We start from the raw sequence: 56,596 nt of genomic DNA, 5'->3' as shown, positions 1-56,596 counted from the left end.
CATCCATCAAAGTGGACGTCAAGAAAAGCATCAATCCACAACGCGGTGTGCGGACGGAAGAAGGCTACTTCACCAGTGACGAGCTGATCTACGCGCTTCGTTTTCACGATGTTGAGGAGCTTCGAAGCGATTGCGAAGATCCGACCATCTTGCGTGTCCTCATTGGTGGACGTTGGCTGAAAGCATTTCACAGTCGCGTGCAAAGCATGGCGCTGCTATCGCAGCCACAGAAATTGTTTGACTTGATGTACGCACCCATCCGTAGAGCGGAGACCAGGGTGCGTGCCGAAGTCATAGGCCGCAAACGCCATACACGTCTGGAACTTGCGAACTTCGCGACGGCATCTGCTTCCCAGGGTTCACCGAACGAGCTTCAGCAAGCGAAGGTGGGCGCGCAGGCAAGCGATCCCGACCTGCCCACTAGCGAGAATTTCCCGAATCCGAGAAGAGCTCTCTGGGACGATCTTGCTCTTTGTGACGAACGCGGAACGAGGGCATGAGCGGCATTGAGCATTTCTATTACTTGAAGGCCCAGGCGCAGCTGAAGGCTGCGCTCGACGATTTCCAGCCGGGTCATATGGTCTTTCTGGTGGGCCCGTCAGGAGCAGGCAAGACCACACTGCGTCGTTCCGTGATGCAAGAAATGTTTGGTAACCCCTCGAACTGGGGGCGTGGTCGAATTCCAGCGATAGAGACGTTCGCCATGCTTCCCAACGCGGCCTATTTCAGTTCACGTGAGCTTGCAAAGACTCTCGTTGAGGAGCTGCACGTCCCCTCGCTCGATTGGCTGTTCACGGGAAATATCATCCCGAAATCCACGGAGGAACACATCCGCGCAGAAACTGCGCAATGCGCGCTGATCTGGGATCAGCTTAGGCGTCACGCCGCCACGGAAGGGGACTACTGGAAGACGTTCCGACGCTCTCTCGCAGCGAGAGGTTGTAAGTACGTGTCTCTTGAACAAGTCACGGCACTCCTTGTGAACCGCCGTAATACCTCACCGGCTGAACATACATTGCATTTGATGTCGGTTGCCGAAGCTGCAGGCGTCATGTTCATCATGACGGGTATCCACACGGCGACGAGATTGTGGGCGATTCACTCGGAGCTACGAAGGCGTGTCATCACCGTTTGGATGCCGCCTTACAGCGACAAGCGAAAGGGAGATGAATCGCACTACCTACGTCTACTGAAGACGCTCAGTGCCAAGTACGAATTTTCGCGCAGCGATCTTCTATGCACGATGGCCAACGATCTTCTGGCCGCAACGGGCGGCGTGTTCGCTGAGATAGTCCAGCTCTTGGAGCGCGCTACATGTCATGCCCGCCTCGAGGGGGTGCCACGTATTCATAAGCGACACATCGAGGGCGCGTATTACAACGATGAGGATCTTGCGACCCTATGGCGTGACATCGAAGCGTTCGAGCAGGCGATGGAGCCTGGAGACGTATCGAAGCGATCGACCCTGGTCGAAAGGCGCTGGAATTCGGGGGGTACCGGATATGGAAAGCCTTCGTGAGCGATAAATCCCTGTTTCGCCCCGACACGGCCTTCTGGAGCGTTCTACCTCCAGTGCCTCTGATGGGCGTCGGCACGGCGCTGGTGGAGTCGGTGGAGCACTATGTCATCAGGTTAGCTTGGATTACCGGCACGTCAGTCAAAAGCATTGTTTCGTTGCCAGCGCCCTTTGACGAGCCAGGAATACGTAAGACGACTTTGGCTTCCAGCTTCTGCGGGCCGGGCAAGGTCTACAAGCGACGAATCGAAAATCTGGAAATCCTGACAGGTGTTGAGACCATTCGATGTGGCTCCTTTTACTTGCTCGATGCAATTCTGACGCCCGGCGCGGTTGGCAGAGCCTCGGGTTATCACCGCTGGTGTCCGCAATGCTACAAGGAGTGGGACGAAGCGACATCGTGGGAGCCACTGCAGTGGTCCATTGACCTACGCGTCACTTGCCCCGACCACGGCTGTGACTTGGAAGATCGGTGTCGCCACTGTGGCGCCATACAGAAGCCCAGCGTCAGATACCAATCGAGACGAAATTGTTCGAAGTGCCAGCGAAGCTTGGCTGGCGATGGTGCCTGGTCCGTCAAACCTCGATACGTGAGTTGGGCCGAAGGCCAACTTTCAAAGCTTGTCGAACTTTGCGCGACGCCGGGTCGAGATCCCTTGCCAGGCACCACGTTTGAGACATTTGCGTACACGATAACGCGATCGGCGCCATCAAACCCCGCTCTATCGGTCGGGGCATCCGATGCGTTAGCCCGGCTGGTTAGGTTGAATTTTCCGCGAGGCCTACCGAAGGGGAGCGGTGTTCGTGTCAGGTTGCATACACTGATCAACGCGTGCGCTCTACAGGGCATCTCGGTGCAAGATTTGCTCCTAAACCCGGTTGAGTCGGGCGCATTGTCCTTCATAGAGCGATGGGGAGAATACCGGCCGCTCGAACTTCCTTCGGGGCATGATGAGGAGAATGTACTGGTACTCGCGAGTTTCCTTGAGGCTTTGTTAGCAAACCAAAAGATGTTCTATCTCCCTCATCCTCGCAGCGCCATGCGTGAGCTCAAGGTGACTCGAAGAGCGGTGTCGACAGTGTCGCCGGACGTGTACGGTCGATATATGTTGCGCTATCAGCGACAAGCATCCTCCGGCGCGCTTCGGCGCGCTGAACAAGCCTTCCTAAGAGCCTTGAATTGCATCAAGGCCATTCGGCCCAACCCTTTCGGACCCAGTGACGGAAGGAAAGCTCGTAAATTGGTTGCGCGCACCTTGGACATTTCAGTCGAGGATGCATGGCAAATGGTCAGGTGCATTACTCACTGGCGACGCGCGATCGAGTTGGCAAAAGCAAAGGTACTGGGACTCTCGCTGCAGGAGCTCCGAGCTCAAAAAAAACTAGGCGGGATAGGCGAGCAGTGGTGTTGAGTTTTCAAGGCTACCAAAGAGAAGCTCGGAAGCGTGGCCGATTTGAGGGGAGCGAACGGCAGACATCGGCCAGAAGCGGACACTCGCGTCGTCGTCATGATTGTGAAGTTAGGACGCGTCCGGCTGCTGTTACCCAACTCGCTTTGAGACCCCATTGAGCCGCGCGATGATCGGTGCGATCCGCGGACGCAGTACCGGCTTGGCATCACACAGGATCCGCAGTAGCGCCAGCACGTACTCGGCATCCTCTCTGGACAACTCGGCCGCGGTACAGCGCGCTACATGGCTCGCGACGGCGGCGGCCCATTCGCCATCCTGCGCCTCCACCCCGCATGTCGTGATGCCGGCATACAGGCGCAACGACAGCGGCGCAGCACTGTGTTCCTCGATGAGCCGCAGCACGGCGTCGGCCAGCGGGCGATCGCGCGAACTCGCCGCCGCGAGCGACAGCCGCGTTAGCAGCGCGGCCCAGTGATTCGCTTCCACATCGATGCTGTCGGACAGCGCGAGCTCCTTGACGATCTCGGTCAACTTCGCCCACTGCTCCGGCCTTGGTGTTCCCAAGCCGGCGAGGTGCGCGCTGGCCAGGACACGAAATTCCAACGCCTGGCTGGTGTCGCCCAGCGTGGTGTTGAACTGCTCGACCAGAAATTCCGGCAGCGTTTGCGCGATGGCCAAACCGCCTTCCAGCGGACCTGGCAGTCCACTGAAAAAGACGACGCGCTGGGCTTCAAGCGATCCGTCCGCCGCCCCAAAAGCCAAGCCGGCCAGGGGTTCGGCCAGCCCTTCGCGGTGGCACTCCAACACGCCTAAAACGCGACCTATCAGCTCTTGCTTAAGCTGCTCGGGTGCGAGCATGAAACCGTTCCAGCGCGGCTCCGACGACACATCAGCGAGCGTGGCCGTTTGAAAGATAGACCAAGAATCATGGGCCCAGCTCGCCAGCTGCGAGGGAGGGACACCCAGTTCCAGCACGGCGCGTTCCAGCACGGCGGCATGAGCCAAAGCGGCCAGGCGGCGCCAGTAAACGGGTGCCCCGGTGAATAACCCAGACGTGTTGAGCAGCCCATCCGCCATGCCGCCCAAGCGGGACGTCAGCTCCACCCTGCCGGAATCTTGGATGTGTGCGGCGAACGAGGTAATCAGCTCGACGACCAGATCGCGCAACGCTTGGGTGGCATCGGGTCGAGCGAGCATGCCCTCGATAAGTCCGGTCAACGACCACAGGTCGATGGTCGGCAACAGGTCGCTGACCAGGGCGCGCAGCGTCGCCTCCTCAAGCATCGCAATGCCGGCAACAGGTGCGGTGTGTGCGTGGGCTGACCACAGCAGTTCGTGCCGCACTTGCGCCACCGGATCGGACGCAGGAACCCGCAGCCGCAGCGCATCGACGAATTCCGGAAGCGTGCGCTGCCCCTGCCAAGCCGGGACAAGGCGTTCGTAGTACCGCCGGCTCATGGGGACCAGGTCGGACTGGACCACTGGGCCTACGAATGCCTCTTTGGTGCGCTCGAGCTCGCCTGCGGGGGAATCCTCCAGATCGCGCTCCAGTAGATCGAAGCGATGCGGGTGCAACGGGGCTTGGCGTACTTCCTCCAGCCAAGCCCCAATGTTATCGGGTGTCAGTCCGAAGTCGCGGGCCCATTGTGTCAAATAGGCTTCGCGCCGGCCGGCATCGACGTCCAACAATTGCGCATGCGGTACGCGGAACTCGCGTCCCGTCGCCGGATGGCGGCATACGACTGCGCGAGTTGCGGCGACATGCAGCTCCCAAGTATCGCCCGCCTCGTCGTTGATCGTAGTCGGTGCTGCGCCAGCATAGGCCTGCTCCACCGCGGTGTAGAACGCTGACGTGTGGAAGCTTGGTTTGCCGTCGGTATGCACCGTGATGCGCGTCGAGCGATTCAGGCCAAGCTGTTTCAACAATGTGCGATCTTCAAAGATGCGGTCGCGCAAAGACTGCGGCAAATCGCTCACGAAGCTCTTGCACACATCCGCCGCAACTGCGGCGAGCTGCTCTTGCGGGAGCTCGCGCTCGTTGGTCGCCAGATAGCCCGAGAGATCGTTGAATTGCTGTGCGACCCGCTGGTAGACGGCATCAAACAGGCGCGGCTTCGAGCGCCGAATCGGTTCGAGATATTCCTTGTCGAGCCAAGCGGAATGCGCCCGTCGATGCCGCTTCAACACCGCGTTGTTGAACAGCAAGCGGCTCAAGCTTATCGCATCGATGTCGAGGAGGCGGCCTGCCTCCCACGGCCCGGGCAACTGGCCCAAGAAGCCGTCCCAGCGGCCATACTCGACCAGCCATCCGGCACGCACGGCCGTCTCGACGTTGTCATCCCCGTTCGACCACAGCGTCACGATCGCCTGCTGGATTTGCGCACCAATCTCCACCAGCCACGGCAGTTCGTCGGGAATGCGCAGCATTTCCGCGGCCTGTGCCTGCAGGTGGTTCTCGCGTAGGGCACGCAACGCTGGCGATTCAATCAGGACGCCGTCGTGGACCTGCGAAGCGCGCAAGGCCGCGCCAAGCTCGCGCGCCGTAACCGGAATAAAAAGATAGCCGCTGCGGCGCAGTTCCGTTCGATAGTTCATCCACTCCTTTTCGTCGATGGCCAGCGTGTCTTGCAGCCATTCCAGCACGTCGAGGGTGGTACCCAGTGCGGTCACCGAACCGTCGGGGTAGGTGAATTCCGCAAACTTGTTGGCGGCACGATCATCGACAATCACCGCTTCCACCCCGGGTTCGTGCTCGATCGCCTGCAGCAACAAGAACTGCGGTGCATTCTCATCGCTGTCACCAGCCTCACGCGCGGGTTTGCGCAGGAAGCTGACTTTGTCCTGGTTCTGGCCATCTACCAGAAACCGGCGAAGCGCATCGAGCACCTCGATTACCTTCTGCGTGGCGGCGTCTAGCTGTTCCAGAGCCGCCGCTTCCGCCTTGACGTCGGGATGAATGAAGAGTTTGAAACCGGCATCGGCCAGCGGTTTCCACAGGTTAAGGTGTTGGAAGTAACTGACCGTGACATCGTCCAAGTACAGCGCGGCAGCCAGTGGCACCGTGCTGTCGTGCGTGAACCCCTTGTCGTTTTGGGTCAAATAAGCGAGCGCGCGTTCGTGTGCGTCATCCGCCAACAGGCCGTGGAAGTGGAGGCTGCGCACGATCTCCAAACAGCTTCGGAAAAGCGGCGCCGTCTCACCCAAGTTGGCCTCCTCGCGCATCAAGGAAGCGGCCCGGTGCACCGGGCCGGGACGCACCACAAACGTATCCGTCAGCGTCTCGCGATGGAGCGTGACCGCTTGCAGCAGCTGCGCCAAGTCGACGCCAACTTCCGCTGCCAGCCGCCGCGAGTGCTCGCCGCCGACCGGTGCCATTCGCAGCTCGTCGGCTGCAATCGCACGCAGCAGCCGGCGTGCGTCATGAATTCGACCGGGTTGATGAAACTGGACTTCGGCGTACTCGGAGAACAGCCAGACCCCCGTGGCATGGGGAACGTAGATGCGTTCGAAGGCTTGCAGGAGCTTCGGCAGCAGGCCCAGGCGCCCCAGGGTCAACAGCGCAGTTTGATCCAGCGCGATCACCTGCGGTCGCAGCAGTGCGACGCGGCGGACAGCGGCGAAGGCACTGATTGGGGTGCGCCGGCGGGGATCGCGCTCGTTCTGGTTCGCAACCGCGTTGGCCAGCAGAAAGGTGGCCAGTGGGCGATTGAGGTGCTGCGCCACCAAACCCAAGTACATCTCCGCCGAGGCAATCCCCTTGGACAGCGCCTCCGTGCGGGTGCGCCACTGGGGCGCAAGCTCCACCAACTCGGCGAGGTCCTTGGCGTGGACAGGACCGTTCTCGTCCGACAACGCGATAGCCCTGTGCAGCCAGCTGGCAACTTCCTCATCGTCGTCCCAACGTCCACGCACCGCCAGCATGTACCCGTCCAATAACACCGACGGGGCGTCCGGGGCGGCCTCCACCGCTGCTTTGGCCAGGCGTTTAGCGATGGCCGTGCGACCCAGTGCAGTGGCCAAGCGGGCAAAGCGGCGCCGGTCCTCGACACTCAGGTCAGGATCAGCTTGGATCGTCTCGAGGAACAAGCCCAGCCCTTCCCACTTGCCCGAGTAAAGCGACAGCTGCAGATCGATTTCATGGCGCCGACCCGAAAGCTCTGCGCTCATTTCACTGTGGCGCTGCGCGTCACTCCAACGACCGCGCCGAAACAGCGCATCGAAGTACACGGCGGCCAGGGCACGCGACTGTTCAACGAGCACGGGATGTTGGTCCAAGAAGACCACCACCTCGTCCCACCGTTCTTCGCGAGCCAGCAATCGCAGCACGTCCTCGGCGTGTTCGCGATCCTGCGTCATTTCGAAAAGTTCGAACGCACGGTTGATCGCCTCGGGCAATTGTTTGGCCTTCTGCAGCGCAGCCACCAGTGTCTGCAGCGTGGCGGGAGACGGCTCGGCAGCAGCGGCGGCACGGAGGGCTTCCACTGCGGCTTCGTCAACGACTCCGGTGAGTTCCAGCGCGAGTCGCTGGCGAACGACGTCCGGCAGATGGGTCGCGTTCGCCAACGCCGCTGCGGCGTCCGTCTGGCGCCCCGACAGCGCCAAGGCCTGTACTTCCCAGTTCTCCAGAAATCCAGGATCGAAATACGGACGAAGGTGTTCGCGAATGGCGGGCCACAGATCGATGGAATCGGCTGCGCGCTGCGCCAGCAGTAAAGCGACGCGCGCGCGCGCATCGTTCAAGTTCAGTGCCCCATACGTCGCGGCACGCTGGTCGATCTGCTGAGCCAGTTCTTGGCGATCGATTCTCAGGTTAGCCACGAGCGCCAACGGCACCCATCGCGCCTGCTCCTCAGCTCCCGCCGCATTCCAGTGCTGCAACACTTCGGTCGCCGCAGCGGCGGTTGTGGTGCGGTCCTGCAGTTGCAGCCACAGGCAGTATTCCAGCGCCGACGCCGCTGTGTCGGGGACGTCGAGGGACTGCGCCGCATTGTGGAAGCGCCGGAACAGGGTTGCGGCACGCCGCCGCAGCGCGAGCGCATCCGCTCGATCCATCAGCGGCAACTCGTTCGCGACCGGTGGGCCTTGCAGGGCGTTGCTACGCAGCTGCGGGGCCACGCTGAGCGCGACGAGCACATTGGCGCCGACCCAAAGCAAGGCGGGACAGGCATCAAATGCTTCGGCCGGGACCCGGTCCAGCCAACCCAGGACTCCATCCCACTGCCCTTGCTTCACCATGTCCCCGAGCACCACGCAATCCCCATCGGCATCGAGGTGGGTGGGTATTAGCCCGCTCGTTTCGATCCACCGTAATCCCTCGCCCAGGCCCTCGCGGCGCGCCAGCGCATAGCGAATCGTCTGGGCCAGCCCATCGCGTTCGTCTACGACCAGCTTGCGCGCTTTTGCCACGTCCTCCTTGCTCAAGAGCAAAGCTTCTACCAACGTGACATGGGATTGCGGCGAGAGCACCTTAGCCTCACCCACTAATGCGGAGGCAAGGTCGTGGTCGTCTTCGGAGAGGATGCGCGCGCACCAGCTCAGAGCGAGCGCCCGCAGGGCTTTGCCACCCAGCTGACAAGCTCCGCCGTCGCGGACGTCTGACGCCAAACGTCGCGCCAGATCGGTGGGTTCCGCCTCGGGGAAAAATCGGACCGCTTTCAACCGCGCCAGACGCCTTTCAACGTCGGCTTCCACCTGCTCGGTCGGCGGGTTTTCGGCCAACGCGGCGGCGTCCTGAAGTTGTTGATAATCGCGGTGAGGCAGCGACTTGCGCGTCTCCGTTTCGAGCAGCGTCAGCAACCTTACGTAGCTGAGCTCGCGGTTTTCGACCGCGGCTTCTTGCGAGACACGCGTGACCGCATCAATTACAGCCGGCACCAGACGCCGACCCTCGCCCCAACGAACGCGATACTCACGGTGAGCGATTTCCGACAGACGTTCTTCAAGGTTCTGGAGCAGTCGACTGGTATCGGGCTCGCGCGTGGCCCAGGAAATGGAGGCAATGAGCTCGGCGACGATCTCGTCGGTCGATTTTGCCGCCAGAAACACGTGCAAACGTGACTTGGCGGGCGCCAACGTCTTCAACACCGCTATCAGCGGCAGGGGGGCGCGATCCAGCTTCTGCACAGCACTCCAATAGCTCAGTCCCTCCTCGCCCGCGGGGCGGTGTGCGACTTGCTTCTCGGTGCCGATGCGGCCCGTGGTGCGGTAGACAAAAGCCAAGCGCTTGCCCGGGTTGAGCTCGCGAAGCTCCAAGGCACGGTCGAGGAATTCCAACACGGAATTCAAGGTCGCCGATGCGGCCAGATGCTTTACCTGATGAATTACGGCTTCATTGCCCATATCGACGGCGAGGTCTTCTGCGACCTCAACGACAAGCGTTTCGCCGTCGCGCAGCTGCGCCCACGCCAAGGCAGTGGCGACATCCTGATAATAGTATCCACGCTTACTGCCAACGGCCTCGGTCCCGGGAACGCCTTCCAGGCGCGCCGATTGGCGGTTCATGCGGGCGTCCCCAGTAATTGCGTATCAAACTTGACCACCGAACCCCGCTCGAAACGAGCGGGCGGTGTCGCTTGGGGCGCTGCCCACTCAAAAGCTCGTCCCGACGCCGCGATGCCCGCGTCCGCCGTCGAGGACCCTGTGTAGCCGGCGAAGGGTCTGCGCTGGCGCTGTGCGATCTCGGCGTAGGGCGACGCGCTGGCGCGCAGCGCTTCGGACAGGGTCGGCTCTTGAATCGGTCTTGCCTGCGCGACCTCCTCGCCAAGCGCGGTCAGCGCATACAGCAACGCCTGGCGACGGCGGCTTGATTCAATCAAGCCCAAGTCCGTCAGTTTGCGGATGTGGCGATTGAAATTGCCCCGGTCAACGCGAAGGCGATCAGCCAGCTCCTGCTGCGTGGGCTGGCTGCCTAGCGCGTTGAGGCGGGCGATCTCCTGCAACGTTTGCAATCCGTGCGGAATCGCGCGCGCCACTGCCCGCAGATCACTCAGCCACCGATCCTGCGTGGTGGTGTCGAGTAACCGGACGATGGTCGTTGTGACTCCGAGATCGAAGGAAGGCTGATGCACGCCCCGCCCATGGCGATGGACTGCGACAGAGGCTTCCTGAGCAGCGGCCCGCGCCTGCTCGATTGCCATATCGACCTGCTTGCTTTGGGGCTGCGTGATAGCCCGCAATGCCGAACCCATCAACCGCTCAAGGACCTCGGTGCTCGCCTGCATGCGGAAATAACCTCCAGAACAATTGTGCACAATTGTATGGCTTTCCAGCTCCCGTTCGCAGTGTTAGGCCAGAGTCATTTGAGGCAGCCCTTCGTACTGTTAGCGCCGCGTCCAGCCGTTGGTCGCCAGCCAGTGACTGGCGACGCCAGCGACTCGACCAACCAACGGTAGTGACCACCGTCGCCAGCTTTCGCGCCACTCACGATGTCCGCTTCGGGTCGAAAACAGACATCGTTTCACTGCGCCTGCTGAGGCGCCGAAGTCCTGCTGCTGCTACGGCAGCAGGGATGGATCTGTCAGGACCTTTCCGATCTGGGCGAAAAGCTTGCCACGTGCCGCTTTGTCGTCGCGCGAGCCGGTAAGAAACGCCGCCACGACAATGGTCCGGCCATCAGGCATCGTTATCACACCTATATCGTTGAAGGCCGCCGTTTGGCCTTCCAGGGTGTACGAAGTCCCGCACTTGTCAGCGAGGCGGACACCCTTTGGCAGCCCGGCCCGCAAGCGATTGGGCAGGGTTTGACCGTACATGAGGTCGACCAGCCGCTTTGTCGACTCGCGAGAGAGCAGCTCCCCGGCCCAGAGCTTTTCAAGGAAATCGGCAGCCGCGTCAGGCGTCGTGCGGTTGCGTGGATCTTCCATATAAGCCCGATAGCCGCGCCGCTGGCGTGATAACGCAGCAAGCTCAGACTCGTCATCCGGGATGGCGCGCCCGTCGGTGGTATCTCGGAATATACGGCCAACGTCGCCCTCGGAAAGATCTACGCGCATGCTGTCGATGCCGTGGTCCCGCAGAAACCGGGTGACCACACGTGGCCCGCCAACCAGCTTGATCAGGGCGTCGACCGCCGTGTTGTCACTCTCGCTGACCGCGGCGGACAGCAAACGCCGGACTGTGAAGCGCATGCGCTCGCCCTTGAATACAGCCCCGATTGATGGCACTGCTGCCCCCGGTACAAGATCTTCTCGATCAACGGCGACCATCTGGTCCAACCCGATCAGACCGGCATCAACCTGGGCCAACACCGCTGCGGCAACGGGCGCCTTGATGACGCTCATCATGGGGAACGCACGACCTGCGTTAACTCGGACCCGGGTTCCTGTGCGCAGATCCACCGCCGTAATTCCCAACACGCCGGGCTTTGCGCTCTCCGCGAGCGTCGTCAAGACGTGTTGCAGACGGGCGCCTTGGACCTTGATCACCTCGGCGCTCGTTGAGGGCGAAATGGGCGCCGACAGGAGCATAGCCAAGGCGAGCGATCGGAGGGTTTGGCTCATGAACATCCCTGATGACATTTATGACTCCAGAGCGAATGCTATCAGTCTTCGATAGGCCGGCCGCGTCCGGCATCGGCCAGAAGAGGTCATTTAGTTCATCTGGCTTGCGGCAAGGCGTTCGTCACAAAACTCAATGACTTGCATCAATATGGACCGGCAACCTTCTGCTGGATCAGTTTTTACTTCGGCCATCGCCTTTTCGATCTCGGATCTTCGATCTCGAAATAATTGTCTGACGAACTCAGGAACAAAGCGAGACTGTAAGCCATGCTCGAGCTCATCAATGCCGAAGCCGACACTTTCCATAGGCTCTAATGCACGAACTCGGGTGGCAAGAAAGTCACCGAAGTCCCGGGAAAATTCGAGACAAAACTGGCTAACGTCCTCAGTCGGCGCCACAATTTTAATGAGATCGCCCCTCGAATCAAATCGATGGATGTCCGCCGGAACAAAATAGTGGCCATCTGCCCACGCCGTGACGATTGGATGCCCATCATGGGTTGCTGCATTTCTGCTTAATTCCATGAATTTGCCGTGGCGTAAGCCTGCAATGTCACCCCAAGTAATCTTAGTGGGCAGAAAAATTGATCCACTGTCTTTCAGTGTCTGGATGGTGTTTGCGAATGCTGAAAACGCGAAAACTATCTTATTTTCAGTGTGCTCCGTGCCTTGCCTTGATGTTTTGAATCTCAGCATCGATTGATCACAACATTCAACAACTCCACGGAGATAAAAATCAAACTCTTTGACCTTAGATTTAAAGAAGTTCAAGCACCATTTGCGCTGATCATTTTTCGTAATGCTCATGCCGGCAATCCGTCTTCCCAAAATGCCTAACATCTTGACTCATGCGGCCGGCTCCTGCTCGCCGCCACCCCGGAAGTGGGCGCGTGATGAGTGGCAGCTATGGGTCGGTTTGCGACGGTTGCGGCCGGCCCAGGGGAGCTTGGCTGTGGTCCGATTGGCGGCTGCTAGGTGCGGCTTGCGGCGGAATGCTGATTCCGGCACTCCATTACGAGGTCAGGACGGCCCTGAGGTAACTCGATCGCGGCCCAAACTCCATAGTTTGTAGGCAGCCCGTTCTCCATAGTTTGTGTTTGGCCTACAAACTATGGAGTTCTGTCCACGACGGCGATGCATCCGCGGTGCTTCCCGGCCGCTTCATTTGCACCAAGTCGACGCATTGCCCATCATGGTGCAATGAACGATCGGGCGTGGCGGACATGGGCGGCACAGATGGCGACCGGGCTGGCTCTGGTCGATGCGGAGTTGCGCCTGAGCTGGATCAACCCGGCATTGGCCGAGCGGCTGGAGCTGGGGTTGAGGAACGTGGTCGGGCAGCCGCTCGACCTGCTGCTGAGGGAACCGGACGCGCTGGCGCAGGCCGCCAGGGTGTTGAAAGAGCAACGCCCCGCGCAATGGCGCGGTATATCGCTGGCGGTGGTCGGTGCCCGGGAAATCACGGCGGATATCGCGCTGCAGCCGTTCGAGGACGGCCTGCTGCTGGAAGTGCACGTGCTGGCCCAGCCGCTGTCGAACAGTTCACCGCTATCGGCCACCCTGCGTGGCTTCGCGCATGAAGTGAAGAACCCGCTGGCCGGCCTGCGCGGCGCGGCGCAGCTGCTGCAGCGGCGGGTCGACAACGCGGACCTGCGGGCGCTGGCGGGCCTGATCATCGATGAGGCGGATCGGCTCGGCGCGCTGGCGAACCGGCTGCTGCATCACGATGGCACGGTGCGGCTCGGCCCGGTGAATATCCATCAATTGCTGGGGCGGCTGACCGATCTGCTGCAGGCCGAATCGTCGCCGCCGCAGCTGCGCCACGACTACGACCCCAGCGTACCGGACCTGCTCGGCGATGCGGACCGGCTGCAGCAGGTGCTGCTCAACCTCGCGCGCAATGCACTGGAAGCCGGCGCGCGTACGTTGACCTTGCGCACGCGGATCGAGCACGGCCTGAACCTGGGCGAACGGGTGCTGCGCATGGCGCTGCGGGTGGATGTGATCGACGACGGCACCGGCGTGCCGGCGGCCTTGCGCGACACGCTGTTCCAGCCACTGGTATCCGGCCGCGTCGATGGCAGCGGCCTGGGTTTGGCGCTGTCACGCGAGATCGCGCACGAGCATGGCGGCGAGCTGCGCTGTGCGAGCCGCCCGGGCGAGACGGTGTTCTCGCTGTATCTGCCACTGGAGCGAGCACATGACTGAGGAAATCTGGATCGTCGACGACGATCGCGGCGTGCGTTTCGTGCTGGCGGAAGCCCTGCGCGATGCAGGCTTGACGGTTCGCGAGTTCGGCGACGTGGCGGCCGCGCGCGAAGCGCTGCGGGACACGCGCCCCGCCCTGCTGCTCACCGACGTGCGCATGCCGGGGGAAGACGGGCTGGGCCTGCTCGGCGAACTGCAGGCGCAGGGTATCGGCCCGGTCATCGTGATGAGTGCCTACACCGATGTCGCCACCACTGCCGCGGCGTATCGCGCGGGCGCGGTGGATTATCTGGCCAAGCCGTTCGATCTCGATCACGCAGTGGCCAGCGTGCAGCGCGCGCTGGCCAGCGTCGCGTCGCCGACGGTGGCTGACCACCACGCCACCGTGGCGACCGACGCACTGCTCGGCGAAAGTGTGCCGATGCGCGAGGTGTTCCGGCTGATCGGCCGTATCGCCGCCAGCGATCTCAATGTGCTGATCACCGGCGAAACCGGCACCGGCAAGGAACTGGTGGCACGTGCGCTGCACGAGGAAAGCGCGCGCCACGAGAAGCCGTTCGTGGCGTTGAACACCGCGGCGATTCCCAGCGAACTGCTGGAAAGCGAGTTGTTCGGCCACGAGGCCGGCGCGTTCACCGGCGCCAGCCGGCGCGTCGCCGGCCGTTTCGAGCAGGCCGAGGGCGGCACGCTGTTTCTCGACGAGATCGGCGACATGCCGCTGGCGCTGCAGACCCGCCTGCTGCGCGTGCTGGCCGGCGGCGAGTTCTATCGCGTCGGTGGACGCGAGTTGATCCGCGGCAACGTGCGCATCGTCGCCGCCACCCACCAGGACCTGGCCGCACGCGTCGCTGGCGGGCAGTTCCGCGCCGACCTGATGCACCGTCTCGACGTGGTGCGCATCGAGTTGCCGCCGCTGCGCACGCGCCGCAGCGACATCCCGCTGCTGGCGCAACACTTCCTCGCCGCCACGGCGAGGGACCTGAAGCTGCCGTCGAAGCGCTTCTCGAAGGCGGCGTTGAAGCTGGTTGCGCAGCGCGACTACCCCGGCAATGTGCGCGAGCTGGAGAACCTGTGCCGCCGGCTGGCAGTGATCGCGCCGGGTAGTGAAATCCTGCCGGCGGATCTGGGTGCCGGCGCCGTGGCGCCCGGCGGCGGCGAATGGACCGATGCGCTGCGCGAGTGGGTGGTGGCCGCACTGGCCGGTGGTGAAACGGACATCCACGCCCGCGCCCGCGAAGCGCTGGACCGCACTCTGTTGCAGGCCGCGCTGCAGGCCAGCGAAGGCCACCGCCAGAACGCCGCCAGCGCGCTCGGTGTCGGCCGCAACACGCTCACGCGCAAGCTGGGCGCGTCGCGCACGCGGAAGAGATGACTGACGCCGCAGCGGCCCATGCCGATGCGCGGAGCTGCCGGGATTCCGTCCGTACTTCGCTCGGTACGGACGGATGGTGGCGGCCGGCTCGTTCAACGCGAACGGAAGGGGTTGGACCCGGGACCGCCGCCACACGGCATGGCGCGAACGAAACGATCGGTCGTTTCTAGCGCTGCACGATCACCGCAAACCAGTTCCAGCCGCGCACGCGTTCGGCTATCAGCTTGGTGCAGGTCAGCATCGGCACGGCCAGCAAGGCGCCGGGGATGCCCCACAGCCAGCCCCAGACCAGCAGCCACAGCAGGATCGCGATCGGGCTCAGCCGCATGCTGGCGCCCTGGATCATCGGCGTGATCAGGTTGCCTTCCACCGCGGTGATGCCGACGAAGGTGAGCGCCGGCAGGAACACGTCGAGGTTGGCGTCGTTCGCGTAGAGCATGCTCACCATCGCCAGCAGCGCGGTGGTGACGATCGCGCCCACATAGGGAATGAAGTTGGCGAACATCGCCACCGCACCCCACAGCAACGGATCGGGCACCTTGTACAGCCACAACATGCCGGCGGTGATCGCGCCCACGCTGGCGTTGATCAGCAACGCGGTGAGCAGGTAGCGCGAGATCTCGGTCTGGATACCGCGCACGATGCTTACGGCGTGACGCTTGTAGGCAAAGCTGGGGGTGATCTCCACCAGCCGTCGCAGCATCGTGTCGCCGTAGATCAGGAAAAAGAACACCAGCAGCAGCACGCTCAGCACCGCCGCGAGCACCTTGGGCGCGGTCGACACCACGTCCCAGGCGCTGATCGACATCGGGGTCGCCTGCGACGTCACCGTACGGCTGCCCGAGCGGCCGTTGACCAGGCTCTGGGTGGCGCGATTGGCCGCCTCCAGCGGTTGGGTGAGCGTGCGAAATTTCGGCACGAAGCTGTGGATGGCGGCGGGGGCGCCGTGAAACCAGCCGATCGCCGGCTGCGCCAGCAGGCTGATACCGCTGCCGATGCCCACGATCAGCCCGATCATCAACACGCTGGCGCTCAGCCAGCGGGGCAGCCGAAGGCGCGCGCCGGCAGCAACCAGCGGGTTGAGCGCCAGCCCCAGGAACGCGGCCAGCACCAGCGGTATCAACAGCGCGCGCGTCAGCGTGACGGTGTACATCAACGCCAGAAACAACATCACGTTGAGCGCCACCCGCACCGCGCGCAGGTGGCGGCGGATGCTGCGGTTGGCCTTCAGTCCGCCCGCCAAACCGCCCGGCGGAAAATCCGGTGCGACCGAATCGAGCCCGATCGCCTCGGCGTCGACCGGAACACTCGCGCTTTCGGCCGGCGGCAACAGCGGCTCGACCTCCTTCATGCGGGGCCGCCGTCACTCGTGGCGACGTCATCGGCACGGCGGTCCGGCGCGCCGCGATCGACGGCTGCGCCCACCACACCCAGCTCGGCGACCAGCCGCGCGCCGAAGGCCACCGCATCGGCCAGACCGCCGCTGAGCAACGGCCCCACGCCGGGCACATGCAGCGGATGCACGTTGAGGCTGCCCAGCACGAAGCCGGCCCCCGCCGCGGCTCCCACCGCAGTCAACGGATGGGTGTGGCCGCGCCGCAGCAGCGCCGTCACCGGCGGCCGCAGGGTCTGCCGCGCCGCTGCCGTGCGCCGCTGTGCCGCCTTGACTCGCGTCAACTGCTCGAAAACGCTCATGCCCGATCTTCCCCCCGGTTGCCTCGCATGGCACCGCTGCTGATGCCGCCGCGTGGCGTGCCGTCGGGCCCGCCTTCGTTCGCGATGTCGGCCTTGCGCACGGTATCGCGCATCATCGCACTCCATTCGCCGCGCGTGGCAGGCAGGCTCATCCAGTGCATGCAGCGGCGCACCAGCAGGATCGAACCGACCAGGAACGCCACCTGCAGCAGGGCCAGCACCACCAGCGCCCCGAGCCACGAGCCCAGCCAGCCAGCCAGCAGCAGCCCAAGCAATCCCAGCAGGGTCAGACCCAGGCCGACGCCGGCCACGGTCGCCGCCAGCCCCGCGGCCAGCATCCACGATACCGCGCTGCGGGCCAGCCCCAGTTCCGCTGCCAGCAGGTGCATCTGCGCGCCAAACAGTTGCCTGATGGCGCGGCCGAGCTGGCCGATCTCGGTCAGCAGCCCAGACGCCGGCGACGCCGGGTCCGGTGCCGCTGCTTCGCGGGGCGATTCGCTCTCGTCGTGCATTCCCTGCCCCTGCCGCGTTGGTGGACTCAACGCCGCAGGATGCGGCCAAGCAGCCAGCCGGCGCCCAGCGCGATGGCGACGGACTGCACCGGCTTCTCGCGCACGTACCCGCGCGCCCGTTCCAGCCACTCGTCGGCGCGATCCATGGTTTCGTCGTAGACCTCGCGACCGCGTTCGCCGATCTCGGCGGCCTTGTCGGTCGCGCGGTTGGCGGCGTCGGCTGCCTTGTCGGTGGCGCGATGCAGGCCCTCCTCGACGTGGTCGGCAGCGCGGTCCACCGTCTCCTTGGTGCTGGCCACGGCACTGCTGGTGGCCTGCTTGATCCGTTCGGCGCGCTCGTCGATGCGGCTGCCGGCGGTCGGCTCGGGGTTTTCGATCGGTTTGTTCATTGCATGCTCCGGGGAAGACTCACTATGACGCAACCAAGGCGCAACTTGCGCCCGTTACCTGGCACGACGGAAAAACGCGATGATCGCCAGGATCAGAAAGATGACAAACAGGATCTTCGCGATGCCGGCGGCAGCGCCAGCGATGCCGCCAAAACCCAGCACAGCGGCAATGATGGCGATGACCAGAAAAACCAAGGCGTAGTGAAGCATGGGGGCATCCTCGTTGTGGGGGGCGGTCGCGTTGGGGGTGTCGCGTGCTGCCATTCACCCATAGCCCATGCCATGCGAGCGTGAAGAGAGTCGACGCAGCCTGCACGCCGCGCCGATGCCTTGTCAGTCGCCGACCAGCGGATTGAGGCTGTACACACCGACCAGCTCGGCCTCGGCCAGCACGTGCCCGACCATCGCCGAATGCAATTCAGCCAGCGAGAAGCCGCTGATCAAGGGCAGCGACGCCGTGTCGAGTGCGTAGACCTTGAAGTGATAGTGATGCAGCAACGCATCGTTCCATGGCGGGCACGGGCCGTCGTAGCCAAGGTACTCACCGCCCATCTCGGCATCGCCCGCAAACCAGCCGGTGAAATCATTCACACCCTGCACGCTGCCCGGCGGCCCGTACGGTTCGCGTTTGCCGCGAGGGGTGACCTCGTCGCTGCAGGCACCGGCGGCCAGTTCGCCGCATTCGGCCGGGATGTTGGCGATCAGCCAGTGCACGAACTCCACCCGGGGCAGGTCCGCCGGCACCGTGCGGCCGGGCTTGTTCACGTCGTCGCCACGGCTGGGCACGTCGGTATCGATGCAGGTGATGACGAACGAGCGGGTGGCCGGAGGTGCGCCTTTCCATGCCAGATGCGGGCTGTGGTTGTCTGACAGCGCGAACGGCCGCGCCACCTTGCCGAAGGCGAACCGGGCGGGGATCCGCCGGCCGTTGTCGAAATTGTCGCTGCGTAGTTGCATGGCCATTCTCCCGTGGGTGGTTTCGTTGTTGCAGAGCGATGCCGGCGAAGACTGGATCGGGTCACCCCACCAGGTTCAAGGCTTGTACGTCACCCGATACACCGCCCCGGCCAGATCGTCGCTGACCAGCAAGCTGCCATCGGGCAGCGGCTGCACGTCAACGGGGCGTCCCCAGGCGCTTTCGTCCTGTTCGAACCCGGTGATCAGCGGCTCATACGCGAGTACCTTGCTGCCGCTCAGGCGCACCGTCATCACCCGGTAGCCGGACTTGCGCGTGCGGTTCCACGAGCCGTGTTCGGCCACGATGATCGCGCCACGGTAGCTGGCCGGGAACTGCTTTCCCTCATAGAAGCGCATGCCCAGCGAGGCCACGTGCGCGCCGAGCTTCAGCACCGGCGCGGTGTAGTCGCTGCACTTCCTGCCCTGGCCGAACTCGGGGTCGAGCACGTCGCCCTGGTGGCAATAGGGAAAGCCGAAATGCTCGCCGACCCGGGTGACTTCGTTCAACTCGTCGCTGGGCACATCGTCGCCGAGCAGGTCGCGGCCGTTGTCGGTGAACCACAGCCGCCGGGTGCCCGGCTGCCAGTCGAAGCCGACGGTGTTGCGGATGCCGCGGGCCACGTCCTCGATGCCGGAGCCGTCCGCGTTCATGCGGACGAGCTTGCCGTGCGCGGGCGCCGGATCGCAGACATTGCACGGCGAGCCGATCGGCACGTACAGCTTGCCGTCCGGGCCGAACGCCAGGAACTTGCCGCCATGATGGGTTTCGCGGGTCAGCTTGTCGGTGATCAGCTCGGGCTTCGGCGGCGCATCCAGATGCTGTTCGATGTCACGCAACACCACGATCCGGCTGACCGCCGAGATGTACAGGTCGCCACGGTGAAACGCCACGCCCATCGGCAGCTGCAGGCCGCTGGCGATCACGCGCACTTTGTCGGCGAAGCCATCGCCATTGCCGTCGGTCAGCGCGTAAACCTTGCCGGCGTCGGTCGAGCCGACGAAAACGGTGCCGTTCGTTCCCACGGCGATCTCGCGCGCGTCGGGCACATCCCTGGTGTACAGCGCGATGTGGAAACCCGGAGGCAAGGTGAGCTTGTCCAGCTGCGGCGCGGCAAGCAGGGGCAGCGACGAAACCATCAGCAACAACGACAGCAGCAGGCGCATGGCGGCACTCTCGCGGCGGGGGAAGATCCAGCGTATACCGCCGCGCGTGAAGCCAGAAGGGCTGCCGATCTGTAAACTGGCCCGCTTCACAGGGGGCAACATGGGCGAGCTGGAAGACCTCACCACGCTGGTGCGCGCGGCCACGCCGCTGCTGGTGATCGAGACGGTGGACGAGCAGCGCGTGATCGAATGCTTCCGCCACGTGATCGCGCAGGCGCTGCACCCGCTGTGGCGCTGGACGCTCACCGACGGCCTGGGCCGGCTCGACTTCGCCCAAACCGACGCCGAAGTGGCGCCGGACGCCACCGCCACCCTGGACGCGATCCGCGCGCAGGACCAGCGCGGCATCTACCTGATGTTCGACTTCCACGGCCTGCTGCGCTACGCGATGAGCCTGCGCCAGCTGCGCGAGATCGTGCAGCGTCAGCGTTCGGCCGCGCACACCATCGTGCTGGTCGGCGCCAAGGTGGAGCTTCCCGAGGAACTCGAGGCGCTGGCCCTGCGCGTGCCGCTGTCGCTGCCCGACCTCAAGGAGCTGGCCGGCATCCTGCGTGGCGAGGCGGTGGCCTGGCAGCGCGAGCAGGGCCGCAACATCACGGTCGACAACGACGCCGCGCGCACCATCGTGCGCAACCTGCTCGGCCTGTCGGCACCCGACGCGCGGCGCATCGTGCGCAAGCTGATCTACAACGACGGCGCGCTGGGCCCGCAGGACCTGCCGGAGCTGATGCAGTCGAAGTTCGACCTGCTCAACCGTTCCGGCCTGCTGCACTACGAATACGCCACCGCCAGCTTCGCCGACATCGCCGGGGTCGGTCGCGTGCGCGAATGGGTGCAGCGCCGGCGCGCGGTGTTCCTCGCCGCCACGCCCGACCCTGCGCTCGACCCGCCCAAGGGCGTGCTGCTGCTCGGCGTGCAGGGTTGCGGCAAGAGCCTGGCGGCGAAGGCGATCGCCGGCGGCTTCGGCGTGCCGCTGGTACGGCTGGACTTCGGCACGCTGTACAACAAGTACCAGGGCGAGACCGAAAAGAACCTGCGCGAGGCGCTGGCCAGCACCGAGCTGCTGGCGCCGTGCGTGCTGTGGATCGACGAGATCGAGAAGGGCCTGGCCGGCGGCGGCGATGACGGCGGCGTGTCGCGCCGCGTGCTCGGTTACCTGCTGACCTGGATGGCCGAACGCAAGGCCAAGGTCTTCGTCGTCGCCACCGCCAACGCGGTGCAGGAGCTGCCCGCCGAACTCCTGCGCAAGGGCCGCTTCGACGAGATCTTCTTCGTCGACCTGCCGAAGGAAGCCGTGCGCGGCGAGATCTTCGCGATGCACCTGGCCCGCCGCAAACTCGACCCCGCCAGCTTCGACCTGCCCGCCCTCGCCGCCGCCAGCGACGGCTTCTCCGGCGCCGAAATCGAGCAGACCATCGTCAGCTCACTCTACGACGCCGCCGGCAACGACACCCCGCCGGACCAGACAACGCTGCTCAATGCGCTGACGCAGACACGGCCACTTTCCGTGCTGATGCGCGAACAGGTGCAGGCGTTGCGCGCATGGGCGCTGGGGCGCTGTGTGGCGGCGGATTGAACGCCGAGGGTTGGCGGCACTGAGAACAGGTGTCGATGTCGGCATGCGTCCGCTGTTGCAGGGGGATCCGCCGACGGCAGATCGGTCGAGCGCAGGGCCTGCCGTCAGGCGGCCGGCGCGGGCGTGGCGACGCCGGGGCGGCCCAGCAGGTCGCGCACCGCCTCCTCCAGCGTCGCCTTGCCAAACGGCTTGGGCAGCACGCGGATCTGCGGAAACTCGTTTATCAACGCGGTCTGGTCGGCGCCGGAGAGCACCAGGAACGGAAGCTTCCTGGCCAGCAATTCCAGCACCAGCGGGCGGGCGTCCTTGCCGCGCAGCTGCATGTCCAGCAGCACCGCATCGACCTCGCCATCGTCCAGCTCGAACATGGCGTGCTCGAGCGTGATGTTGATGAGCACCTCGTAGCCCATGTCGCGCAGGATGTCCTCGACCACCATGGCTACCACCGGGTCGTCCTCGACGATCAACACGCGTCCCGCAGTAGCAGATGACATACGCAACTCCATTTTGGAAACAGTATGACAACCACCACGTCGCAACGTCACCCGTTGTGCGTCCCCGCCGTTTCGACGGCCGCGGTCAGGCGGCGCACCCGTGCGGCCAGCTCGGCCGTGGTGAACGGCTTGTTCAACAGCTCCACCCCGCTCGCCGCGTCGACGTCGAAGATGGCATCGTCCGCGTAGCCGGTAATGAACAACACCTTGAGGCCGGGCTGCAGTTCGCGCGCCCGTGCCGCGAGTTGGCGCCCGCTGAGGCCGGGCAGGCCGACATCGGTGATCAGCAGGTCCACGACGTGCGCCGGTGAGCAGATGACCTCCAGCCCGTCGGGCCCATCCGCGGCCTGCAGGCAGCGGTGGCCCAGATCCCGCAGCAGCGCCGCGATCAGTTCGCGTACTTGCGGCTCGTCGTCCACCACCAGCACGGTTCGCGAGGCGGCCCTGGGCAACGGGGCCTGCGCCTTGTACGACGGCGATTCTTCCACCGCACCGTGGTAGCGCGGCAGGTAGACGCTGACATCGGTGCCTACGCCAAGCTGGCTGTCGAGCTGCACGTAGCCACCCGACTGCCGCGCGAAGCCGTAGACCATCGATAGGCCCAGACCGGTGCCCCGGCCGATCGGCTTGGTGGTGTAGAACGGCTCGAACACGCGCGCGGCGGTTTCCGGCGTCATGCCGACGCCATCGTCGCTCACCGTCAGGCACACGTACTCGCCCGGACCGGCCCCGTGCTGCGCCAGCGTTTCGGCGCCGACCTCGCGGTTGCACGCGGCGATCGTCAGCCGGCCGCCGTCGGGCATCGCATCGCGTGCGTTGATGACCAGGTTGAGCAGGGTGTTTTCCAGCTGGTTGAGATCGCAATGGGTGGTCCACAGGCCCGCGCACTCGCACATGTCGAGCTGGATCGACGGCCCGATCGTGCGTCCGATCAGCTCCTTCATGGACCGGATCAGTTCGTTCACGCATACCGCGCGCGGCTCCAGCGGCTGGCGGCGCGAGAAGGCCAGCAGCCGATGGGTGAGCGCGGCGGCCCGCTGTGCCGATTGCATCGCCATGCCGGCGCAACGCTCGGCCTCGTCGCGCCGCCCCTGAGTCAGCCGGGCCTGCATCAGTTCCAGGCCGATGATCACGCCGGTCAGCAGGTTGTTGAAATCGTGCGCGATGCCGCCGGTGAGCTGGCCGACCGCCTCCATCTTCTGCGACTGGCGCAACTCCTCGTTGGCCTTCTCCAGCTCGCGGCTGCGCTGGGCAATGCGCAGTTCGAGCAATTCGGCGGCGCGCTTCTGCGTTTCGATGTCGGTATTGGTGCCGATCCAGCGGTCGATGCTGCCGTCCTCGGCCAGAATCGGCAGGGCCCGCGCGATGTGCCAGCGGTAAGCGCCATCGGCGCGACGCAGGCGGAACTCGGCCTGGTACGGCGCTTCGCTGACCACCGCCCGCGCCCAGCTGGCTTCGGCTGCCGGCCGGTCATCGGCATGCACGATGCTGCGCCAGCGATCGCCCTGGAGGTCGCCGACCGTGCGCCCGGTGTAGTCATAGACGCGATCGTTGAACCAGTCCAACGCGCCATCGGGCCGCGCCGTCCACGCCTGGTCCGGCATCGCCTGCGCCAGCCGACGGAACTGCACTTCGCTGCGGCGCAAGGCAACCTCGGCCTTCTTGCGCGCGGTGATGTCCAGAAACATCACGGCGACGCGGTCGGCGTACTCGGCGGGACGTGCGCGCACTTCGTACCAGCGGCCATTGGCCGGACCGAGGTCGATTTCGAACTGGCGCGGCTGGCCGCTTTCGAGCACCTCGGCGTATGCGTGCAGGAGCGCCACCGGCACCGGCGGCAGCATCTCGCGGATCGACCGTCCGGGCGCGGTGCCAGGCTCGAAACCCCGCTGCGCTTCGAAGGCCGGGTTGGCCTCGACCAGGCGGAAATCGACGATCGTTCCCTGCGCGTCGCGTAGTGCCTCGGCCACGAAGAAGCCTTCCTGCATGTGCTCGAACAGGCTGCGCCAGCGCGCTTCGTTGTAGCGCAGTGCGGCCTCCGCCTGTCGCCGCCCCGTGGTCTCGGTGCAAGTGCAGAACAGGCCTGCCACACCGCCTTGCGGTTCACGCAGCGGCGAGTAGGAGAACGTGAAGTACACCTGCTCCCGGAAGCCATTGCGCTCGACCAGCAACGGCAGGTCTTCCAGGAACGTCGACGTGCCGGCATAGGCGCGATCGATCAGCGGGCTGAGCTCGTCCCAGATCTCCGGCCAGGTCTGCCGGAACGGCGCCGCCAGCGCGGCGGGATGCCGCTTGCCCAGCAGCGGGATGTAACCATCGTTGTACAGGCAGATGCGCTGCTCGCCCCACAACAGGAACGTGGGGCACGGCGAGTCGAGCATCAGGCTCACCACGGTGCGCAGCGAGTCGGGCCATTGCTCGATCGGCCCCAGCCCGGACCGCGTCCATGGGTGGGACCGCAACAGCGCCCCCGTCTTCCCGCCGTCGTCAAGAAAGCCGGTTTTCACCGTCGCTGTCCCCGTCAACCGCCCCGTCAGCACATCCTAGCGCCGAATGCGCGCTGTCGGGGAGCGGCGGACGGGCCGAAGGTCTTCAGCCGCCTCGCGGACGGCACCGGCGCGGTTGCAGTCGGCCACCCGTTTCGGCGTAGTCTTGAGCCCCCATCGTCAGGAGGGTCGAACCATGTTTGAGCGTGCCACGAAGCTGCTTATCCCGCTGATCGTGACGTTGCTGCTGCCTGCCGCCGCCAGCGCCGCCACCGCAGCCGACCACCCAAGCACATCGCTGCAGCAGGCGGCGCAGGGCCACTGGCGGTCGCCGGCCAATCAGGCGCGCGACCGCTACCGTCATCCGGTGGACACCTTGCAGTTCTTCGGCATCAAACCGGACATGACCGTGATCGAACTGTCCCCCGGTGGCGGCTGGTACACCGAGATCCTCGCGCCGTTCCTTTACGCGCACGGCCACCTGATCGAAGCCGCGCCGGCGACGGCGGCGAAGTTCAGCGCCATGCTCAAGGCCAATCCGGCGGTGTACGGACACGTCGAGAAAATCATCCCGTTCGCCCCGCCGTTCCAGGTGAACCTGGGTGCCGCCAACTCCGCCGACATGGTGCTCACCTTCCGCAACACGCACGACTGGCTCAACCACAGCCCGGCCACGCTCGACGCGGTATTCCAGGCCGCCTTCCAGGTCCTCAAACCCGGCGGCGTGTTCGGCGTCACCGAACATCGCGCCAGGCCGTTCGCCGATGCGGTGGACAGCGCCAAGACCCTGCACCGCCTGCCCGAGGATTACCTGATCGCGCTGGCCCTCAAGACCGGCTTCCGCGTCGCCGGCGTGTCGCAGGTCAACGCCAACCCGAGCGACCCGGAAGACATCAACGTGCACCGCCTGCCCCCGGATCTGGCCGGGCCCGACGGCGAGCACGCGAAGATGAAGGCGATCGGCGAGTCGGACCGGATGACGCTGAAGCTTGTGAAACCGTGAAGCGCGCGTCGAAGCCCACCCTTCCGGCGGAGGCCGGAACGATGGGCTTCCCGTTCGGGCAGCGCGTGGATGGCCATGCGCCGATACCTTTGCCAGGTTGACCGAAGACCTTTCCACCGCGAAGCTCGCGATTTGCCTCCCGGTCCAGCCATGCACGAACTGCCACCGTTCCACCTCGCCTTCCCGGTGACCTCGCTGGCCAACGCCCGAGCCTTCTACGGCGACCTGCTGGGTTGCCCCGAGGGCCGTTCCAGCGGCAGCTGGGTCGACTTCGATTTCCACGGCCACCAGATCGTGGCGCATTTGGCTCCGGAAGAAGCGCGCGCCGTCACCGCACATGACGTGGATGGTGACCAGGTGCCGGTACGGCACTTCGGCGTGGTGCTGTCGATGGATGCATGGAAAGCGCTGGCCGAGCGGTTGCAGGCGGCTGGCGTGCGCTTCGTGGTGGAACCGCATATCCGCTTCCAGGGCCAGCGCGGCGAGCAGGCCACGATGTTCCTGCTTGATCCCTGCGGCAACGCACTGGAGTTCAAGGCGTTTGCGGATCGCGCGCAGCTGTTTGCGAAATAGCATGGAAGCGCAGGACCTGCAGAAACTTGTGCGGGTGCGCATGCCGTATGGCAAATACCAGGGGCGGCTGCTCGCCGACCTGCCCGGCGCCTATCTGGCGTGGTTCGCGCGCAAGGGCCTGCCGCCCGGCGAACTGGGACGCCTGCTGGCACTGGCGCTGGAGATCGACCACAACGGGCTGTCGGCGCTGCTCGACCCGTTGCGCCAACGCTAACGCTGACCCCAGGGCATTGAGCGTATGCTGACGGACTGTCCCGGCGGCTTCCGCCAACCATCCTTTTCTTTGTCGGGTCGCGGACGACCTGCACGGGATCGGCGATTTCGCTATCCCGTGCTGTCCAGGCGTCCGATGACCACCCGCTCCCACGAATTCACCAGCGCGACGCGCGCGCTCGCCGTCGATGGCTGGTGCGTGCTGCCGCATCCGTTGCCGTTGGAGCAGACCCGGGCACTGGCCGGCGAATGTGCGGCGATGCACGACGCGAGGCAGTTGTTGCCGGCGCGTACCGGCGCCGACCGCGCCGACTCGTCATTGCGTGGCGACAGCACGTACTGGTTTCACAGCGGCGCGATGAGCGCGCCCCAGCAGGCGTTCGCCGATCACATGGACGAGCTGCGGGTGACACTCAGCCGCCGGCTGATGCTGGGCCTGGTCGACTGCGAGTCGCACTACGCGGTGTACCGGCCCGGCGCCGGCTACGCGCGGCATCTCGATTGCCTGCGCGACGATGATGCGCGGGTGCTCTCGGCGGTGTTCTACCTCAACGACGCCTGGCAGGAGGCCGATGGCGGCGCGCTGCGGCTGTATCTGGCCGACGGCTCATATCGCGACGTGTATCCGCACGCCGGCAGCTTGCTGCTGTTCCTGTCGGCGCAGTTCGAGCACGAGGTGCTGCCGGCCACGCGCGACCGCATGAGCGTCGCCTGCTGGATGCGCCAGCGGGCTATCGGTGCGAACGGATGAGTGCCCCAGGGCCCGTCGCCGGGCGGGGCATTGGCGTGACGCTCAGCCGGTTGCCATGGCCGGCGCCGCGGCCGCGTCGGCCACCGCGTTGAAGCGGGCGGCGATGTAGTCATCGGTGTAACTGGTCATGCCCCAGTCGCGGATGAAGCCGCAATGGCCACCGAAATCGGCAATGTCCAGTTCGACGTTCGCCGGCAGCCGAAGCTTCTCGAAGCTGCTTACCGGGATCACCGGATCATCCCTGGCGGTGAGGATGCTGGCGGGGATCTGCATCGCCTGCATGATGTCGCCTGCCACCGAATAGCCGTCCAGATATTGCTGCAACGATTTGAAGTCGGTATGCCGCAGCACCATCGCCTCGGTCAGCCCGCGCAGGTGCTGATTCAGTTCGGACATCTCGAAATACTGGTGCTGCGGAAACGCCTTCTGCTTGGCCTGCAGCGAATGCCGCCACTTGCGCATGAAGTAGGCCTGGTAGAACCACGGCGCGGTTTCCTCCAGCGAAAACAGCCCCTCGCCGGGATCGATGATCGGGCACACCGCCAGCACGTAGCTCAGCGGAATGCCCACGCGCGACGTCTGCAACGCGGCGCGCAGCGCAAAGTTGCCGCCCAGCGAAAACCCGGCCAGCGCGATCGGGCGGGCCGGCCAGCGTTGCGCGATATCGCCCAGTGCGTGCACCACCTCGTCGATGCGACAGGAGTGGAACAGCGCCTCGTTGAGGCCGTGGCTGTCGCCGTGATCGCGAAAGTTCAGCCGGAAGATGTCCCAGCCGTCGGCGAGCAGCCGGCTGCCGGTCTGCAATACATACGTGGAATCGACGCTGCCTTCCCAGCCATGGAACAGCACCGCCAGTCCGCGCGCCCGGGGGTGGGTCCTCTGCGCGGTGTAGGCGCCGGTGAGGCGTACCCCACCGCCGCCGTCGACCACTACCGCGACGGCGTCCTGTGACACCGTTCGGGCCGCGCGCGGCAGCAGCATGCGGCGCACGCCGCTGGAAGACAGCATGGTCTGGAGGTGGCCGCTGCGCAGCGGCCAGGGTGGACGGAAATCCTTTCCGTGGGGCAGGTTCATGGGCGTCGATTGTCCGGCGCGGCATCTTCCAGCGCTGTCCGGATGCGCTCGCGCGACAGCTCGGCCATGCGCCGCCGCGCATCCGGGCTGGCTGGCGCCGGCGTGAGGAAATGCACTTCGGCATCGAGCGGCGCCTCGCCGAGCAGGCGCACGATGTTGTGCACGAAACTCTCGTCTTCGCGGAAGCCGGCATCCAGCACGCGGCGGCCGCCGCGGGCAAAGCGCAGTGCCACCGGCTGCACCGGCACCTCGGCATCCAGCGCGGCCTGGAAGATGCGCGCGTGAAACACCTTCAGTATGCCGTTGTAGCCAGTGCCGCCTTCCGGGAACACCGCCACCGAACGGCCGCCGCGCAATCGATCGACCATCACCTGCATCACCGTGGACAGCGAATGGTTGCTGCCGCGACGATGAAAAATGGTGCCGCCGGTGGCCGCCATCCAGCCGACCAGCGGCCAGCGCGCGATCTCGGCCTTGGCCACGAAGCAGGCGGCACGCTGGCTGTGCAGCAACACGATGTCGATCCATGAGGTGTGGTTGGCGACGAACAGCACCGGATCGGCCAGCGGCTCGCCGAATCGCACCGAACGCATGCCGAACACGCGCAGCAGCTGGATCGACCACCAGCGGATCATCCGGTGCGCGAACGGTTCGCGGCCATTGGCCATCACCACATGCTGGTTCCAGCTGAGGATCAGCGAGCACAACAGCACGCCCAGCAGGATGTGCAGCAGCAGCAGCGGCACGCGCCACAGGTAGCGCAGCGGGCGCAGCAGGTCACGCTCGGGAACAGTGGTGGTGTCGATGCTCATCAGTGGATTAGTTTAGCGTTAGTTGATACGGCGCGCGGCTCAGCGCTCGAGCTGGGCCAGCGGCAGCGACGGCGAGCGCTTCACCGTACGCAGCACGAAGCTGGAATTGACATCGGCGACCCCGGTGGCGTTCAGCAGGTGATCGAGCAGGAAGCGCGAGAAGTCCTTGAGGTCGGCCACGTAGACGTGCAGCAGGTAATCCATGTCGCCGGTCAGCGCATGGCAGGCGACGACTTCGTCCCAGCCGTTGACGTGTTCGACGAAACCCTCGATCGCCGCGCTCTCGTGCTTGCTCAACTGCACCCGCACGAATGCCTGCAGCCCCAGGCCGACCGCCTGCGGATCGATCTGCGCGGCGTAACCGGTGATGATCCGCTCCGCCTCCAGCCGTTGCAGCCGGCGCAGGCATGCCGAGGGCGACAGGCTGACCCGTTCGGCCAGCTCGGCGTTGGTGATGCGGCCCTCGCTCTGCAGAACGGCGAGCAGACGCAGGTCGATGCGGTCGAGTGTAGCCATGCGCAATAAACTCCTGTCGTTACGTATCTTCGCGCAAGAATAATGCAAGTATTGGGTTGGTGCGGGCAATAAAACAACCTTCGTGCGCCCGGATCGCCGTAAGCTCAATATCTGATTGCCCACGCCTTTCGGAGCTCGCCATGGATACGCCGCGCAAAGTCGAACACCAGCAGACCGACCGTGGTTACGTGCCGGTGTATGCGACCGGCGTGGTCGAGCAGCCGTGGGCCAGTTACAGCACGACCGATCACGAGGTGTGGGACACGCTGTTCCAGCGCCAGCGCGAGATGCTGTCCGGTCGCGCCTGCAAGGAGTTCATGGCCGGCGTTGAACGCTTCGGCCTCGGCGACGGTGGCATCCCGAAATTCACCGACGTGAACAAGGTGCTCGGCGCCGCCACCGGCTGGGAACTGGTGGCGGTGGAAGGCCTGCTGCCGGACGAGGTGTTCTTCGACCACCTGGCCAACCGCCGCTTCCCGGTCAGCTGGTGGATCCGCAAGCCCGACCAGCTCGACTACCTCAGCGAGCCGGACCTGTTCCACGATCTGTTCGGCCACGTGCCGCTGCTGCTCAACCCGGTGTTCGCCGACTACATGCAGGCCTACGGCCGCGGCGGCATGAAGGCGTTCGCCATCGGCCCCGACGCGCTGATGAACCTGACGCGGCTGTACTGGTACACGGTGGAATTCGGCCTGATCAACACCGCCGAGGGCATGCGCATCTACGGCGCCGGCATCGTCAGCTCCAAGGGCGAGTCGATCTATTCGCTGGATTCGCCGTCGCCGAACCGCATCGGTTTCACGCTGGAACGCGTGATGAGCACGCGCTACCGCATCGACACCTACCAGCAGACCTACTTCGTGATCGACAGCTTCGAACAATTGTTCGAGGCCACGCATCCGGACTTCACCCCGATCTACGCGAAGCTGCATGAGTCGCCTGCGCACGCCGCCGGCGACGTGCTCGAGGGTGACCGCGTGTTTACCCGCGGCAACCGCGAGGGGTGGGCGACGAACGCGGATACCTGAGATCCCCGGTTCGCCCGACGCGCCAGGGCCGGCCAGGAGTCGGCCCTTTTCGTTGCACGCTGCCAGCCGCCTCAGGTCGAGGGCACGAGAGCACTTGCGAGCCTGCAGCCCGGAAGCCGCCCCCACGCGGGTCAGCCAACGACCGGCTCATAGCTGCACAAAGGCAGCCTCACCCGGAAAGTCGTCCCGCTTGCCGCCGAGGATGCCACCTTGATGGTGCCGCCGTGGGCGGTGACGATCTCCTGCGCGATGAACAGGCCAAGCCCCAGCCCCGCGCTCGGGCCCCGCTCTCCGAGGGCAAACTGCGAATGGCGCGTCATCGGATTGAAGATCCGAAGCGTGTCTTCGGCTGCGATGGGTTCGCCGTCGTTGTGGACCGCAAACACGGCATGGTCGCCATCCAGTTGCTGGCTGACGGTTACCGGTGAGCCGGGGGAACCGTGCTTGGTGGCATTTTCGATCAGGTTGCTGAAAACCTGCCCCATGCGCGAGATGTCGAACTTGCCGACGATGCGCTCCTCCGGCTGGAACACCACGGTGCAATCGGGATGCAACAGGCGCACCTCCTGCACGACGTTCTCGCACATCATCGTGAGGTCGGCTTCGACGCGATCCACCGGGATGCCGCTACCGATCCGCGTGCGCGCAAAGTCGAGCAGGTTCTCCACGATCTTCTCGGCGCGGCGCACGCTCGTGTAGATGCCCGCCGCGACCTTGGTATAGCGACTGTCCAGCTCGTCGGCGTAGAGAAAGAATTCGGCCGACAGCAGGATGGCGCCAAGCGGCGTGCGCAGATCGTGCCCCAGCACGCCGAGGAAGACGTCCTGCGATTCGCTGACCGTCTGCGAGTAGCGCGACACCGATTCGGCCAGTCCCTTGTCGATCGCCTCGTTGAAACGCAGCGTATCCTGCTCGCGAGACTCGGCGTCCCGATCGGGCCACTCCGACCACAGCAGCAACACGCTGGCCCGCAGTGCACGATATTCGGCTACCAGCTGATCGATACTGAAGCCCGAACGCAGGCGGGTTCCGGCATGCGTCTCCGACGCCGTGTCGACGCCAGTCTTGGGCCCCTCGCCACGGGATTTGTCGACGCCTTGCTGGACCGATTGCGGGGTGCTGATGTCCGCGGCGATCTCGATCAGCATCTGCTCCGCGTGATCGCGCAGTTCCCTGGCGCCCATAACCCGGGCTTCCGGCTGAAAGGTGCCGGCGAAACTGTCCCACGCTTCGAGGATGGCCTCCCGGTGGATCAGGATGAACTGTGCCAATCGCATGATGTTGGGTGCTCCGGAGAAACGACTCGCTGTTGCAGAAGGCACCGGCAAACACATCGCCGATGCCGACCCAGGGCACGAGTATGGGGGGACAAGGAGGATTAGGCGCCCCCCATGATGAGTCCAGCCCAAAGGAGCAGCATCGAACCTGCGGCTGGGCTGTACCGGAAAACCCGATAGCCGAAGCGTCGTTCCCCGCCTATCCGGGCGGAAAGGTCACCGGAAAAGGCCGGGTCGGTTGCCTCCAACGTCCGCTTCGGGTTGATGGAGGGTATGGCCATGCTCAACTTGCGTCTCGTGCGCGTCGTTGGACACCGCTCTACGGTTTGCCCGGTGCCGACCGCTTCAGTTCGTTCACTTCCAGCACCTGCGCAATGCGCGCGCCGTCCCAACGATAGATCAGGTGCTGCGCCTGCACGCATGGCGCCACCACGTCAGGCTGGAACGCGGCCAGGCATTCGCCGTCGCGATGGCGCGCGCTGTCGTAGACGATGCCGTTGGAACCCGCGGCACGCAGTTCGCGCGCCAGCGCCACGCTGGCCGCGTAGCTGTCCGGATCGTGCGCCGCCGGCCAGCCGCCGCGGATGTCATGCAACTTGCTGTCGATACTGGTGCGGTAGCAGCGCATCTCGATGTCGCAGGCCGGCTCGGCGGTGGCGGCGAGGAAGCGCTCGCGGTGGTAGACGGTTTCCTCGACCGCGCTGGCGATGCTGTGCGCGGCGTAGAACACGCCCCATGTACCGTCCGAGAAGCGGCTGCCTTCCGGGTTCAGATGCGTGAACGCGGCCATCACCGGGGTCGAGCCCGGCCCGCTGATGCGATGCTCCTTCGGCACCTGCTGCAGCGCGCCGGCTTCCTCGCGCAGGCGCGGATTGGTCAGCGCCTCGATCGCGAACAGCGTGTCCAGGTCCGCCGGGTCGGCGATGCGGTCGTACAAGCCGATCGGCGGAAAGCGGCTAGGCACGATGCGGTACGCGTGAGTCCAGCGAACGCGCTTGAGCGGTGGCAACATGGTCGGCATCGGAAGTCCGTGTCAGGCGGCGGCGCACAGTGGCAGGAACCAAGCATGTCGCGCGGCCGTCTCGCCGGTCGCGACCTTGCGCACCGCGCTCAGCCGCGCTGCGCATCCAGATACTGGCGCACCACATAGAGGTCGGCGACGTTGCCCGACAGCATGCGCTGGAGCGCGGAATGGCCGCCGAACAATGTCGCTGCATTCGGCTTGCGCAGCCATGCGTCGGCCTGAGCCGGGTCGGGAAACAGGATCTGCAGCGACTTCCAGATGCCGAGCAGGTAGCTGATCCGTTCGATCGTGTCGCGGCCCGGCGCGCCATCCTGGTGGCGCTTCCACTTGTAGAAGGTCGATTCCGGCGGGTCACCGAGCAACTTGCGCTGCTCCGTGATGCGCAGGTTCCACTGCTCGGCGAGACGAAAGAAGGCGCGCAGCGCCGGGCCACCGAGCTCGCCGGCGGGAGCGGTTTCAGGCAGCGGCTGAGCCAGCATGCGAAACTCTCCTTGTGAAGTTGAACTTCAATTTACTCCACAAGAGAAGCATGGTCAATTATTGATCAACCAGCCTTCAAGGTGTCGACGACGCTGCCTTGCCAGCATGGGCGCAATCGCAAGCGTAGTCCGGCTCCGCCCCGCCGTCGGCGATGAAGCGGTCGATGCGCTGCTCCAGCACCGGCAGCGGCACCGAGCCGGTGGACAGCACGGTATCGTGGAAGTGGCGCAGGTCGAACTTCGCACCCAGCGCCTGCTCCGCCTTCGCGCGCAGGTCGCGGATCTTCAGATAACCCAGCTCGTAGGACAGCGCTTGGCCGGGCCAGCTGATGTAGCGGTCGACCTCGTTGGCGATCTCGCGCGCGGACAGCGCGGTGTTGACGGTGAGGTAATCGATGCCCTGCTGACGCGTCCAACCCAGGTGGTGGATGCCGGTGTCGACCACCAGCCGGCAGGCACGCCACATCTGGTAGGTGAGGTAGCCGAAGCGCTGGTACGGCGTCTGGTAGATGCCCATCTCGGTGCCGAGGTACTCCGAGTACAGGCCCCAGCCTTCGCCGTAGGCGGAGATGTAGCTGTTGCGGCGGAATGCCGGCTGGCCGCGCTGCTCGCCGGCCAGCTCCAGCTGCAGCGCGTGGCCGGGGTAGGACTCGTGCAGGGTCAGTGCGGGCATGTTGTACAACGGCCGCGACGGCAGATCGTAGGTATTCACCAGATAGGCGTCCGCGCCGCCGCGGCCGGAGGTGTAGTACGGCGCGATATCGGCCGGCACCGGCTTGATGGTGAAGCGTGCGCGCGGCAGGCGGCCGAAGTATCTGGCCATCTGGCCGTCCACTTGCTTGGCCACCCAGGCGCTGCGCATCAGCAGTTCGTCAGGCGTCTTCGCGTAGAACTGCGGGTCCGCGCGCAGGAACTTCAGGAACTCGGCGAAGTTGCCCTTGAAGCCGCTGTCCTGCATCACGTCCAGCATCTGCGCGTGGATCGTCGCCACCTGGTCGAGACCGATCCGGTGGATCTGGTCGGGATCGAGATCCAGCGTGGTGTACTCGCGGATCTGCTGGCGGTAGAACGCCTTGCCGTCCGGCAATGCCTCGGCCGCCAGCGTGGTGCGCGCCTGCGGCACGTATTCGTCGCGGAAGAACGCCAGCAGCTTCGCGTAGGCAGGAATCACGTCGTCGCGAATGCGTTGCAGCGCCCGGCCCTGCAGCGACTGCGCCCGCTCGGTCGGGATCGACGCGGGCAGCGCTGCAAACGGCGCGTACAGGCTGCTCTGGGTCGGATCCTTCAGCTCGGCCACCGCCGCGATCGACGCGTCGCGGCCCTTGAGCACCTCGCGCGGCACGCTGAAGCCGCGCTGGAGACCCAGCCGCATGTTGGCGATCTGCTGATCGAAATAGGCCGGTATCTGGCTGAGCCGATCGAGGTAGCGGTCGTAATCGGCGACGGTACGCAGGCGGTCGCCACCCAGCTCGTAACCGATGTCGGACCAGAACGCCGAATCGCTGTTGAATGGCATCTGCCAGTTGCCGAATTTCTGGTCGGCGACGAAATTGCCGATCTGCTCGCGGTAGATCGCGTAGTTGACCTTGTTGGTCGCCGACAGCTTGGCCACGTCGATGCGGTCGAGCTGCCCGAGCACGTTGCTCCAGTAATCCAGTCGCTCTTGCTGGGTGACCGCATCGACGTCGTCCAGCCGGCCTTCGCCGGGTTGCGATTCGCCTGACGCACTGATGCCGGCCTGACCCGTACGCCACACCCACTCGGCGCGGTAGATGCGCTGGAAACGCGCGTCGGCACTGTCGGTGCTTTCGCTGGACGCGGGGGTCGCGGCAAGGTGCTGCGGCCATGCGCCGGAGGCCAGCGCCAGCGTGGCCAGCACGACGGGCGTCAGGATATTTTTCACAGCCTTTCCCGGTGGTTCGACCATGCCATCATCGCAGCGCGGCGCCACGTATCCAACCTCGCCGCTCAGCCCAGGTCGAGCTTGCCCACGCCTACGGCTTGCAGATACGCGGCGAGATCGCGCCCGGCGGTCTCGGCGAAGGTCTCCTGGGTCGCCGCGCAGGCATCGATCCGGTCCGGCCGGAAATTGCGGAAATCGCCACGCAACCGGCACCACGCGCCCAATGTCCACTTGCCGCCCCAGAACGACAGGCACAGCGGCTCGACCTCGCGCGTGCTGGCGTGGCCATTTTCGTCGCGGTATGCCAGCTGCAGCACCTGGTTGTCCACGATGGCGGCGTGCAGCCGGTCGATCAGCGCGGCGAAGTCGTCGCGGTACTGGTCGCGCCACACCGGCGCGAAGATTCGCGTGCGCGCCGAGCGCTCGCGCAGTTCGGGCGGCAGCACCGCCTCGATCTTCAACAGCGCCGACTGTGCGCTCTCGGCCAGCCGGGTGCCGGCGAACGCGCGCACGAAGCGCGAACCGACCACGAGCGCCTCGAGTTCGCTGGCGGTGAACATCAGCGGCGGGATGTCCGAACCCTTGCGCAGCACGTAGCCGACGCCGGCTTCGCCCTCGATCGGCACACCGGACAATTGCAGGTCGGCGACGTCGCGATACACGGTGCGCAACGACACGCCCAGTGTCTGCGCCAGCGAGCGTGCCTGCAGCGCGGTACGCCGGCCGCGCAAGGCATGGATGATGAGAAACAGGCGATCGGCTCGACGCATCCACCCATCATCGCCGACGGCGGCGGCGGCGAACAGCGTCGAACGTCACGGCGGCCGCGGTTCATCGCATTACACGGCCTGGCTGGCCGCCGGTCCGGCATCCCTCGCCGCCGCGCGCTGCGCGCCGGCCTTGAGGTTGAGCACGTGCAGGTCGTAGTCGGCGCCGAGTTCCTCGAGCAGCGCGCGGGTGCCGGCGGAGCGGCTCTGCGGCGAGTGGAAGAGGGTGACGCGGGGTGTCGTGTCCATGCCGGATACTCCTGGCCGATGTGATGACTCGATGCGACGTCAGAGATGCCGCGTCTCGGCCGGCGGCGACATCCAGTTGTCGTGGCGGCCGTCAGAGAAACGCAGCGGTGCGTCGATCAGTTCCTGTGGCTCGACATCATCGAGGCAGGCCAGATAGATCGCCACGAAATCACTGCCGACCTGCTCGATGCAACCACGGCCAAACGGGCGCACGCCACAGTGCCTGCAAAACAGGTGATGCACGCTCCGGCTGCCGAACTGGTAGTCGGTCAACGCCTCCTGCCGGCCAGCAGGCGGAACGCCGCCGGCTTCACCAACACTTCCCAGCTGCGCGTCTTGCTGCAGATCGAGCAGTTGCAGCGGCCGCTGCCGGCGGCGAGGTCGACGTCGGCTTCGATGCATACCGCGCCACAATGGCAACTGCCGTGGCAGGTCCTGGTCATGACTGGCTTCGCTGGCGGGGAATGGTGGAGACCAACGCGGCCAGCAGGGCGCGCTGGCGCGATCGGGGGGAACGCACGGGTTCCACCGGATCGCCAGGCAGGCCGGTTTTCGGCAACTGGTACCGCCCGTCCAGCAGCAGGCCATTCAGATACAGCGGGCGATAGGCCATCAAGGCCCGTTGCAGGAAGCGGTTCATGGACGATCTCCTCATGCGGCCACGGCTTCGCCGACGCACCACGGCGGCAGCTGGGCGTGCTTGAACAGGCGAAACCAGTGCTCGCGGTCGCTGGCACTGTAGAGATCCAGCGTGCGGATCACCTCGCGGGCGAACTCCACGCTGCCCAGGTGGCTTGCGCTGATCACGCCTCCATCGCTGACCGCCAGCACCTGGTCGTCGTACTGGTCGGCACCGTCGTAAGCTGGCACCTGAGCGGCGATCTGACCCGGCCAGTTGCCGGTGTGCCGGCAGCGGTCGAGCAGGCCGGCGCGGGCCAGCGCCAGCACGCCGCTGTCGATGCCGGCCACCGGCGCACCGTCCGCGTGCAGGCGACGGATCGTCGTCACCGCGGACTCGCCCTCGCCGCGTTGCCACAGATGGCCACCGGGCACGATCAACAGCGCGGCACGCTGCGGGTCGAGTTGGGCCAGCGATACATCCGGCTGTACGGCGAGGCCGCCCATCGATATCACCGGCGCCCGCGTGAAACCCACCGTCTGCACCCGCCAGTCGCCAGGGCGGCGAACCTCGCACAAGGCCAGCGCCGCCTGCCAGTCGGCGAAGCCGTCGAAGATCAGGTAATGAACCGTATCGCGCATGTCGTATCCCTCCGCTATGGAGGTGCAGCTTGCCGACCTGCTGCTGCCAACGTGATGTCAGCAGCCGATCGGCTTGCTCGTCATTTCGGCGAAGGCCGGGGCTCTACAGCTGCCGCCGGGCCGCGGCGGTTTCGCCATCCGCCTCACCTCGCAGAGCGAGCCCGGCCTTTGGCCGGGATGGCGACCTTCCGCATCGGCTCGTATGGCCGCTGGCGCCATTCAGCCGCAGCCGGGACAATACGCACTCCTTCTGCCATGGACCCGACATGAAGCCCATCTCGCTGATCCAGTTCCTGATCGAGGAACGCCGCGCCGGCCACATCAACGCCGAACTTTCGCTGCTGATCGAAGTGGTCGCGCGCGCTTGCAAGCGCATCGCGGTGGCCACCAGCAAGGGCGCGCTCGGCGGCGTGCTGGGCATGGCCGGCAGCGCCGACGCGCTGAGCATGAATATCCAGGGCGAGGCGCAAAAGAAGCTCGACGTGATCTCCAACGAGATCCTGCTGGAGGCCAATGCGTGGGGTGGCCACCTCGCCGCCTGCGCGTCGGAGGAGATGGAAGACCCGCAGCAGATTCCGGACGGCTATCCGAAGGGCAACCACCTGCTGTTGTTCGATCCGCTGGACGGCAGCTCGAACATCGATGTGAACATCTCGGTCGGCACCATCTTCTCGGTGCTGCGCTGCCCGGACGACGTGACCGCGCCGGAGGCCGCGGATTTCCTGCAGCCGGGCACTACCCAGCTCGCCGCCGGCTACGTGGTGTACGGCCCGGCCACCGTGCTGGTGTTGACGTTCGGCCACGGCACCCACGAGTTCACCCTGGAGCGCGAGGTCGGCAGCTTCATGCTGAGCCGGCGTGGCATCCGGATCCCCGAGACCGCCACCGAGTTCGCCATCAACATGTCGAACCAGCGCCACTGGCAGGCGCCGATGCAGCGTTACATCGGCGAGCTGCTGGCCGGCAAGGACGGTCCGCGCGGCAAGGACTTCAACATGCGCTGGGTTGCCTCGATGGTGGCCGACGTGCACCGCATCGTGACCCGCGGCGGCGTGTTCTATTACCCGCTGGACGCGAAGATCCTCAAGCAGGGCGGCAAGCTGCGGTTGATGTACGAGGCGAACCCGATGGCCTTCATCATCGAACAGGCCGGCGGCGCGGCGACCACCGGGCGCGAACGCATCATGGAACTGCAGCCTTCCGGCCTGCACCAGCGCGTGCCGGTGTTCCTCGGTTCGAAGCAGGAAGTGGAGCTGGCCACGCACTATCACCTTGAGGCTGACGACGCAGTGGCGTAGGAACCCGCTCGCGGGCGATGGCTCTTTGCTTTTGCAAATCCCGAATTCCGAATCCCGGACCCAAGAGCATCGCGCGCAAGCGCGCTCCTACAGAACCACACACGCATACGCCATGTCCTTCCGCCGCCTGCTCCTGCCACTGCTCGCCACGCTCGTTCTGGGCGCCTGCACCCATGCGGCGAGACCCGTGCCAGCGTCGGTCGTGGCCCCGCCGCCACCGAAGCTGAAGATCGGTCTCGCGCTCGGCGGTGGCGCGGCGAAGGGCTTCGCGCACATCGGCGTGATCAAGATGCTGGAGGCCAGTGGCATCCATCCTGACGTGGTTGCCGGCACCAGCGCCGGCAGCGTGGTCGGCGCGCTGTACGCCAGCGGCATGGATGCGTTCGCGCTGCAGCAGACCGCGTTCGGTCTCGACGAGGCGAAGATCCGCGACGTGCGGCTGTTTTCCGGCGGTCTGGTGCAGGGCCAGGCGCTGCAGGATTACGTCAACCAGCTGCTGCACAAGCAGCCGATCGAGCAGTTGAAGATGCCGTTCGCCGCGGTGGCCACCGAGCTGGAAACCGGCACGCGCACCGTGTTCGTGCGCGGCAACGCCGGCCGCGCGGTGCGCGCGTCGTCGAGCATTCCGGGGGTGTTCGAGCCGGTCGAGATCCACGGCAAGCATTACGTCGACGGCGGCGTGGTCAGCCCGATCCCGGTCGACGCGGCGCGCCGGCTCGGCGCCGATTTCGTGATCGCGGTAGACATCTCCGCCGCGCCGGACGGCAGCAACCCGCAGGGCATGATGAACATCGTTGGGCAGTCGATCAGCATCATGGGGCGGCAACTGGGCGCGCAGGAAAGCGCGCGCGCCGACATGGTGATCCGGCCCGACCTGCGCGGCATCGGCCCGACCGATTTCGAGCAGAAGAACCAGGCCATCCTGGCCGGCGAGAAAGCCGCGCTGGCGGCGATCCCCGTGATCCGCGCCAAGCTCGCCGCGATGGTCGCGGCGCGCCAGGCCGCCGCGGCCACCGTCGCGCCCTGAGCCACGCCGGTCATGCCGTCCTGCACTTGGCGCAGGTGACCGCCGGGTTGTAGCGTGGGGCTTCCCGCGCCGGAATCCTCCCATGCTGAAACGCCCGCACCTGCCCACCCCCTTGTTGCTGCTGGCCCTCGCACTCGCGCCGAACGCCTTCGCCGCCGCGCCGGCGGTCGATCCGCGCATCGAACAGGTACTGACCCAGCTGGACAGGGCCCAGTCGATCGAGGCGGTGGCGATCTCGCCGGACGGCAAGCAGCTGGCGTGGGTGATCGAACGCGATGGCAAGCCGGCGATCGAGCTGGCCGATGCCGACGGCCGCCACGCGCATCGCGTGAGCGCAGCGGCCAAGCCGGGCACATGCGCCGAATCCGGCATCGCGTGGGCGCCCGATTCGCGCCGCCTCGCCTTCATCGCCAACTGCAACGTCGATCTCACCAGCACCAGGGTGATGCAGAACGCCATCTACCTGGCCGACGCACGCGGCAACGGCACGCCGGCACGGCTGGCCGAACTGCCAGGCTACGTGCGTTCGCTGCAATGGACCGCCGACGGCAAGTCGCTCGGCTTCCTCTACGTGCCCGGCGCCACCCGTCGCGCCAGCGCAGTGGCCGCAGCCAAACCGGCGGCCGGCGAAATCGGCGTGAGCGGCGTGGAAGTGCAGCGGGTGGCCAGCCTCGACGTGGCCAGCGGCACGCTGCGCGAGCTGACCCCAGCCGGCCTGTACGCCTACGAATTCGACTGGTCGCCGGACGGTTCGCGCATCGCCTACACCGCCGCGCCGCCGCCGGGCGACAACAACTGGTGGGTCGCGAAACTCTACGTGCAGCCGGCGCAAGCCGACGCCGGCGCCCGCGTGCTGGTCGACCCGGCCAACGCTGCCAGCGGCGCGCTGCACGGCCTGCAGATCGCGCTGCCGCGCTGGTCGCCGGACGCCACGCGGATCGCCTTCATCGGCGGCCTGATGAGCGACCAGGGCGCCACCGGCGGCGACCTCTACACGGTAGCGGCCGGTGGCGGCGCGCCGCTCGATCTCACCCCGGGCATCCGCGTCACGCCGTCGTGGCTGCGCTGGAGCGGGCCGCAGTCGATGCTGGTCAGCCAGGTCAGCAACGGCCAGAGCCAGCTGGCCGATTACGCGGTTTCCGCCACGCGCGCGCAGCAGCAGCGCGTGCACTTCACCGTGCCGGCCAGCATCGGCGACGGCAGCGCATCGATGGCGATGTCGCTGTCCGACGATCTCAGGTCGGTGGCCTTCCTGCAGAGCTCGTACGCGGCCGCCACCGAGGTGCGCGCCGGCGCGCTGGGCCACACGCCGCCGCCGGCGGTGACGTCGTTCAACGCGGCGCTGAAGCCGGCCTGGGGCAAGGCCGAATCGGTAGAGTGGAACAACGAAGGCCTCCACGTGCAGGGCTGGCTGCTGTATCCGGCCAACTACGACCCGGGCAAGACCTACCCGATGGTCGTGATGGTGCACGGCGGCCCGTCGAGCGCGGTGATCCCGCGCTGGCCCGATGTCGGCTACGGCGCCGCGCCGCTGTCCGCGCTGGGTTACTTCGTGTTCCAGCCGAACCCGCGCGGCAGCTTCGGCCAGGGCGAGCAATTCGTGCAGGCCAACCGCAAGGATTTCGGCTACGGCGACCTGCGCGACATCCTCGCCGGCGTCGACGCGGTGGAGAAGAAGGTCCCGGTGGACGACCAGCGGCTCGGCCTCACCGGCTGGAGCTACGGCGGCTTCATGAGCATGTTCGCGCCGACCCAGACCCAGCGTTTCCGCGCCGTGGTCGCCGGCGCCGGCCTCTCGAACTGGCAGAGCTATTACGGCCAGAACCTGATCGACCAGTGGATGCCGCCGTTCTTCGGTGCCACCGTGTACGACGATCCGGCGGTATACGCGAAGAGCTCGGCGATCAATTTCATCAAGCGGGTGAAGACACCGATGCTGATCGTGGTCGGCGACCGCGACGCCGAATGCCCCGCACCGCAGTCGTTCGAGATGTGGCACGCGCTGCGCGCGCAGAACGTGCCGACCTCGCTGGTGGTGTACCCGAACGAAGGCCACCACTTCGTCGACCCCGTGCACCAGCGCGACGTGCTGCAGCGGGCGCTGGGCTGGTTTGCGAAGTACCTGCCGGCCGGCGGCTGACCGCGCGCGGCGTGGTTTCTTCCGGCGCATGCCGGAAGAAACCGCCGCTCACGATTCGGGGGGATCGCGCCGGCGTGTATGCGTGACCGCGCCGACGATGCCGATGCCCAGCAGCACCACCACGCCGACGATGATCCATTGCGTGGGTGCATGCAGCAGAAAGGCGGCATAGGCAAGGCCCCCGATCACGACGATCATGCCGATCAGGTAAAGCGCAAATGAGGACATCGCTGGCTCCGTATTTTCCGGCCAGCTGTCACCGCGAAGCGGAGCAGATGCCGGAATGTCGTTTCGTGGCGGTTGATTTGACCCGGCTGGCCATCAGCAGCGCGTGAAGCCCCGCGCGGCGGGATCGGCTCAGAACAACTCGCCCTGCGGCGAGGGCTTGCGCGGCGGCACGAAGCGCGAGGTATCGAGGATGAGTTCGCGGGCGCGGCCGAAGCCGTGCTTGCGGCAGGCGACCTCGAAGCGGCGGCGCAGCAGATCGGCGAACACGCCTTGGCCGCGCATGCGGGTGGCGAAGTCGCTGTCGTAGTCGCGGCCGCCGTTCATCTGCTGCACCAGGCTCATCACGTGCTCCGCGCGTTGCGGCGCGTGCAGGGCCAGCCATTCGCGGAACAGCTGCTTCAACTCGTACGGGAGCCGCAGCGTGGTGTAGCCGGCGCAGCGCGCGCCGGCTTCGGCCGCCTGCGCCATCACCGCTTCCATGTCGCGGTCGTTGAGCGCGGGAATGATCGGCGCCACCAGCACGCCGACCGGCACGCCGGCCTCGGCCAGGGTGCGGATCGCCTTGATCCGCCGGTGCGGCGCGCTGGCGCGCGGTTCGAGTTTCGCGGCGAGGTGGTTGTCCAGCGAGTTGACCGAAACGAACACCTGCACCAGCTTTTCGCGCGCCATCGGCACCAGGATGTCGAGATCGCGTTCGACCAGCGCGTTCTTGGTCACGATGGTGCATGGGTGGTGGCATTCGGCCAGCAGTTCCAGTGCGGCGCGGGTCAGTCGCCAGCGCTTCTCGATCGGCTGGTACGGGTCGGTATTGCTGCCGATGTTGATCGGGCTGATCGCGTAGCCGGGCTTGGCCAGCTCGGCGCGCAGCACCTCGGCGAAGTTGCCTTTCGCGCGCAGCTTGGTCTCGAAGTCGAGCCCGGGCGAAAGGTTGAGGTAGCTGTGCGAGGGGCGCGCGAAGCAATAAATGCAGCCATGTTCGCAGCCGCGGTACGGGTTGATCGCCTGGCTGAAGGCGATGTCCGGCGAGTCGTTGCGGCTGATCACGCTGCGCGCGCGTTCCTCGGTGACTTCGGTGCGCGGTCGCGGCGCATCCTCGTCCAGCAGCGCGCTCTGCCAGCCGTCATCCTCGGCCTGGTGGCGGATGCTTTCGAAGCGGCCCTCGGGGTTGGAGGCGGCGCCGCGGCCCTTGAGCAGGCGCGTGGCGCGGGCCCGGGCGGGCGGGAGATCCGGCGGCGATGCATGGTCCATCAGTATAGTGTCGCGCGGGGGGATCTCAGTGCGCGCGACATCTGCGGCGACGTGAGCGGGTTCTCCTGGCCGTGCCCCGGCAGGCGTTATGATGCGGCCGTCCGGCGGCCGCCGGCGGCGTCTCCTACTGTCGGGGCTTGCTCATGCGCTGGCTGTTTCTCGGCTTCACCGCGTTGGCGTTCGTGCTGTGCTTCACCCGTCACGGCGCGGGCGCGTGGGGCTTCTGGTTGCTGGTGGGATTGATCGGCATCGTGGCCACCACGCTGGCGTTTGCGCAGGCGCGCATCGCGGGCAATGCGCGCAGCGACAGCCTGTCCGAGTATGACCTGCGACGGCTGCGCGAGGGCAAGCGGCCGCTCGATCACGATCGCTCCACATCCGAACACTGATGCTTGGCCGGAACCGGGCGGCTCCCGCGCCCCGCGTCATCGACCACAAGGAGCTCCGCCATGACTGCTACCGCACTGATCATCTTCCTGCTTATCGGCGCGATTGCCGGCTGGCTTGCCGGTCTGATCGTCCGTGGCTTCGGCTTCGGCCTGATCGGCAATATCGTGATCGGCATCATCGGCGCGTTTCTCGCCGGCTGGTTGCTGCCGGCCATGGGTGTCGGCTTCACCCTCGGCAGCCCGATCGTGACCAGCATCGTCTACGCGATGATCGGCGCAATCGTGTTGCTGGTGATCATCGGCCTGATCAGGCGCGCCTGACCCGCACAAGCAGGTAAGGAAGAACGCAGCGGCTCGCGTCGCTGCGTTCTTGCTGTTTCTGCGGGACAGGTTCAGGCGGTGATGTCGACGTCCTTGGTCTCGCGCACGAAGAACAGGCCGACCACGAAGGTCATCATCGCTATGACCACCGGATACCACAGGCCGGAATAAATGTTGCCGGTAAGCGCCACGATGCCGAACGACACCGAGGGCAGGAAGCCACCGAACCAGCCGTTGCCGATGTGGTACGGCAGGCTCATCGAGGTGTAGCGGATCCGGGTCGGGAACATCTCGACCAGCCACGCCGCAATCGGACCGTAAACCATGGTGACGTACAGCACCAGCAGGAACAGCAGGAACACCAGCATCGGGTAGTTGCTGCGCGCGGGGTCGGCCTTGGCAGGGTAGCCGGCCTGATCCAGCACCCGGTTCAGGCTCGCGCCGAAGGCCTTGCTCCGCGCAGCGAAATCCGCCTTGGCGAGCGCGCCGCCCTCGAACGCATCGACACTGGCGGCGCCCACCATCACCCGGGCCACCGTGCCGGCTGCGGCCGCCTGATTGTCGTACGGTACGCCGCGTTTGGCCAGCGTGCTCTTGGCGATGTCGCACGAACTGGTGAAGACCGCCGTGCCGGTGAGGTTGATCTGCAGGTGGCAGTTGGCCGGATCGGCCAGCACGGTGACCGGCGCGCCGCTGCGTGCCGCTTCGATGCCCGGATTGCCGTAATGGGTGATGCCCTTGAAGATCGGAAAGTAGGTCAGCGCGGCGAGCAGGCAGCCGGCCAGCACTACCGGCTTGCGCCCGATCTTGTCCGACAGCCAGCCGAACACCACGAAGAAAGGCGTGCCGATCACCAACGCCGCAGCAATCAGCAGCTGGGTGGTGGTCGCGTCGATCTTCAGCGTGCTGCCGAGGAAATACATGGCGTAGAACTGGCCGCAATACCACACCACGGCCTGGCCGGCGGTGGCACCGAACAGCGCCAGCAGCACGAGCTTGAGGTTGCCCCAGCGTGCGAACGACTCGGTCAGCGGCGCCTTCGAATGCTTGCCCTCTTCCTTCATCTGCTTGAACACCGGCGACTCGGCCAGCTGGAGGCGGATGTACACCGACACCGCCAGCAGCAGCGACGACAACAGGAACGGCACGCGCCAGCCCCAGTCGTCGAACTTGTCGCCCATCAACCATTTGCAACCGAGGATCACCAGCAGCGACAGGAACAGGCCGAAGGTGGCGGTGATCTGGATGAAGCTGGTGTACAGGCCGCGCTTGCCCTTGGGCGCATGCTCGGCCACATAGGTGGCCGCGCCACCGTATTCGCCGCCGAGCGCCAGACCCTGCAGCATGCGCAACGCAATCAGGATCACCGGCGCAGCGACCCCGATGGTTCCGTAGCTGGGCAGCACGCCGACCAGGAACGTCGACAGGCCCATGATCACGATGGTGATGAGGAAGGTGTACTTGCGCCCGACCATGTCGCCGACCCGCCCGAACACCAGCGCGCCGAACGGACGCACCGCGAAACCGGCGGCAAACGCCAGCAGCGCGAACACCAGCTGGCTTGCCTCGTTCAAGCCGGAAAAGAACTGCTTGCCGATGATCACCGCCAGCGAGCCGTACAGGTAGAAGTCGTACCACTCGAACACGGTGCCCAGGCTGGATGCCAGGATGATACGTCGGTGGCTGACGTCGAGCGCGGCGCGTCCGTCGATCGCAGTGGTGGCCATGGTGTCCCCTCCCAAGTTGGTGAGTGCTTCACTGCGCCCGCGCGCGGTGAAGCCGGAAGCTGCGGGCCGCCCTAACGCCCCGGTCGCAACTCGTCATCCTGCCGCTGCCGCGGCAGGTCGTTCGGAGGCGGCCAGGACCGCCGCGCGGACCGCTTCAGAAGTGGTACAACGCGTTGAGACTGACCTGGTTGCCCGTGGTGGTCCTGCGGTCTACGCCGTTGCTGGTGGAATCGAGCTTGTCGTGTATCCATTCGGCGCTGAGGTCATAGGCGCCGGCGGTGTACTGCAGACTCAGCGCGGCCTGGCGGTTCCGCAGCAGGCCGGTCGAGCCATTGCCCATCCAGGTGATGACGTCACTGGCATTGGGTTTGCTGTACGCGTAGAACGCGTAGAGGCTCCAGTTCGGCGTGAAGCTGTAGCCGGCCTGCACGAAGCCGCCGGTTTCCTTGATGTCGCCGAACTGCGACATCGCACCGAAGATCTCGCCAAGACCGTTGCCGGTATAGACCAGCCCCTTGAACGTCCACGGGCCGGGTTTCCACTGCCCGCCGACTTCGTAACCCGTACTCTTCACGCTGGCCCGGATCGGCGCCGGCGCGGTGCCGCCCACGCCGCGCAGATCGACGCGGCTGTAATGTGCGGCAAAGTAGGCCAGCCAGTTCTTGTCCTGCACATGCAGGCGCGCTTCGATCTGCGGGCGGAAGCCGGCACTGCCGGCGGTCAGGTAATTGACGTTGTTGCCGGGGCCGCTCCAGGTGCCTTCGAACGCGCCCAGGTCCAGCCGCCACTGCGCGCCTGTGCTGCCGTGGTTGAGATCCTGCATCACCACAACGCCGGGGAAACGCCAGCCGCCATAACCGGCGCCGAAGCCCAGCGGGAACGCGATGTGCGCCAGCGAGCTGGGCGTATTGTCGACCGGGAACATGAAGTCCCATTGCTGGCCGATACGCACGGTGGTGCCGGATTCGGGATTGGTCAGGTCCATGTACGCCTGGCGCAACCGCGGCGTGGGCTGCTGCTGGCTGTACGGGCCGGTGCCGTTGAAGCCGCCGAAGAAATCCATTTCGATGCGACCGCCGCCGGTCCAGTTGCCCGCGAACTGCGCGCCCTTGAAATCGAGCCAGAAGCGCGTGTTGCGCACGTCCACTCCGCTGAGCGATCCGCGCGAGTCCGGCACCGGGAATAGCGCGTTCTGGCCGTTGCCGTAGGTGAAACTCCTGTTCTGGCTGAACGCGCTCGCGCTGACGAACCCGTGCAGGGCCACCGACACCCCCGGCGCGCTGCTGAATACCGGCGTGGCCGGCGCGGGCGCGGCCGCCACATTCTGCGCAGTGGCGGGCGGCGGCGCGGGCGCGTTCTTCTGCGCCTGGATCATCGCCTTCAGCTCGTTCAGTTGCTGCTCCAGTTGCGCCACGCGCTGTTCCAGTTGCTGCTCGCGGGCGTCATTCTGGGCGTGGCCGGTCAACGGCAGCATCAGCGCGCACGCCAGACTCAGGGCGAGCGTCTTGTAGTGGTTTGCAGATCGCGTCGGCATGCGTGCGTCTCCCCAAGTCGATGACGCGCCGAGCATGGCCATGCTGCAGCGCGTGCGACTATTCGCCTTTGGTCGAAGTTCGACCAAAGTCGAGGCCGGCCGCCGCCGCAACCCTCGCGGTGATCGGGCTACACTCGAATCCCGCACACCGCCGGGCGCTGCCTGCTGCGGTCATCCGAGTCGCCCCTTCGACGCCGAGCCAGCAGGAGCCCAGCCATGCCCACGCTTTATCCGGTCGACCCCGCCTTCGCCGCTGCGGCGCGCCTCCGTCACGACGACTACGCGCGCTTGTACGCCGAGTCGATCAGCGACCCGGAAGGGTTCTGGGGGCGCATCGCTCAGCGGCTGGACTGGATCAAGCCGCCGACGAAGATCAAGAACGTGTCGTTCGACCCGAAGGATCTGCATATCCGCTGGTACGAAGACGGCGAGCTCAACGTCAGCGCGAACTGCCTCGACCGTCAGCTGGCCGAGCGCGGCGACAAGGTGGCGATCCTCTTCGAAGGCGACGACCCGAACGATTCGCGCACGATCACCTATCGCCAGCTGCACGCCGAGGTCTGCAAGTTCGCCAACACGCTGAAGCACCTTGGCGTGGTCAAGGGCGATCGCATCGCGATCTACCTGCCGATGATTCCGGAAGCCGCGGTGGCGATGCTCGCCTGCGCCCGGCTCGGGGCCATCCACTCGGTGGTGTTCGGCGGCTTCTCGCCCGACTCGCTGGCCGGCCGCATCGCCGATTCCCAAGCCAAGGTGGTGATCACCGCCGACGAGGGTTTGCGCGCCGGCAAGCGCATTCCACTCAAGGTCAACGTGGACGCAGCGCTGGAACGGCCCGGCACCAACAGCGTGGAAACGGTGATCGTGGTGCGCCGCACCGGCGGCGCGGTCGCCATGCAATCGCCGCGCGACCGCTACTACCACACCCTGATGGAAGGCCAGTCGACCGACTGTGCGCCGACGCCGGTCGAAGCCGAGCACCCGTTGTTCATCCTGTACACCTCCGGCTCCACCGGCAAGCCCAAGGGCGTGCTGCACACCACCGGCGGCTACCTGGTGTTCGTCAGCTATACGCACGAGCTGGTGTTCGACCTGCGCGAGGACGACGTCTACTGGTGCACCGCCGACGTCGGCTGGGTCACCGGGCACAGCTACGTGGTGTACGGCCCGCTGGCCAACGGCGCGACCACGGTGATGTTCGAGGGCGTGCCGAGTTATCCGGACGTCAGCCGCTTCTGGCAGGTGATCGACAAGCATCGGGTGACGCTGTTCTACACCGCGCCCACCGCGATCCGTGCGCTGATGCGCGACGGCGAGGCGCCGGTGAAGAAGACCTCGCGGGCCTCGCTGCGCCTGCTCGGCTCGGTCGGCGAACCGATCAATCCGGAAGCGTGGGAGTGGTACCACCGGGTGGTTGGCGAGAATCGCTGCCCGATCGTGGACACCTGGTGGCAGACCGAGACCGGCGGCATCATGATCGCGCCGCTGCCCGGCGCGATCGCCACCAAGCCTGGTTCGGCCACCTTGCCGTTCTTCGGCATCAAGCCGGCCATCGTCGATGCGAATGCCGAGGTGCAGGAGGGCGTGGCCGAAGGCAACCTGCTGATCACCGATTCCTGGCCCGGTCAGGTACGCACCATCTATGGCGATCATCAGCGTTTCATCGACACCTATTTCAGCGCCTATCCCGGCAACTACTTCACCGGCGACGGCGCGCGCCGCGACGCGGACGGCTACTACTGGATCACCGGCCGGGTCGACGACGTGATCAATGTCAGCGGCCATCGCCTGGGCACTGCCGAGGTGGAGAGTGCGCTGGTGGCGCACCCGAAAGTCGCCGAGGCCGCCGTGGTCGGCTGCCCGCACGAGATCAAGGGCCAGGGCATCTACGCCTATGTCACGTTGATCGCCGGCGAAACCGGCAGCGACGAGCTGCGCAAGGAGCTGATCGCCTGGGTGCGCAAGGAGATCGGGCCCATCGCCACGCCGGATTACCTGCAGTGGGCGCCGGGCCTGCCGAAGACGCGCTCCGGCAAGATCATGCGCCGGATCCTGCGCAAGATCGGCGAGAACCTGCCCGACCAGCTCGGCGACATCACCACGCTGGCCGACCCCGGCGTGGTGAAGAACCTGGTCGATGAAAGGTTGATCAAATGAGAAGCGGGGAATGTGCGGGTCGATCGTGGGCGCGGCCTGGTGCGGCAGATGTGGACCGCCAGCGCAGCCGGCCAGCCGCCGGGCGCGCCCCGTTCCCCGTTCCCCGCCCCAGAACCCCATGCCCGACATCCTGATCGCCGATGACCACCCGCTGTTCCGCGATGCCCTGCAGCGCGCGGTGCTGGCGGCGGTGCCGCAGGCGCGCGTGCACAGCGCGGACAGCGTGCAGGCGCTGCTCGGCCTGATCGAGGAGTATCCCGACGCCGAGCTGCTGCTGCTCGACCTGCACATGCCGGGCGCGCGCGGCTATTCCGCACTGGCGCATATTCGCGGCCAGCATCCCGGCCTGCCTACCATCGTGGTGTCCGGGCATGAGGAGGCGCAGGTGGCGCGCCGTGCCTTGGGCCACGGGGCCTCGGCCTATATCCCCAAATCGACCGCGAGCGAGGCCATCGTGGCAGCCATCCGCGCCGTGCTCGACGGCGATGTGTGGCTACCCCAGCTCCTGCTCGATGGCCCCGGCGAACTGCGCCCCGACGAGGCCGCCGCCGCCACCCAGATCGCCACCCTCACGCCGCAGCAGTTCCGCGTCATGACGATGATCGCCGAGGGGCTGCTCAACAAGCAGATCGCGTGGGAACTCAGCGTGTCCGAAGCCACGGTAAAGGCGCACATGACCGCGATCATGCGCAAGCTGGGCGTCAACAACCGCACCCAGGTGGCGCTTGTCGCCAACCACCTGGCAGTCGAACAGGGGAGCATGCCGGCCTTGCCGGACGAGGAGAACTGAAGATGGCGGATACGCCGCCGCGCTAGCGGCGCAGCAGCGCCGTCAGCAACGCGCGCAGCGCAGCCGGTCGCACCGGCTTGTGCAGCACCGGATAGCCGAGCGAGCGCGCCCGTTGTTTCAGCTCGCTGCTGCCATCGGCGGTGATCATCGCCACCGGCGGCAGTTCGCCCAGCATCTGTCGCAGTTGCTGCATGGCCTGCAATCCGTCGACACCATCGGCCAGGTGGTAGTCGGCCAGGATCAGGTCGATGGAGCCGCGAGCCAGTTCGATGCGGGCCTGTGCCACGTCGAGCGCGATGCGGCAGTCGACGCCCCAGCGGCTGAGCAGCGCGCGCATGCCGTCGAGGATCGTCGCGTCGTTGTCCAGGCACAACACGGTCAACGGCAATTGCTTGTCCGGCCCACTGCGCTGCACGCGCTGGCGGCGTGCCGGCACCGCCTCGTTGCGCGGCACGGTCACCGCAAAGCAGCTGCCGTGGCCGACCCGTGAATGCAGATCGAGACGATGACCGAGGATGCCGGCCAGTCGATCGCAGATCGACAGGCCCAGGCCCAGGCCCTTTTCGCCCCACGGCGAGGGGTGCTGCAGTCGCTGGAACTCGTCGAAGATGCGCGCGCGCTGTTCGGCGGCGATGCCGGGGCCGGAATCCCACACCTCGATGCGCACCTCGCCGCCGACCCGGCGCGCACCCAGCAGCACGCCACCCTTGCTGGTGTAGCGCAAGGCATTGGAAAGGAAGTTCTGCAGGATCCGGCGCAGCAGCTGCGGGTCGCTGCGCACCGCCAGCGTGGTCGACGCCGCGCGCAGACGCAGTCCGCGCCGCTCGGCGACGACCGCGAATTGCGCTTGCAGCGATTCGAACAGCTCGGCCAGCGCGAACGCACCGACTTCGGGCCGGTAGCTGCCGGCATCCAGGCGCGAGGTATCCAGCAACGCATCGAGCAGATCCTCCGCGGCGCGGAACGAGGCGTCGATGCGCTCGGCCAGACCGCTCGCCTCCGCGTCCAGCCCCGGATGCTGGCGCAGCGCCGAGGTGAACAGCCGCGCCGCATTCAATGGCTGCAGCAGGTCATGGCTGGCGGCCGCCAGGAAGCGGGTCTTGGAGATGTTCGCGGTCTCCGCCGCGCGCCGCGCGTGGGCGGTGGCAACCAGCGCTTCAGACAGCTCCGCGGTCCGTTGCTCGACGCGCTGCTCGAGTGTTTCGTTCACCTCGATCAAGGCCTGCTCGGCATGCTTGTAGGCGGTGACGTCGCTGTAGGTGGTGACGTAGCCGCCGCCCGGCAGCGGCCGCCCGCGCAGTTCGATCACCGTACCGTCGGGACGGACACGCTGGAACAGGTGCGGCGAGCCGGCCCGCATGTAGTCGATGCGCTTGGCCACGTGGCCCTCCACTTCGCCGGGACCGCATTCGCCCAGTTCGGCGTTCCAGCGAATCAGGTCGGCCACCGGCACGCCGACATGCACCATGCCGTCGGGGTAGTCGAACAGCTCCAGGTAGCGCCGGTTCCACGCCACCAGCCGCATGTGCGCATCCACCACGCTGATGCCCTGCGAGACGTTCTCCAGCGTGATGGACAGCAGTTCGCGATTGAAGCGCAGCTCCTGCGAGGCTTCGTCCATCAGGGCCATGGATTCGGCGATGTCCAGCCCGCTGCCGGACAGCGCCCCGATCAGGATGCGACGCGCATTGGCGGCGCCTACCGCCGAGGCGAGCAGGCGTTCGGTGTACTGGATCAGCGCGCGATCGGCGGCCTCGCTGGCCAGCAAGGGGCGGCCGCGTCGCTGGGCGTAGTCGTCGAAGGCGCGCGTGCTGCCGCGCTCGCCCACGATGCGTTCGGCGATCGTGCGCAGGTCGGCCACCGCGACCCGGCCGCGCCAGTCGCCGGCGCCGCCGCGGCTGGCCGGGTCGGCCTCGATGAACATCGCCGCGTGCAGGCGCTCCTCCAGGCTCGGCCGGAAGCGCAACGACAACAGCACAAGGCAAGCCACGTTGACCAGCAGCGACCAGAACGTGCCGTGCATCACCGGGTCCCAACCGTTGAGATGGAACAGCGCCTGCGGGCGCAGCCAGCCCCAGCCGAGCGGGCCTTCCTGCAGCCAGTGGTCGGAACGGATCACCGCCGGCAGCAGCAAGGTGTACAGCCATACGGCGAAACCACCGGCCAGCCCGATCGCCACGCCATTCCGGCTGGCGCCTCGCCAGTACAGCGCCGCGATCAGTGCCGGCGCGAATTGCGCCACGGCGGCAAATGCCAGCAGACCGGTGGCCGCCAGATTCTCCGCGTTGGCGGCCACCCGGTAGTAGGCGTAAGCCATCAGCGCCAGCGCAATGATCGCCACCCGGCGCACGCCCAGCACCCATTGCGACAGATCGCTGCGCTGTTCCAGCCGCAACCGGCGGATGCGCAGCAGCGCCGGCATGATCAAGTCGTTGCTGATCATGATCGACAGCGCCACCGACGCCACAATCACCATGCCGGTCGCCGCCGAGAAGCCGCCGATGAACGCCAGCAGCGCCACCGCGCGATCGCCATGCGCCATCGGCAGGGTCAGCACCCACGCATCGGCCACGCCATCGCGCACCTGCGGCATGTCGATACCCGCGGCCACGATCGGCAACACGGCCACGCTGATGATGGCCAGATACAACGGCACCAGCCAGCGCGCGCGCGTCAGATCGCTGGCGTCCTCGCACTCGACCATGCCGATCTGAAATTGCCGCGGCAGGCAGAACATCGCACAGAACGCCAGCATCGTCTGCGCCAGAAACCCCGGCGACAACCCGTGACCGAGTTGCGCCAGCGGGCGCTGCAGCGTGCTCGCCAGGCCCGGGCCGTGCCACCACGCGTAACCGGCCAGCGCCATGAAGGCCAGCAGTTTGATCAACGACTCCAGCGCGATCGCCAGCATCATGCCGTGGTGGTGTTCGGTGGCGTCGATGCTGCGCGTGCCGAACAGGATCGCGAAAGCCGCCAGCAGCACGGCGCACCACAAGGCGCTGTCCGTTCCGCCGGTCGCGGCGCCCTGGCCGGCACCACCGAGCACGCCGAACGACATCGCCACGGCCTTGAACTGCAGTGCGATGTAGGGGACCACCGCGATCACCGCGATCACCGCCACCAGCGCCGCCAAACCGTGCGACTTGCCGAATCGCGCGCCGATGAAGTCGGCGATCGAGGTGATGTTGCGTTGTCTCACCACCTGCAGCAGGCGGCGCAGCAGGCCGAAGCCGAACACGAACAGAAGGATCGGGCCCAGGTAGATCGGCAGATACGCCAGCCCGTCGCGCGCCGCCGTACCGACTGCTCCGTAGAATGTCCACGACGAGCAGTACACCGCCAGCGCGAGGCTGTAGACGATCGGACGCAGCCGCGGCTGGCGCGGATACAGTGGCCGGCGATCGCCCGCATAGGCCACCACGAACAGCAGCCCTACATAGAGCAGCGCCACCAGCAGCAACAGCCAACTCTGGATCAAGCCGTCCCTCCGTTCGAGCGGGTCCAGCCGCATCGCCCGTGGAGGCGATGCCGGTGCATGAAGTATGTCCTTGTGCGCCGCCACGGGCGGCGGCACCATGCGCGGATGATCGCCACGCACGCATTGCCGCTTGCCAAGCTAGCAGAGCATCTGCGCGATGACGAGGTTCACGTGTGGCGCTTGAACTACCAGCCGCAACGGCAGCGTGCGCCGCTGCGGAAAGTGCTCGCTGCCTACCTTGGCGTGGATGGCGATCAGGTCATGCTGACGCACGGAGAGTACGGCCGGCCCGCTCTCGCGGACACGCACGATCAGACGCTCGGTTTCAACTGGTCACACAGCGGCGGCCATGCCTTGATCGCGGTTGGGCGTGGCGTCGCGCCAGGCATCGACGTCGAACGGCTGCGTACGCGGCCGCGCGCGCTGGAAATCGCCGCGCGCTATTTCAGCAGCGACGAAGCCGCCGCGCTGGCGGCGCTGCCTGCCAGTGCTCGCCCCATCGCTTTTCTGGAGTTGTGGACGGCCAAGGAAGCCGTGCTCAAGGCGCTTGGTCGCGGCCTGGCGTTCGGGCTCGATCGGCTCACCGTCGGCCGCAGTGTCGGCCGGCTGACGCTGCAGCGGCTGGAGGGCGACGACGCGAATGCCTGGCAACTGCAGCGCCTGCCGGTCGATGCGACCCTGGTGGCGGCAGTGGCGTGGCGTGGCGGCACGCGCCAGATCCGGCTGGGTACGCTTGCCAGCGACACGTGATCGGCGCACTGTTTCGGGTCCGACCGGCCGGGGTGCTGGCTGGTCCTTGCAACAGAATCTTCCGCCAAGACCCTCAGCCGCCATGACCCTGCTCAGCGTCAACCTCAACAAGATTGCCGTGCTGCGCAATTCGCGCGGCGGCAGCGAGCCCGACATCTGCCGGGCCGCACAGACCTGCATCGAGGCGGGGTGCGGCGGCATCACCGTGCACCCGCGGCCGGATCGGCGCCACGTGCGGCCGGACGACGTGCGCGCATTAGCCGCCATGCTGCGTGATCGCGTGGAGTACAACATCGAGGGTAATCCGTTCGCCGACCCCCGCGGGGACTATCCGGGCCTGCTCGCGCTGGCGCGCGAGGTGCGGCCGACCCAGGTCACCCTGGTGCCCGATGACGATGGCCAGGTTACCTCGGATCACGGCTTCGACCTGCGCCGCGACATCGCACGACTGCGGCCGCTGGTGGGAGAGCTGTGCGACCTCGGTTGCCGGGTCAGCCTGTTCGTCGATCCGGGCACCACCGATTTCGACCTGGCCGCGGTCATCGGCGTGCAGCGGATCGAGATCTATACCGGGCCCTATGCACAAGCGTTTGCTGACGGCCGGCCGGCCGCCGCGCTGGTGATCTGCGCCGACACCGCGCGACGCGCCCAGCAAGCCGGGCTGGCGGTGAACGCGGGACATGATCTGAGCCAGGCCAACCTCGGCACGTTCAAGGCGGCGATTCCGGGGCTGGCCGAGGTTTCGATCGGTCATGCGCTGATCGGCGAGGCGCTCTACGAGGGCCTTGCCACGACCGTGCGCAACTACCTGCAGATCCTGCGCTGAAAGGCTTCCGGAACGCCTCCCGGTGTTCCACTTGCGCAAAACCAGAACCCCCGCTCGAGGCGGGGGTTCTGGTTTTGCGGCTGGTGGATCGCGGGATCAGTTGCCTTCGGTGAAGCCAATCTTGGTGAGGTTGTAGCTCTTCGCATCGGCCAGCACGCGTGCCACGTACTGATAGGCGGCGGCGTCGTCAGCGGCGATCTGGATCTCCGGCTGATTGGTCTGCTGCGCGATCACGGCAAGTTGCGCCTTCAGACCCAGTTCGTCGACCGGGGTGTCGTTCCAGTAGAACGCGCCGGTCGGGTCGATCTTGAGGCGAATCGGCTCCAGCGGCGTCGGCGGATTGACGACATTCGGATTCGGCTGCGGCAGATCGACCTGGATCTTGTGGGCCAGGACGGGTGCCGTGATCATGAAGATGATCAGCAGCACCAGCATCACGTCGACCAGCGGCGTGACGTTGATCTCCGACATCGGTCCACTGGTATTGGTAGAAAAAGCCATCTCAGGTCACCCCTTCGGCGCGTCAGTGGTCATGAAGCCGACGTGGACCATGCCCGAGTCCTTGGCATTGCCGATGACCTTCTTCACGACCTTGAACTCGGTCGCCTTGTCCGCACGGATCTGCAGTTCGGGCTGTGGCGACTTCTGCGCGTTCACCGCCAGCTGCGCCCGCAACTCCGCCTCGGTCACCGGCTGATCATTGAGATACATGCTGCCGTCCTGCTTGACCGCGAGATCCAGGGGTGGCACCAGCACCTCCGACTCCTTGGTCTTGGGGTTGGCGGTGGGCAACTCGATCGTGATGGAGTGCGACATCAGCGGCGCCGTGATCATGAAGATGATCAGTAGCACCAGCATCACGTCGACCAGCGGCGTGACGTTGATTTCCGACATTGGACCGCCGGAATTGCCACCTAGGCTGACTGCCATGGGTCAATCCCTCACTTCTGGCTTTCGACGCGCGAACCGGTGGCGAAGAAGTCGTGCAGATCATGCGCGAACTCATCGAAACGGGCGTAGACCACGCGGTTTGAACGGCTGAAGAAGTTGTACGCGAACAGCGCCGGGATCGCGGCGAACAGACCGAACGCGGTCATGATCAGCGCCTCGCCCACGGGGCCTGCCACCGCGTTCATCGAGGCGTTGCCGGTGGCGGCGATGCCGATCAGCGCGTGATAGATGCCCCACACGGTGCCGAGCAGGCCGACGAACGGCGCCGCCGAGCCGACGGTAGCCAGCAAGGTCATGCCGCCTTCCAGACGCAGGCTTTCGCGAGCGACGGCTTGACGCAGAGCGCGGTCGATGAACTCGGAGCGACCCAGCGACTCGGCCAGGCGCCCGGTGGTGCCCGACGTGGTCTGCTGGTGATGGGCGACCGCCGAGGCGGCGTCGAGCGCGATCTTGGAGAACGGCTCGCTCTTGGGCTGGGCCTCCAGTTCGCGGATCGCGTCCTGAGTGGAGCCATTGCCCCAGAA

The 56,596-nt window shown here is 66.0% G+C and carries 53 protein-coding genes and 1 pseudogene (1 of these 54 cut by a window edge); 20 read left to right on the top strand and 34 right to left on the bottom strand.

The window, feature by feature from the left end:
* Positions 1–11: 11 nt before the first annotated feature.
* Genes ACFPME_RS17520 through ACFPME_RS17510 form a run of 3 tightly spaced genes read left to right on the top strand, consistent with a single transcriptional unit; the run spans position 12 to position 2,928 of the window.
* Positions 12–500, top strand: coding sequence for a hypothetical protein (locus ACFPME_RS17520; RefSeq protein ID WP_377306980.1), 489 nt, complete (start codon positions 12–14; stop codon positions 498–500).
* Positions 497–1,519: an ATP-binding protein gene (locus ACFPME_RS17515; RefSeq protein ID WP_377306979.1), complete on the top strand. Its 1,023-nt coding sequence runs from the start codon at positions 497–499 to the stop codon at positions 1,517–1,519. The genes ACFPME_RS17520 and ACFPME_RS17515 overlap by 4 nt, the downstream gene beginning before the upstream one ends.
* Positions 1,516–2,928, top strand: a complete 1,413-nt coding sequence (locus ACFPME_RS17510; RefSeq protein WP_377306978.1) for a TniQ family protein — start codon at positions 1,516–1,518, stop codon at positions 2,926–2,928. The genes ACFPME_RS17515 and ACFPME_RS17510 overlap by 4 nt, the downstream gene beginning before the upstream one ends.
* 129 nt (positions 2,929–3,057) lie before the next feature.
* Here ACFPME_RS17510 and ACFPME_RS17505 read toward each other — a convergent pair whose 3' ends face one another.
* The 4 genes from ACFPME_RS17505 to ACFPME_RS17490 form a co-directional block, all read right to left on the bottom strand.
* Positions 3,058–9,429 carry an HTH domain-containing protein gene (locus tag ACFPME_RS17505; protein WP_377306977.1) on the bottom strand — a complete coding sequence of 2,124 codons (6,372 nt, stop codon included), beginning with the start codon at positions 9,427–9,429 and terminating at the stop codon, positions 3,058–3,060.
* A complete protein-coding gene (locus tag ACFPME_RS17500) occupies positions 9,426–10,148 on the bottom strand; it encodes a MarR family transcriptional regulator (protein WP_377306976.1) in 723 nt (240 codons plus the stop codon). The genes ACFPME_RS17505 and ACFPME_RS17500 overlap by 4 nt, the downstream gene beginning before the upstream one ends.
* Positions 10,149–10,421: 273 nt before the next feature.
* A complete protein-coding gene (gene bla, locus ACFPME_RS17495) occupies positions 10,422–11,426 on the bottom strand; it encodes a class A beta-lactamase (RefSeq protein WP_377306975.1) in 1,005 nt (334 codons plus the stop codon).
* A gap of 90 nt (positions 11,427–11,516) precedes the next feature.
* Positions 11,517–12,233 carry a hypothetical protein gene (locus ACFPME_RS17490; RefSeq protein WP_377306974.1) on the bottom strand — a complete coding sequence of 239 codons (717 nt, stop codon included), beginning with the start codon at positions 12,231–12,233 and terminating at the stop codon, positions 11,517–11,519.
* Positions 12,234–12,626: 393 nt separating this feature from the next.
* Between ACFPME_RS17490 and ACFPME_RS17485 the strand changes: the two genes are divergently transcribed.
* Positions 12,627–13,634, top strand: coding sequence for a two-component system sensor histidine kinase NtrB (locus tag ACFPME_RS17485; RefSeq protein WP_377306973.1), 1,008 nt, complete (start codon positions 12,627–12,629; stop codon positions 13,632–13,634).
* Positions 13,627–15,006, top strand: coding sequence for a nitrogen regulation protein NR(I) (gene ntrC, locus ACFPME_RS17480; protein WP_377306972.1), 1,380 nt, complete (start codon positions 13,627–13,629; stop codon positions 15,004–15,006). The genes ACFPME_RS17485 and ntrC overlap by 8 nt, the downstream gene beginning before the upstream one ends.
* A gap of 166 nt (positions 15,007–15,172) precedes the next feature.
* Here ntrC and ACFPME_RS17475 read toward each other — a convergent pair whose 3' ends face one another.
* The 7 genes from ACFPME_RS17475 to ACFPME_RS17445 all read right to left on the bottom strand — a co-directional run bounded on the left by ACFPME_RS17475 (position 15,173) and on the right by ACFPME_RS17445 (position 19,723).
* On the bottom strand, positions 15,173–16,357 hold the full coding sequence (locus tag ACFPME_RS17475) for an AI-2E family transporter (RefSeq protein ID WP_377306971.1): 1,185 nt from the start codon (positions 16,355–16,357) through the stop codon (positions 15,173–15,175).
* Positions 16,354–16,701 (bottom strand): hypothetical protein, encoded by a 348-nt coding sequence (locus ACFPME_RS17470; protein ID WP_377306970.1) that lies wholly within the window; start codon positions 16,699–16,701, stop codon positions 16,354–16,356. The genes ACFPME_RS17475 and ACFPME_RS17470 overlap by 4 nt, the downstream gene beginning before the upstream one ends.
* Positions 16,698–17,213: an ABC transporter ATP-binding protein gene (locus ACFPME_RS17465; RefSeq protein WP_377306969.1), complete on the bottom strand. Its 516-nt coding sequence runs from the start codon at positions 17,211–17,213 to the stop codon at positions 16,698–16,700. Before ACFPME_RS17465 ends, ACFPME_RS17470 begins: the two co-directional genes overlap by 4 nt.
* A 26-nt stretch (positions 17,214–17,239) precedes the next feature.
* Positions 17,240–17,602: an ElaB/YgaM/YqjD family protein gene (locus tag ACFPME_RS17460; RefSeq protein ID WP_377306967.1), complete on the bottom strand. Its 363-nt coding sequence runs from the start codon at positions 17,600–17,602 to the stop codon at positions 17,240–17,242.
* Positions 17,603–17,656: 54 nt separating this feature from the next.
* Positions 17,657–17,812, bottom strand: a complete 156-nt coding sequence (locus ACFPME_RS17455) for a DUF1328 domain-containing protein (RefSeq protein ID WP_113728675.1) — start codon at positions 17,810–17,812, stop codon at positions 17,657–17,659.
* Between the two features lie 123 nt (positions 17,813–17,935).
* Entirely contained in the window at positions 17,936–18,559 is a 624-nt protein-coding gene (locus ACFPME_RS17450; RefSeq protein WP_377306966.1) for a YbhB/YbcL family Raf kinase inhibitor-like protein, read from the bottom strand.
* Positions 18,560–18,634: 75 nt separating this feature from the next.
* Positions 18,635–19,723, bottom strand: coding sequence for a PQQ-dependent sugar dehydrogenase (locus ACFPME_RS17445; RefSeq protein ID WP_377306965.1), 1,089 nt, complete (start codon positions 19,721–19,723; stop codon positions 18,635–18,637).
* A 100-nt stretch (positions 19,724–19,823) separates the two neighbouring features.
* On the opposite strand from ACFPME_RS17445, the gene ACFPME_RS17440 reads away from it, so the two are divergent.
* Complete coding sequence (locus tag ACFPME_RS17440; RefSeq protein WP_377306964.1) at positions 19,824–21,299, top strand: AAA family ATPase; 1,476 nt, start codon at positions 19,824–19,826, stop codon at positions 21,297–21,299.
* A 104-nt stretch (positions 21,300–21,403) separates the two neighbouring features.
* On the opposite strand, the gene ACFPME_RS17435 is transcribed toward ACFPME_RS17440, so the two are convergent.
* Together ACFPME_RS17435 and ACFPME_RS17430 are read right to left on the bottom strand one after the other, a co-directional pair.
* Positions 21,404–21,793, bottom strand: coding sequence for a response regulator (locus ACFPME_RS17435; protein WP_377306963.1), 390 nt, complete (start codon positions 21,791–21,793; stop codon positions 21,404–21,406).
* Between the two features lie 47 nt (positions 21,794–21,840).
* A complete protein-coding gene (locus ACFPME_RS17430) occupies positions 21,841–24,300 on the bottom strand; it encodes a PAS domain-containing protein (protein WP_377306962.1) in 2,460 nt (819 codons plus the stop codon).
* A 175-nt stretch (positions 24,301–24,475) separates the two neighbouring features.
* Between ACFPME_RS17430 and ACFPME_RS17425 the strand changes: the two genes are divergently transcribed.
* The 4 genes from ACFPME_RS17425 (at position 24,476) to ACFPME_RS17410 (ending at position 26,819) form a co-directional block, all read left to right on the top strand.
* On the top strand, positions 24,476–25,282 hold the full coding sequence (locus ACFPME_RS17425) for a class I SAM-dependent methyltransferase (RefSeq protein WP_377306961.1): 807 nt from the start codon (positions 24,476–24,478) through the stop codon (positions 25,280–25,282).
* Positions 25,283–25,432: 150 nt separating this feature from the next.
* A complete protein-coding gene (locus ACFPME_RS17420; RefSeq protein ID WP_377306960.1) occupies positions 25,433–25,855 on the top strand; it encodes a VOC family protein in 423 nt (140 codons plus the stop codon).
* 1 nt (position 25,856) lies between these two features.
* Positions 25,857–26,069 (top strand): DUF3820 family protein, encoded by a 213-nt coding sequence (locus ACFPME_RS17415; protein WP_377306959.1) that lies wholly within the window; start codon positions 25,857–25,859, stop codon positions 26,067–26,069.
* Positions 26,070–26,204: 135 nt separating this feature from the next.
* On the top strand, positions 26,205–26,819 hold the full coding sequence (locus tag ACFPME_RS17410) for a 2OG-Fe(II) oxygenase (RefSeq protein WP_377306958.1): 615 nt from the start codon (positions 26,205–26,207) through the stop codon (positions 26,817–26,819).
* 42 nt (positions 26,820–26,861) lie between these two features.
* Here ACFPME_RS17410 and ACFPME_RS17405 read toward each other — a convergent pair whose 3' ends face one another.
* From ACFPME_RS17405 to ACFPME_RS17395, 3 genes are read right to left on the bottom strand one after another with little or no spacing between them, the layout of a single operon-like run.
* Positions 26,862–27,893: a YheT family hydrolase gene (locus ACFPME_RS17405; protein ID WP_377306957.1), complete on the bottom strand. Its 1,032-nt coding sequence runs from the start codon at positions 27,891–27,893 to the stop codon at positions 26,862–26,864.
* Positions 27,890–28,705, bottom strand: coding sequence for a lysophospholipid acyltransferase family protein (locus tag ACFPME_RS17400; protein WP_377306956.1), 816 nt, complete (start codon positions 28,703–28,705; stop codon positions 27,890–27,892). Before ACFPME_RS17400 ends, ACFPME_RS17405 begins: the two co-directional genes overlap by 4 nt.
* A 39-nt stretch (positions 28,706–28,744) precedes the next feature.
* Positions 28,745–29,221, bottom strand: a complete 477-nt coding sequence (locus tag ACFPME_RS17395) for an Lrp/AsnC family transcriptional regulator (protein WP_377306955.1) — start codon at positions 29,219–29,221, stop codon at positions 28,745–28,747.
* Between the two features lie 140 nt (positions 29,222–29,361).
* On the opposite strand from ACFPME_RS17395, the gene phhA reads away from it, so the two are divergent.
* Complete coding sequence (gene phhA / locus ACFPME_RS17390) at positions 29,362–30,249, top strand: phenylalanine 4-monooxygenase (protein WP_377306954.1); 888 nt, start codon at positions 29,362–29,364, stop codon at positions 30,247–30,249.
* A gap of 131 nt (positions 30,250–30,380) precedes the next feature.
* Here phhA and ACFPME_RS17385 read toward each other — a convergent pair whose 3' ends face one another.
* From ACFPME_RS17385 to ACFPME_RS17340, 10 genes and pseudogenes are all read right to left on the bottom strand, one after another.
* Positions 30,381–31,658, bottom strand: a complete 1,278-nt coding sequence (locus tag ACFPME_RS17385; RefSeq protein ID WP_377306953.1) for an ATP-binding protein — start codon at positions 31,656–31,658, stop codon at positions 30,381–30,383.
* A gap of 187 nt (positions 31,659–31,845) precedes the next feature.
* Positions 31,846–32,547 carry an RES family NAD+ phosphorylase gene (locus ACFPME_RS17380; protein WP_377306952.1) on the bottom strand — a complete coding sequence of 234 codons (702 nt, stop codon included), beginning with the start codon at positions 32,545–32,547 and terminating at the stop codon, positions 31,846–31,848.
* Positions 32,548–32,636: 89 nt separating this feature from the next.
* Positions 32,637–33,029: an MbcA/ParS/Xre antitoxin family protein gene (locus tag ACFPME_RS17375; protein ID WP_377306951.1), complete on the bottom strand. Its 393-nt coding sequence runs from the start codon at positions 33,027–33,029 to the stop codon at positions 32,637–32,639.
* Positions 33,030–33,105: 76 nt separating this feature from the next.
* Complete coding sequence (locus ACFPME_RS17370; protein ID WP_377306993.1) at positions 33,106–34,920, bottom strand: DUF885 domain-containing protein; 1,815 nt, start codon at positions 34,918–34,920, stop codon at positions 33,106–33,108.
* Between the two features lie 77 nt (positions 34,921–34,997).
* Positions 34,998–35,702: a helix-turn-helix transcriptional regulator gene (locus ACFPME_RS17365; RefSeq protein WP_377306950.1), complete on the bottom strand. Its 705-nt coding sequence runs from the start codon at positions 35,700–35,702 to the stop codon at positions 34,998–35,000.
* Positions 35,703–35,807: 105 nt separating this feature from the next.
* Positions 35,808–35,948 (bottom strand): annotated as a pseudogene (locus ACFPME_RS17360) (thioredoxin domain-containing protein); the annotation flags it as partial.
* 39 nt (positions 35,949–35,987) lie between these two features.
* Positions 35,988–36,161, bottom strand: a complete 174-nt coding sequence (locus tag ACFPME_RS17355) for a hypothetical protein (protein ID WP_377306949.1) — start codon at positions 36,159–36,161, stop codon at positions 35,988–35,990.
* Between the two features lie 56 nt (positions 36,162–36,217).
* The gene (locus tag ACFPME_RS17350; protein ID WP_377306948.1) at positions 36,218–36,391 is read right to left on the bottom strand and encodes a GFA family protein; all 174 of its coding nucleotides are present in this window, start codon (positions 36,389–36,391) and stop codon (positions 36,218–36,220) included.
* Positions 36,388–36,588, bottom strand: coding sequence for a hypothetical protein (locus tag ACFPME_RS17345; RefSeq protein ID WP_377306947.1), 201 nt, complete (start codon positions 36,586–36,588; stop codon positions 36,388–36,390). The genes ACFPME_RS17350 and ACFPME_RS17345 overlap by 4 nt, the downstream gene beginning before the upstream one ends.
* 11 nt (positions 36,589–36,599) lie before the next feature.
* Positions 36,600–37,208: a DJ-1/PfpI family protein gene (locus ACFPME_RS17340; protein ID WP_377306946.1), complete on the bottom strand. Its 609-nt coding sequence runs from the start codon at positions 37,206–37,208 to the stop codon at positions 36,600–36,602.
* A 266-nt stretch (positions 37,209–37,474) separates the two neighbouring features.
* Between ACFPME_RS17340 and ACFPME_RS17335 the strand changes: the two genes are divergently transcribed.
* The 3 genes from ACFPME_RS17335 to ACFPME_RS17325 all read left to right on the top strand — a co-directional run bounded on the left by ACFPME_RS17335 (position 37,475) and on the right by ACFPME_RS17325 (position 41,673).
* Positions 37,475–38,506: a class 1 fructose-bisphosphatase gene (locus ACFPME_RS17335; protein ID WP_377306945.1), complete on the top strand. Its 1,032-nt coding sequence runs from the start codon at positions 37,475–37,477 to the stop codon at positions 38,504–38,506.
* 112 nt (positions 38,507–38,618) lie between these two features.
* On the top strand, positions 38,619–39,533 hold the full coding sequence (locus tag ACFPME_RS17330) for a patatin-like phospholipase family protein (RefSeq protein ID WP_377306944.1): 915 nt from the start codon (positions 38,619–38,621) through the stop codon (positions 39,531–39,533).
* An 82-nt stretch (positions 39,534–39,615) separates the two neighbouring features.
* A complete protein-coding gene (locus ACFPME_RS17325) occupies positions 39,616–41,673 on the top strand; it encodes a prolyl oligopeptidase family serine peptidase (protein ID WP_377306943.1) in 2,058 nt (685 codons plus the stop codon).
* A 48-nt stretch (positions 41,674–41,721) separates the two neighbouring features.
* On the opposite strand, the gene ACFPME_RS17320 is transcribed toward ACFPME_RS17325, so the two are convergent.
* Together ACFPME_RS17320 and ACFPME_RS17315 are read right to left on the bottom strand one after the other, a co-directional pair.
* Positions 41,722–41,901: a hypothetical protein gene (locus ACFPME_RS17320; RefSeq protein WP_140651594.1), complete on the bottom strand. Its 180-nt coding sequence runs from the start codon at positions 41,899–41,901 to the stop codon at positions 41,722–41,724.
* A 129-nt stretch (positions 41,902–42,030) separates the two neighbouring features.
* On the bottom strand, positions 42,031–43,149 hold the full coding sequence (locus tag ACFPME_RS17315; RefSeq protein WP_377306942.1) for a PA0069 family radical SAM protein: 1,119 nt from the start codon (positions 43,147–43,149) through the stop codon (positions 42,031–42,033).
* Positions 43,150–43,292: 143 nt separating this feature from the next.
* Here ACFPME_RS17315 and ACFPME_RS17310 point away from each other — a divergent pair, with 143 nt between their 5' ends.
* Positions 43,293–43,538 carry a hypothetical protein gene (locus ACFPME_RS17310; RefSeq protein WP_377306941.1) on the top strand — a complete coding sequence of 82 codons (246 nt, stop codon included), beginning with the start codon at positions 43,293–43,295 and terminating at the stop codon, positions 43,536–43,538.
* Between the two features lie 60 nt (positions 43,539–43,598).
* Positions 43,599–43,859 carry a GlsB/YeaQ/YmgE family stress response membrane protein gene (locus ACFPME_RS17305; protein ID WP_377306940.1) on the top strand — a complete coding sequence of 87 codons (261 nt, stop codon included), beginning with the start codon at positions 43,599–43,601 and terminating at the stop codon, positions 43,857–43,859.
* Positions 43,860–43,930: 71 nt separating this feature from the next.
* On the opposite strand, the gene ACFPME_RS17300 is transcribed toward ACFPME_RS17305, so the two are convergent.
* Positions 43,931–45,586 (bottom strand): MFS transporter, encoded by a 1,656-nt coding sequence (locus ACFPME_RS17300; RefSeq protein WP_377306939.1) that lies wholly within the window; start codon positions 45,584–45,586, stop codon positions 43,931–43,933.
* A gap of 154 nt (positions 45,587–45,740) precedes the next feature.
* Positions 45,741–47,120 (bottom strand): porin, encoded by a 1,380-nt coding sequence (locus ACFPME_RS17295; RefSeq protein WP_377306938.1) that lies wholly within the window; start codon positions 47,118–47,120, stop codon positions 45,741–45,743.
* A gap of 138 nt (positions 47,121–47,258) precedes the next feature.
* Between ACFPME_RS17295 and acs the strand changes: the two genes are divergently transcribed.
* Both acs and ACFPME_RS17285 read left to right on the top strand, forming a co-directional pair.
* Positions 47,259–49,277, top strand: coding sequence for an acetate--CoA ligase (gene acs, locus ACFPME_RS17290; RefSeq protein ID WP_377306992.1), 2,019 nt, complete (start codon positions 47,259–47,261; stop codon positions 49,275–49,277).
* 118 nt (positions 49,278–49,395) lie between these two features.
* Positions 49,396–50,067 carry a response regulator transcription factor gene (locus ACFPME_RS17285; RefSeq protein WP_377306937.1) on the top strand — a complete coding sequence of 224 codons (672 nt, stop codon included), beginning with the start codon at positions 49,396–49,398 and terminating at the stop codon, positions 50,065–50,067.
* Positions 50,068–50,089: 22 nt separating this feature from the next.
* Here the strand turns inward: ACFPME_RS17285 and ACFPME_RS17280 are convergent, their stop codons facing one another.
* Entirely contained in the window at positions 50,090–53,545 is a 3,456-nt protein-coding gene (locus ACFPME_RS17280) for a PAS domain-containing hybrid sensor histidine kinase/response regulator (protein ID WP_377306936.1), read from the bottom strand.
* A gap of 57 nt (positions 53,546–53,602) precedes the next feature.
* Here ACFPME_RS17280 and ACFPME_RS17275 point away from each other — a divergent pair, with 57 nt between their 5' ends.
* Entirely contained in the window at positions 53,603–54,295 is a 693-nt protein-coding gene (locus tag ACFPME_RS17275) for a 4'-phosphopantetheinyl transferase family protein (RefSeq protein WP_377306935.1), read from the top strand.
* 82 nt (positions 54,296–54,377) lie between these two features.
* The gene (locus ACFPME_RS17270) at positions 54,378–55,121 is read left to right on the top strand and encodes a pyridoxine 5'-phosphate synthase (protein ID WP_377306933.1); all 744 of its coding nucleotides are present in this window, start codon (positions 54,378–54,380) and stop codon (positions 55,119–55,121) included.
* Between the two features lie 96 nt (positions 55,122–55,217).
* Here the strand turns inward: ACFPME_RS17270 and ACFPME_RS17265 are convergent, their stop codons facing one another.
* The 3 genes in view from ACFPME_RS17265 to ACFPME_RS17255 are tightly spaced (at most 11 nt apart) and all read right to left on the bottom strand, a layout consistent with a single transcriptional unit that may run on beyond the window.
* Complete coding sequence (locus ACFPME_RS17265) at positions 55,218–55,622, bottom strand: ExbD/TolR family protein (protein ID WP_377306932.1); 405 nt, start codon at positions 55,620–55,622, stop codon at positions 55,218–55,220.
* Between the two features lie 6 nt (positions 55,623–55,628).
* Complete coding sequence (locus ACFPME_RS17260) at positions 55,629–56,051, bottom strand: ExbD/TolR family protein (protein WP_377306931.1); 423 nt, start codon at positions 56,049–56,051, stop codon at positions 55,629–55,631.
* A gap of 11 nt (positions 56,052–56,062) precedes the next feature.
* Positions 56,063–56,596, bottom strand: partial view of a MotA/TolQ/ExbB proton channel family protein gene (locus ACFPME_RS17255; RefSeq protein WP_377306991.1) — the 3' portion only. 192 nt of this gene lie beyond the right edge of the window; only the last 534 of its 726 coding nucleotides appear in the window; its start codon lies beyond the right edge, outside the window; the stop codon is at positions 56,063–56,065.

The organism is Rhodanobacter umsongensis, assembly GCF_042654965.1.
Lineage (GTDB): Bacteria > Pseudomonadota > Gammaproteobacteria > Xanthomonadales > Rhodanobacteraceae > Rhodanobacter > Rhodanobacter umsongensis.
This window is presented reverse-complemented; position numbering and strand designations above follow the sequence as displayed.

Coding starts and splice junctions, on each gene's coding strand:
- ACFPME_RS17515 (WP_377306979.1), top strand. CDS start 497: ATGAGCGGCATTGAGCATTTCTATTACTTGAAGGCCCAGGCGCAGCTG.
- ACFPME_RS17505 (WP_377306977.1), bottom strand. CDS start 9,429: ATGAACCGCCAATCGGCGCGCCTGGAAGGCGTTCCCGGGACCGAGGCC.
- ACFPME_RS17500 (WP_377306976.1), bottom strand. CDS start 10,148: ATGCAGGCGAGCACCGAGGTCCTTGAGCGGTTGATGGGTTCGGCATTG.
- bla (WP_377306975.1), bottom strand. CDS start 11,426: ATGAGCCAAACCCTCCGATCGCTCGCCTTGGCTATGCTCCTGTCGGCG.
- ACFPME_RS17490 (WP_377306974.1), bottom strand. CDS start 12,233: ATGAGCATTACGAAAAATGATCAGCGCAAATGGTGCTTGAACTTCTTT.
- ACFPME_RS17485 (WP_377306973.1), top strand. CDS start 12,627: ATGAACGATCGGGCGTGGCGGACATGGGCGGCACAGATGGCGACCGGG.
- ntrC (WP_377306972.1), top strand. CDS start 13,627: ATGACTGAGGAAATCTGGATCGTCGACGACGATCGCGGCGTGCGTTTC.
- ACFPME_RS17475 (WP_377306971.1), bottom strand. CDS start 16,357: ATGAAGGAGGTCGAGCCGCTGTTGCCGCCGGCCGAAAGCGCGAGTGTT.
- ACFPME_RS17470 (WP_377306970.1), bottom strand. CDS start 16,701: ATGAGCGTTTTCGAGCAGTTGACGCGAGTCAAGGCGGCACAGCGGCGC.
- ACFPME_RS17465 (WP_377306969.1), bottom strand. CDS start 17,213: ATGCACGACGAGAGCGAATCGCCCCGCGAAGCAGCGGCACCGGACCCG.
- ACFPME_RS17460 (WP_377306967.1), bottom strand. CDS start 17,602: ATGAACAAACCGATCGAAAACCCCGAGCCGACCGCCGGCAGCCGCATC.
- ACFPME_RS17455 (WP_113728675.1), bottom strand. CDS start 17,812: ATGCTTCACTACGCCTTGGTTTTTCTGGTCATCGCCATCATTGCCGCT.
- ACFPME_RS17450 (WP_377306966.1), bottom strand. CDS start 18,559: ATGCAACTACGCAGCGACAATTTCGACAACGGCCGGCGGATCCCCGCC.
- ACFPME_RS17445 (WP_377306965.1), bottom strand. CDS start 19,723: ATGCGCCTGCTGCTGTCGTTGTTGCTGATGGTTTCGTCGCTGCCCCTG.
- ACFPME_RS17440 (WP_377306964.1), top strand. CDS start 19,824: ATGGGCGAGCTGGAAGACCTCACCACGCTGGTGCGCGCGGCCACGCCG.
- ACFPME_RS17435 (WP_377306963.1), bottom strand. CDS start 21,793: ATGTCATCTGCTACTGCGGGACGCGTGTTGATCGTCGAGGACGACCCG.
- ACFPME_RS17425 (WP_377306961.1), top strand. CDS start 24,476: ATGTTTGAGCGTGCCACGAAGCTGCTTATCCCGCTGATCGTGACGTTG.
- ACFPME_RS17420 (WP_377306960.1), top strand. CDS start 25,433: ATGCACGAACTGCCACCGTTCCACCTCGCCTTCCCGGTGACCTCGCTG.
- ACFPME_RS17415 (WP_377306959.1), top strand. CDS start 25,857: ATGGAAGCGCAGGACCTGCAGAAACTTGTGCGGGTGCGCATGCCGTAT.
- ACFPME_RS17410 (WP_377306958.1), top strand. CDS start 26,205: ATGACCACCCGCTCCCACGAATTCACCAGCGCGACGCGCGCGCTCGCC.
- ACFPME_RS17405 (WP_377306957.1), bottom strand. CDS start 27,893: ATGAACCTGCCCCACGGAAAGGATTTCCGTCCACCCTGGCCGCTGCGC.
- ACFPME_RS17400 (WP_377306956.1), bottom strand. CDS start 28,705: ATGAGCATCGACACCACCACTGTTCCCGAGCGTGACCTGCTGCGCCCG.
- ACFPME_RS17395 (WP_377306955.1), bottom strand. CDS start 29,221: ATGGCTACACTCGACCGCATCGACCTGCGTCTGCTCGCCGTTCTGCAG.
- phhA (WP_377306954.1), top strand. CDS start 29,362: ATGGATACGCCGCGCAAAGTCGAACACCAGCAGACCGACCGTGGTTAC.
- ACFPME_RS17380 (WP_377306952.1), bottom strand. CDS start 32,547: ATGCCGACCATGTTGCCACCGCTCAAGCGCGTTCGCTGGACTCACGCG.
- ACFPME_RS17375 (WP_377306951.1), bottom strand. CDS start 33,029: ATGCTGGCTCAGCCGCTGCCTGAAACCGCTCCCGCCGGCGAGCTCGGT.
- ACFPME_RS17365 (WP_377306950.1), bottom strand. CDS start 35,702: ATGCGTCGAGCCGATCGCCTGTTTCTCATCATCCATGCCTTGCGCGGC.
- ACFPME_RS17350 (WP_377306948.1), bottom strand. CDS start 36,391: ATGACCAGGACCTGCCACGGCAGTTGCCATTGTGGCGCGGTATGCATC.
- ACFPME_RS17345 (WP_377306947.1), bottom strand. CDS start 36,588: ATGAACCGCTTCCTGCAACGGGCCTTGATGGCCTATCGCCCGCTGTAT.
- ACFPME_RS17340 (WP_377306946.1), bottom strand. CDS start 37,208: ATGCGCGATACGGTTCATTACCTGATCTTCGACGGCTTCGCCGACTGG.
- ACFPME_RS17335 (WP_377306945.1), top strand. CDS start 37,475: ATGAAGCCCATCTCGCTGATCCAGTTCCTGATCGAGGAACGCCGCGCC.
- ACFPME_RS17330 (WP_377306944.1), top strand. CDS start 38,619: ATGTCCTTCCGCCGCCTGCTCCTGCCACTGCTCGCCACGCTCGTTCTG.
- ACFPME_RS17325 (WP_377306943.1), top strand. CDS start 39,616: ATGCTGAAACGCCCGCACCTGCCCACCCCCTTGTTGCTGCTGGCCCTC.
- ACFPME_RS17320 (WP_140651594.1), bottom strand. CDS start 41,901: ATGTCCTCATTTGCGCTTTACCTGATCGGCATGATCGTCGTGATCGGG.
- ACFPME_RS17315 (WP_377306942.1), bottom strand. CDS start 43,149: ATGGACCATGCATCGCCGCCGGATCTCCCGCCCGCCCGGGCCCGCGCC.
- ACFPME_RS17310 (WP_377306941.1), top strand. CDS start 43,293: ATGCGCTGGCTGTTTCTCGGCTTCACCGCGTTGGCGTTCGTGCTGTGC.
- ACFPME_RS17305 (WP_377306940.1), top strand. CDS start 43,599: ATGACTGCTACCGCACTGATCATCTTCCTGCTTATCGGCGCGATTGCC.
- ACFPME_RS17300 (WP_377306939.1), bottom strand. CDS start 45,586: ATGGCCACCACTGCGATCGACGGACGCGCCGCGCTCGACGTCAGCCAC.
- ACFPME_RS17295 (WP_377306938.1), bottom strand. CDS start 47,120: ATGCCGACGCGATCTGCAAACCACTACAAGACGCTCGCCCTGAGTCTG.
- ACFPME_RS17285 (WP_377306937.1), top strand. CDS start 49,396: ATGCCCGACATCCTGATCGCCGATGACCACCCGCTGTTCCGCGATGCC.
- ACFPME_RS17275 (WP_377306935.1), top strand. CDS start 53,603: ATGAAGTATGTCCTTGTGCGCCGCCACGGGCGGCGGCACCATGCGCGG.
- ACFPME_RS17270 (WP_377306933.1), top strand. CDS start 54,378: ATGACCCTGCTCAGCGTCAACCTCAACAAGATTGCCGTGCTGCGCAAT.
- ACFPME_RS17265 (WP_377306932.1), bottom strand. CDS start 55,622: ATGGCTTTTTCTACCAATACCAGTGGACCGATGTCGGAGATCAACGTC.
- ACFPME_RS17260 (WP_377306931.1), bottom strand. CDS start 56,051: ATGGCAGTCAGCCTAGGTGGCAATTCCGGCGGTCCAATGTCGGAAATC.